Source organism: Nocardia sp. NPDC020380, assembly GCF_044386975.1.
GTDB lineage: Bacteria > Actinomycetota > Actinomycetes > Mycobacteriales > Mycobacteriaceae > Nocardia.
Genome location: NZ_JBIRVQ010000004.1, coordinates 570323 through 626828, shown reverse-complemented (window position 1 = coordinate 626828; position 56506 = coordinate 570323). Strand labels below are relative to the sequence as shown.

General features: G+C 66.5%; 55 protein-coding genes (2 of these 55 cut by a window edge). 26 read left to right on the top strand and 29 right to left on the bottom strand.

Annotation, left to right across the window (positions count from 1 at the left end; translation table 11 throughout):
- On the top strand, nucleotides 1-492 hold the final stretch of the coding sequence (locus tag ACH438_RS13695) for a BTAD domain-containing putative transcriptional regulator (protein WP_397004766.1). The gene continues 3111 nt to the left of window position 1, outside the view; 492 of the gene's 3603 nt are visible here — the last part of the coding sequence; the start codon falls outside the window, past its left edge; the stop codon is at nucleotides 490-492.
- Here the strand turns inward: ACH438_RS13695 and bioB are convergent.
- From bioB to ACH438_RS13680, 3 genes are all read right to left on the bottom strand, one after another.
- Entirely contained in the window at nucleotides 489-1553 is a 1065-nt protein-coding gene (bioB, locus tag ACH438_RS13690) for a biotin synthase BioB (protein ID WP_397004764.1), read from the bottom strand. The genes ACH438_RS13695 and bioB overlap by 4 nt on opposite strands.
- A 64-nt stretch (nucleotides 1554-1617) precedes the next feature.
- Nucleotides 1618-2391, bottom strand: a complete 774-nt coding sequence (locus ACH438_RS13685; RefSeq protein WP_397004762.1) for an SDR family NAD(P)-dependent oxidoreductase — start codon at nucleotides 2389-2391, stop codon at nucleotides 1618-1620.
- A 12-nt stretch (nucleotides 2392-2403) separates the two neighbouring features.
- Entirely contained in the window at nucleotides 2404-3303 is a 900-nt protein-coding gene (locus ACH438_RS13680; RefSeq protein WP_397004760.1) for a serine hydrolase, read from the bottom strand.
- Nucleotides 3304-3488: 185 nt separating this feature from the next.
- On the opposite strand from ACH438_RS13680, the gene ACH438_RS13675 reads away from it, so the two are divergent.
- Nucleotides 3489-3983, top strand: coding sequence for a DUF1992 domain-containing protein (locus tag ACH438_RS13675; protein ID WP_397004758.1), 495 nt, complete (start codon nucleotides 3489-3491; stop codon nucleotides 3981-3983).
- 4 nt (nucleotides 3984-3987) lie between these two features.
- Here the strand turns inward: ACH438_RS13675 and kstD are convergent, their stop codons facing one another.
- The 3 genes from kstD to ACH438_RS13660 all read right to left on the bottom strand — a co-directional run bounded on the left by kstD (nucleotide 3988) and on the right by ACH438_RS13660 (nucleotide 6844).
- Nucleotides 3988-5688 carry a 3-oxosteroid 1-dehydrogenase gene (gene kstD, locus ACH438_RS13670; RefSeq protein ID WP_397004756.1) on the bottom strand — a complete coding sequence of 567 codons (1701 nt, stop codon included), beginning with the start codon at nucleotides 5686-5688 and terminating at the stop codon, nucleotides 3988-3990.
- A gap of 57 nt (nucleotides 5689-5745) precedes the next feature.
- Entirely contained in the window at nucleotides 5746-6333 is a 588-nt protein-coding gene (locus ACH438_RS13665) for a TetR/AcrR family transcriptional regulator (RefSeq protein ID WP_397004754.1), read from the bottom strand.
- A gap of 79 nt (nucleotides 6334-6412) precedes the next feature.
- On the bottom strand, nucleotides 6413-6844 hold the full coding sequence (locus ACH438_RS13660) for a MarR family winged helix-turn-helix transcriptional regulator (protein ID WP_397004752.1): 432 nt from the start codon (nucleotides 6842-6844) through the stop codon (nucleotides 6413-6415).
- 87 nt (nucleotides 6845-6931) lie between these two features.
- On the opposite strand from ACH438_RS13660, the gene ACH438_RS13655 reads away from it, so the two are divergent.
- Nucleotides 6932-8512, top strand: coding sequence for an MFS transporter (locus ACH438_RS13655; protein WP_397004750.1), 1581 nt, complete (start codon nucleotides 6932-6934; stop codon nucleotides 8510-8512).
- Nucleotides 8513-8537: 25 nt separating this feature from the next.
- Here the strand turns inward: ACH438_RS13655 and ACH438_RS13650 are convergent, their stop codons facing one another.
- Complete coding sequence (locus ACH438_RS13650; protein WP_397004894.1) at nucleotides 8538-9128, bottom strand: class I SAM-dependent methyltransferase; 591 nt, start codon at nucleotides 9126-9128, stop codon at nucleotides 8538-8540.
- Between the two features lie 152 nt (nucleotides 9129-9280).
- Here ACH438_RS13650 and ACH438_RS13645 point away from each other — a divergent pair, with 152 nt between their 5' ends.
- Nucleotides 9281-10264 carry a cyclase family protein gene (locus ACH438_RS13645; protein ID WP_397004748.1) on the top strand — a complete coding sequence of 328 codons (984 nt, stop codon included), beginning with the start codon at nucleotides 9281-9283 and terminating at the stop codon, nucleotides 10262-10264.
- On the opposite strand, the gene ACH438_RS13640 is transcribed toward ACH438_RS13645, so the two are convergent.
- From ACH438_RS13640 to ACH438_RS13630, 3 genes are all read right to left on the bottom strand, one after another.
- Nucleotides 10257-10991 carry an alpha/beta fold hydrolase gene (locus tag ACH438_RS13640; RefSeq protein WP_397004746.1) on the bottom strand — a complete coding sequence of 245 codons (735 nt, stop codon included), beginning with the start codon at nucleotides 10989-10991 and terminating at the stop codon, nucleotides 10257-10259. The two genes, ACH438_RS13645 and ACH438_RS13640, sit on opposite strands and share 8 nt — an antisense overlap.
- A 41-nt stretch (nucleotides 10992-11032) precedes the next feature.
- The gene (locus ACH438_RS13635; protein WP_397004744.1) at nucleotides 11033-11887 is read right to left on the bottom strand and encodes an NAD-dependent protein deacetylase; all 855 of its coding nucleotides are present in this window, start codon (nucleotides 11885-11887) and stop codon (nucleotides 11033-11035) included.
- Between the two features lie 122 nt (nucleotides 11888-12009).
- On the bottom strand, nucleotides 12010-13014 hold the full coding sequence (locus ACH438_RS13630; RefSeq protein ID WP_397004742.1) for a 1-aminocyclopropane-1-carboxylate deaminase/D-cysteine desulfhydrase: 1005 nt from the start codon (nucleotides 13012-13014) through the stop codon (nucleotides 12010-12012).
- 140 nt (nucleotides 13015-13154) lie between these two features.
- Between ACH438_RS13630 and ACH438_RS13625 the strand changes: the two genes are divergently transcribed.
- Complete coding sequence (locus tag ACH438_RS13625) at nucleotides 13155-14018, top strand: SDR family oxidoreductase (RefSeq protein WP_397004740.1); 864 nt, start codon at nucleotides 13155-13157, stop codon at nucleotides 14016-14018.
- Between the two features lie 24 nt (nucleotides 14019-14042).
- Nucleotides 14043-15344, top strand: coding sequence for a phytoene desaturase family protein (locus ACH438_RS13620; protein WP_397004738.1), 1302 nt, complete (start codon nucleotides 14043-14045; stop codon nucleotides 15342-15344).
- Between the two features lie 8 nt (nucleotides 15345-15352).
- Here the strand turns inward: ACH438_RS13620 and ACH438_RS13615 are convergent, their stop codons facing one another.
- On the bottom strand, nucleotides 15353-16003 hold the full coding sequence (locus tag ACH438_RS13615; RefSeq protein WP_397004736.1) for a TetR/AcrR family transcriptional regulator: 651 nt from the start codon (nucleotides 16001-16003) through the stop codon (nucleotides 15353-15355).
- A gap of 91 nt (nucleotides 16004-16094) precedes the next feature.
- Between ACH438_RS13615 and ACH438_RS13610 the strand changes: the two genes are divergently transcribed.
- On the top strand, nucleotides 16095-17558 hold the full coding sequence (locus ACH438_RS13610) for a cytochrome P450 (protein WP_397004734.1): 1464 nt from the start codon (nucleotides 16095-16097) through the stop codon (nucleotides 17556-17558).
- A gap of 1 nt (nucleotide 17559) precedes the next feature.
- Here the strand turns inward: ACH438_RS13610 and ACH438_RS13605 are convergent, their stop codons facing one another.
- Nucleotides 17560-18576, bottom strand: coding sequence for a TY-Chap domain-containing protein (locus tag ACH438_RS13605; RefSeq protein ID WP_397004732.1), 1017 nt, complete (start codon nucleotides 18574-18576; stop codon nucleotides 17560-17562).
- Nucleotides 18577-18701: 125 nt separating this feature from the next.
- Here ACH438_RS13605 and ACH438_RS13600 point away from each other — a divergent pair, with 125 nt between their 5' ends.
- Nucleotides 18702-19493: a 3-oxo-5-alpha-steroid 4-dehydrogenase gene (locus tag ACH438_RS13600; RefSeq protein ID WP_397004730.1), complete on the top strand. Its 792-nt coding sequence runs from the start codon at nucleotides 18702-18704 to the stop codon at nucleotides 19491-19493.
- Here ACH438_RS13600 and ACH438_RS13595 read toward each other — a convergent pair.
- The 3 genes from ACH438_RS13595 to ACH438_RS13585 form a co-directional block, all read right to left on the bottom strand.
- Nucleotides 19490-20782: a diguanylate cyclase domain-containing protein gene (locus ACH438_RS13595; RefSeq protein ID WP_397004728.1), complete on the bottom strand. Its 1293-nt coding sequence runs from the start codon at nucleotides 20780-20782 to the stop codon at nucleotides 19490-19492. The genes ACH438_RS13600 and ACH438_RS13595 overlap by 4 nt on opposite strands.
- A gap of 25 nt (nucleotides 20783-20807) precedes the next feature.
- Nucleotides 20808-21617: an SAM-dependent methyltransferase gene (locus ACH438_RS13590; RefSeq protein WP_397004726.1), complete on the bottom strand. Its 810-nt coding sequence runs from the start codon at nucleotides 21615-21617 to the stop codon at nucleotides 20808-20810.
- Between the two features lie 168 nt (nucleotides 21618-21785).
- On the bottom strand, nucleotides 21786-22565 hold the full coding sequence (locus ACH438_RS13585; RefSeq protein WP_397004724.1) for a M50 family metallopeptidase: 780 nt from the start codon (nucleotides 22563-22565) through the stop codon (nucleotides 21786-21788).
- A 121-nt stretch (nucleotides 22566-22686) separates the two neighbouring features.
- Here ACH438_RS13585 and ACH438_RS13580 point away from each other — a divergent pair, with 121 nt between their 5' ends.
- Entirely contained in the window at nucleotides 22687-24711 is a 2025-nt protein-coding gene (locus ACH438_RS13580; protein WP_397004722.1) for a hypothetical protein, read from the top strand.
- A gap of 594 nt (nucleotides 24712-25305) precedes the next feature.
- On the opposite strand, the gene ACH438_RS13575 is transcribed toward ACH438_RS13580, so the two are convergent.
- Nucleotides 25306-26196 carry a hypothetical protein gene (locus ACH438_RS13575; RefSeq protein ID WP_397004720.1) on the bottom strand — a complete coding sequence of 297 codons (891 nt, stop codon included), beginning with the start codon at nucleotides 26194-26196 and terminating at the stop codon, nucleotides 25306-25308.
- A 28-nt stretch (nucleotides 26197-26224) separates the two neighbouring features.
- The gene (locus tag ACH438_RS13570; protein ID WP_397004718.1) at nucleotides 26225-27391 is read right to left on the bottom strand and encodes an FAD-dependent monooxygenase; all 1167 of its coding nucleotides are present in this window, start codon (nucleotides 27389-27391) and stop codon (nucleotides 26225-26227) included.
- A gap of 142 nt (nucleotides 27392-27533) precedes the next feature.
- Here ACH438_RS13570 and ACH438_RS13565 point away from each other — a divergent pair, with 142 nt between their 5' ends.
- The 5 genes from ACH438_RS13565 (at nucleotide 27534) to ACH438_RS13545 (ending at nucleotide 34510) form a co-directional block, all read left to right on the top strand.
- The gene (locus ACH438_RS13565; protein WP_397004716.1) at nucleotides 27534-28301 is read left to right on the top strand and encodes a helix-turn-helix transcriptional regulator; all 768 of its coding nucleotides are present in this window, start codon (nucleotides 27534-27536) and stop codon (nucleotides 28299-28301) included.
- 326 nt (nucleotides 28302-28627) lie between these two features.
- On the top strand, nucleotides 28628-29833 hold the full coding sequence (locus ACH438_RS13560; RefSeq protein WP_397004714.1) for a cytochrome P450: 1206 nt from the start codon (nucleotides 28628-28630) through the stop codon (nucleotides 29831-29833).
- Between the two features lie 798 nt (nucleotides 29834-30631).
- Complete coding sequence (locus tag ACH438_RS13555) at nucleotides 30632-31018, top strand: cytochrome P450 (protein ID WP_397004712.1); 387 nt, start codon at nucleotides 30632-30634, stop codon at nucleotides 31016-31018.
- A gap of 95 nt (nucleotides 31019-31113) precedes the next feature.
- Nucleotides 31114-32367, top strand: a complete 1254-nt coding sequence (locus tag ACH438_RS13550) for a cytochrome P450 (protein ID WP_397004710.1) — start codon at nucleotides 31114-31116, stop codon at nucleotides 32365-32367.
- Between the two features lie 373 nt (nucleotides 32368-32740).
- Nucleotides 32741-34510, top strand: a complete 1770-nt coding sequence (locus ACH438_RS13545) for a hypothetical protein (protein ID WP_397004708.1) — start codon at nucleotides 32741-32743, stop codon at nucleotides 34508-34510.
- Nucleotides 34511-34878: 368 nt separating this feature from the next.
- Here ACH438_RS13545 and ACH438_RS13540 read toward each other — a convergent pair whose 3' ends face one another.
- The gene (locus ACH438_RS13540) at nucleotides 34879-35178 is read right to left on the bottom strand and encodes a helix-turn-helix transcriptional regulator (protein WP_397004706.1); all 300 of its coding nucleotides are present in this window, start codon (nucleotides 35176-35178) and stop codon (nucleotides 34879-34881) included.
- Nucleotides 35088-35681 carry a hypothetical protein gene (locus ACH438_RS13535; protein WP_397004704.1) on the bottom strand — a complete coding sequence of 198 codons (594 nt, stop codon included), beginning with the start codon at nucleotides 35679-35681 and terminating at the stop codon, nucleotides 35088-35090. The genes ACH438_RS13540 and ACH438_RS13535 overlap by 91 nt, the downstream gene beginning before the upstream one ends.
- Nucleotides 35682-36473: 792 nt before the next feature.
- Between ACH438_RS13535 and ACH438_RS13530 the strand changes: the two genes are divergently transcribed.
- Nucleotides 36474-37010: a hypothetical protein gene (locus tag ACH438_RS13530; protein ID WP_397004702.1), complete on the top strand. Its 537-nt coding sequence runs from the start codon at nucleotides 36474-36476 to the stop codon at nucleotides 37008-37010.
- A gap of 57 nt (nucleotides 37011-37067) precedes the next feature.
- Here the strand turns inward: ACH438_RS13530 and ACH438_RS13525 are convergent, their stop codons facing one another.
- Nucleotides 37068-37985 carry a 2-hydroxyacid dehydrogenase gene (locus ACH438_RS13525; protein WP_397004700.1) on the bottom strand — a complete coding sequence of 306 codons (918 nt, stop codon included), beginning with the start codon at nucleotides 37983-37985 and terminating at the stop codon, nucleotides 37068-37070.
- 73 nt (nucleotides 37986-38058) lie between these two features.
- A complete protein-coding gene (locus tag ACH438_RS13520) occupies nucleotides 38059-38520 on the bottom strand; it encodes a hypothetical protein (protein ID WP_397004698.1) in 462 nt (153 codons plus the stop codon).
- 173 nt (nucleotides 38521-38693) lie between these two features.
- Here ACH438_RS13520 and ACH438_RS13515 point away from each other — a divergent pair, with 173 nt between their 5' ends.
- Complete coding sequence (locus tag ACH438_RS13515; RefSeq protein ID WP_397004696.1) at nucleotides 38694-39356, top strand: pyridoxal 5'-phosphate synthase; 663 nt, start codon at nucleotides 38694-38696, stop codon at nucleotides 39354-39356.
- Here the strand turns inward: ACH438_RS13515 and ACH438_RS13510 are convergent.
- Complete coding sequence (locus ACH438_RS13510; RefSeq protein WP_397004694.1) at nucleotides 39353-39499, bottom strand: hypothetical protein; 147 nt, start codon at nucleotides 39497-39499, stop codon at nucleotides 39353-39355. The two genes, ACH438_RS13515 and ACH438_RS13510, sit on opposite strands and share 4 nt — an antisense overlap.
- 228 nt (nucleotides 39500-39727) lie before the next feature.
- Nucleotides 39728-40321, bottom strand: a complete 594-nt coding sequence (locus ACH438_RS13505; protein WP_397004692.1) for a TMEM175 family protein — start codon at nucleotides 40319-40321, stop codon at nucleotides 39728-39730.
- Nucleotides 40322-40469: 148 nt separating this feature from the next.
- On the opposite strand from ACH438_RS13505, the gene ligD reads away from it, so the two are divergent.
- The 5 genes from ligD (at nucleotide 40470) to hpnE (ending at nucleotide 46832) form a co-directional block, all read left to right on the top strand.
- Nucleotides 40470-41441 (top strand): non-homologous end-joining DNA ligase, encoded by a 972-nt coding sequence (gene ligD, locus ACH438_RS13500; RefSeq protein WP_397004690.1) that lies wholly within the window; start codon nucleotides 40470-40472, stop codon nucleotides 41439-41441.
- A gap of 20 nt (nucleotides 41442-41461) precedes the next feature.
- Nucleotides 41462-42001, top strand: a complete 540-nt coding sequence (locus ACH438_RS13495) for a pyridoxamine 5'-phosphate oxidase family protein (RefSeq protein WP_397004688.1) — start codon at nucleotides 41462-41464, stop codon at nucleotides 41999-42001.
- Between the two features lie 145 nt (nucleotides 42002-42146).
- Entirely contained in the window at nucleotides 42147-43547 is a 1401-nt protein-coding gene (locus tag ACH438_RS13490; RefSeq protein WP_397004686.1) for an amino acid permease, read from the top strand.
- A gap of 108 nt (nucleotides 43548-43655) precedes the next feature.
- Entirely contained in the window at nucleotides 43656-45344 is a 1689-nt protein-coding gene (locus ACH438_RS13485) for an LCP family protein (protein WP_397004684.1), read from the top strand.
- A gap of 114 nt (nucleotides 45345-45458) precedes the next feature.
- Nucleotides 45459-46832: a hydroxysqualene dehydroxylase HpnE gene (gene hpnE / locus ACH438_RS13480; RefSeq protein WP_397004682.1), complete on the top strand. Its 1374-nt coding sequence runs from the start codon at nucleotides 45459-45461 to the stop codon at nucleotides 46830-46832.
- A gap of 4 nt (nucleotides 46833-46836) precedes the next feature.
- On the opposite strand, the gene ACH438_RS13475 is transcribed toward hpnE, so the two are convergent.
- On the bottom strand, nucleotides 46837-47502 hold the full coding sequence (locus tag ACH438_RS13475; protein WP_397004680.1) for a TetR/AcrR family transcriptional regulator: 666 nt from the start codon (nucleotides 47500-47502) through the stop codon (nucleotides 46837-46839).
- A 65-nt stretch (nucleotides 47503-47567) separates the two neighbouring features.
- Here ACH438_RS13475 and ACH438_RS13470 point away from each other — a divergent pair, with 65 nt between their 5' ends.
- A complete protein-coding gene (locus tag ACH438_RS13470) occupies nucleotides 47568-48587 on the top strand; it encodes an oxygenase MpaB family protein (protein ID WP_397004678.1) in 1020 nt (339 codons plus the stop codon).
- Between the two features lie 13 nt (nucleotides 48588-48600).
- Entirely contained in the window at nucleotides 48601-49935 is a 1335-nt protein-coding gene (locus tag ACH438_RS13465) for an oxygenase MpaB family protein (RefSeq protein WP_397004676.1), read from the top strand.
- Between the two features lies 1 nt (nucleotide 49936).
- Here ACH438_RS13465 and ACH438_RS13460 read toward each other — a convergent pair whose 3' ends face one another.
- The 3 genes from ACH438_RS13460 to ACH438_RS13450 all read right to left on the bottom strand — a co-directional run bounded on the left by ACH438_RS13460 (nucleotide 49937) and on the right by ACH438_RS13450 (nucleotide 51884).
- Complete coding sequence (locus tag ACH438_RS13460) at nucleotides 49937-50287, bottom strand: hypothetical protein (protein ID WP_397004674.1); 351 nt, start codon at nucleotides 50285-50287, stop codon at nucleotides 49937-49939.
- 103 nt (nucleotides 50288-50390) lie between these two features.
- Nucleotides 50391-51053, bottom strand: a complete 663-nt coding sequence (locus tag ACH438_RS13455) for a LysE family translocator (RefSeq protein WP_397004672.1) — start codon at nucleotides 51051-51053, stop codon at nucleotides 50391-50393.
- Nucleotides 51054-51149: 96 nt separating this feature from the next.
- The gene (locus ACH438_RS13450; protein ID WP_397004670.1) at nucleotides 51150-51884 is read right to left on the bottom strand and encodes an SDR family oxidoreductase; all 735 of its coding nucleotides are present in this window, start codon (nucleotides 51882-51884) and stop codon (nucleotides 51150-51152) included.
- A gap of 58 nt (nucleotides 51885-51942) precedes the next feature.
- Here ACH438_RS13450 and ACH438_RS13445 point away from each other — a divergent pair, with 58 nt between their 5' ends.
- Nucleotides 51943-52299: a winged helix-turn-helix transcriptional regulator gene (locus tag ACH438_RS13445; protein ID WP_397004668.1), complete on the top strand. Its 357-nt coding sequence runs from the start codon at nucleotides 51943-51945 to the stop codon at nucleotides 52297-52299.
- Nucleotides 52300-52312: 13 nt separating this feature from the next.
- On the opposite strand, the gene ACH438_RS13440 is transcribed toward ACH438_RS13445, so the two are convergent.
- Nucleotides 52313-54334 (bottom strand): APC family permease, encoded by a 2022-nt coding sequence (locus ACH438_RS13440; RefSeq protein WP_397004666.1) that lies wholly within the window; start codon nucleotides 54332-54334, stop codon nucleotides 52313-52315.
- Between the two features lie 173 nt (nucleotides 54335-54507).
- On the opposite strand from ACH438_RS13440, the gene ACH438_RS13435 reads away from it, so the two are divergent.
- Entirely contained in the window at nucleotides 54508-55284 is a 777-nt protein-coding gene (locus ACH438_RS13435; RefSeq protein WP_397004664.1) for a GntR family transcriptional regulator, read from the top strand.
- Nucleotides 55285-55373: 89 nt separating this feature from the next.
- Here ACH438_RS13435 and ACH438_RS13430 read toward each other — a convergent pair whose 3' ends face one another.
- On the bottom strand, nucleotides 55374-55685 hold the full coding sequence (locus tag ACH438_RS13430) for a hypothetical protein (RefSeq protein WP_397004662.1): 312 nt from the start codon (nucleotides 55683-55685) through the stop codon (nucleotides 55374-55376).
- Between the two features lie 690 nt (nucleotides 55686-56375).
- On the opposite strand from ACH438_RS13430, the gene ACH438_RS13425 reads away from it, so the two are divergent.
- Nucleotides 56376-56506, top strand: partial view of a DUF397 domain-containing protein gene (locus tag ACH438_RS13425; RefSeq protein ID WP_397004660.1) — the 5' portion only. Its footprint extends 100 nt past the window's final position; 131 of the gene's 231 nt are visible here — the first part of the coding sequence; it begins with the start codon at nucleotides 56376-56378; its stop codon lies beyond the right edge, outside the window.

Below are 56506 nucleotides of genomic sequence, written 5' to 3'. Positions count from 1 at the left end.
GGCGTCTTCACCCGCTGGTATCGCGCACTGCGGCAATCGCTTACAGCCCCATACGCCGAGTCGGAAGCCGCCTATCGAGTGGCCGCCGCCTCGTTCCCGCTCGCCGCGATGCCCGGTCTCGGTCACGGCCTGCTACCGCTCGCGCTGTCGTGCCTGCGCCTGCGCCACAATCTCCCGATTGCCCCCGACCCGGGCATAGATTGGGGTCCGCACGAGCCGTGGGTGCGCCCCCTGCTCCTGCTGGCCGAAGACCGGCGGCCGGATGCGCGGAAAGCCCTGCGCGCACTTCCCGATCCGCCGCCGGACCTCCTGCTCGAACTGCGGCTGTGCCTCCTGGCCCGCGCCGCGCTCGAACTCGATGAACGCGACCTCATCGCGCGCCTGCACGATGAATTGCTCCCGGCCGCAGGCGAACTCGCCGGCGCGGCCACCGGAATGCTCACGCTGGAACCGATTGCCGACTACCTCGTCAAGCTGGCCGCAGAGCGTTAAGCGTTGGCGGGCAACCCGGTTCCGGCCCCACGCCGCCGGATGGCCACCAGGTCGTGGCGGGCGGCAGGCAGTGTCGGCTCGTCCGCGCCCTCGATGGTGAATCCGGCATCGGTGATCATCTGCCGGTCGTCGGCGCCGGGCTGGCCTTCGCTGGTCAGATAGTCGCCCAGGAAGATCGAGTTGGCCAGGTGCAGCGCCAACGGCTGCAGCGTGCGCAGATGGATCTCCCGGCCGCCCGCGAGCCGCACCTCCACCTCGGGAAAATGGAAGCGAAACAGCGCGAGAATCCGCAGGCACCGCTCCGGATCGAGATCCCAGCGCCCGCCCAGCGGTGTGCCCTCGAACGGAATGAGGAAGTTGACCGGCACCGAATCCGGGTCGAGTTCCCGCAGCGCGAGCGCGACATCCACGATGTCGTCATCGCTCTCACCCATGCCGAAGATCGCCCCGGAACACGGCGAGAGCCCGGCCGCGGTAGCGCGCTGCAAGGTGTCGACCCGGTCGGTGAAGGTGTGGGTCGGGCAGATATCGGCGTAGCGGGCCTCGGCCGTGTTCAGGTTGTGGCTGTAGGCGTGTGCGCCCGCCGCCGCGAGCCGCTCGGCCTGCCCGTCACCGAGCAACCCGAGGCAGACGCACACCTCCACCTGCGGATGATCGGATTTGATCGCGGCAATGGTGTGCTCGATACGGGTGATGTCCCGCTCGCCGGGCCCGCGCCCGCTGGCCACCAGGCAGACTCGCTTCGCACCGGCACGCACCGCGTCCCCCGCGACCTGCGCCGCCTGCTCGGGCGGAATCCACGAGTACTTCAGCACCTCGGACGCCGAGCCCAGCCGCTGCGAGCAGTACCCGCAGTCTTCCGGGCACAGCCCGCTCTTCATGTTCACGATGGTGTTGAGCTTGACCCGCGTGCCGAAGTATTCGCGTCGCACTCGTGAGCCCGCCGCGACCACCTCGATGAGCGGGTCCGAGCCCGCAAGCAGCGCAAGAGATTCCGCACGGCTGGGCGCCTCGCCGCGGAATGCCTTGGCCACCAATGTGTTCAAAAGTTCACTAGTCATGCCTAGGTAAACTACCTCGAGCTTGAACACCGTTCAAGCTGGGCAGTTACCTGGGCATTTACCCCTAGAATCCGCTGGCGGAGGAGCCACCTCCGTGCACATTGACCTTCTGTCCGCTGATATAGCCCGCCCGATCCGAGACGAGGAACCGCACCGTATTCGCGACATCCTCCGGCTGGCACACCCGGCCGAACGGCGAGGCCGCGGCAAGCTGCCCGATATCGTCGAGTCCGGTGACGCCCTTGACGAGCCGTCGTCCCATCTCGGTCTCCACCAGTCCGGGCGCGACGATATTGACCCGGATTCCATTGCCCTGCTCCTCATGCGAGAGCGTCAGCGCGAGCGCCTCGACGGCCGCCTTGGCCATGTTGTACGGCGCCCCGCCCGCGGCCATGCCGAGCGTCGCCACGCTGGAGATCATGATGATATCGCCGCGTTCACGAGTGCGCATGGACGGCAGCACGAGCCGGCTCACATGATGTGATCCGAGGGCATGGGTGGCGATCACCCGCTGCAGCTCCGCCGGATCGGTATCCGCGACGAAGCGCCCCCGGCTGGCGATCCCGGCATTGTTGACGAGAATGTCGACGAATCCTAAGGCGTCCAGCACCTGCGCCACCATGCGCTCGTCGTCCTCGGCGGAATCCACGCTGGCCTGCACCGCGAGTGCGCGCCGCCCGAGCTTCTCGATCTCGGCCACCACCTCGGTCGCGGCGTCGGCATCGCGCCGATAGTTGACGGCTATATCCGCTCCGTCCTCGGCCAGGGCGAGGGCGGTGGCCCGCCCGATGCCGCGACTTCCCCCGGTTACCAACGCAACTCGTCCCGATAGACTCATGGCCGCATTGTGTCAGTGTCCTTGGCTGATGGCCTTGGGATCAACGAACGATTGCAGCGGTGACAACCCGGTGTAGGTGTCGATCATGAAGCGGCCCAGCGTGGTGTGTGCCCGCACGACTGGATTGGTCGCACCGTAGTTGTCCGGGTCCGGCGCCTGGTCGGCGAAGAACGAGTAGATGACCAGCGGACTGCCGTGCTCGTCGAACATGATGCCGGTCTCGTGCCGCTTGTCCTCGTCGGCGCCGTGTTTGCCGGCGAAGCGGGCGCGCTCGTCGGAGGACATCTGCTGCCGGATGCCGTCGGTGTAGCCGACCGAGGACCAGCCCATGATGCGCAGCACCGCCTGCGTGGAATCCTTGGACAGCAGGGTTCCGGTGGCCAGCCGGTAGAGCAGGTCGTTGTTCTCGCGGGGCGTGGTGTGGCCGAGGTAGAAGCGATCTTCGCCCGGAATGGGTTCGACGCGGGTCTGCGTGAAGCCGAGGCTGTCGAGGTTGGCATTGATCCGATCGCCGGATACGAAGCGGGACAGCAGCCGGACCGCGGTGTTGTCGGAGACCTGCAGCATGGTGGTCAGCAGATTGGCGACGGTGAGCTGGTCGCCGAAGGCCGCCTGGTTCAGGTAGAGGCCGCTGCCGTCGGCGATGATGTCCTTGTCCAGTGTGGTGGTGTCGGTGAGCTTGACCCGGCCCGCGTCGACCTCGGTCATGAGTCCGGCCATGACGGCCAGCTTCTGCACGCTCGCGCCCTCGATGACGAAATCGGCATCCTGCTCGACCACGGTGGTGCGCTGTCCGGTGCTGAGATCGCTGACCAGGCAATGCCATCGGCCGCCGGCCAGCTGTGACACGGTGTGGAACTGCACATCGAAGGCGCTCCCGGCCAGTGGTGCGTCCGCCCTGCCGAGCGGCAATTGTAGCAACCCTCCGGCAAATATGCTGGCCGTCAACAACGTTCGCCTTCCGAACCTACCCATTCGGCGAAAACTAGTCGTGCCGAATCCCATTCGGCAACTCACTTCGCGGGACCGCAGGTGACGGTCGATTCCGGCCGGAAAGCCCGGCGCATCCGGCGCAACGTTTCGGTACCCTGGAGACTGTGACCGAGCGCAAACCGCCCGATCTCACTTTTGAATCGTGGATCGACAAACAGGTCCGCGAATCAACCGAGCGGGGCGAATTCGACAATCTGCCGGGTGCGGGCCAACCGATACCGCCGGGAGCCGCCGACGACGACTGGTGGCTGCGGAACTATCTCCAACGCGAGGGCGTGCGCGGCGACGCACTGCTACCGGAATCCATCGTGCTGCGCCGCGAACGCGAACGCATCCAGGACACCGTTCGCGATATGCGGTTCGAACGCGAAGTCCGCGACACCGTCGCCGAACTCAACGACCGCATCGTGCGCTGGCTGCGCATGCCACACGGGCCGTACGTACCCATCGGACCGGTGCAGACCGAGGAGGTCGTCGCCACCTGGCGGGCCGAACGCGACGCGGCACGCGCAACCCGGACGCCGGTGACGCCGGAGCGTGCTCCGATCACGGAAGCACGCCCCGGACGTCATTGGTGGCGACGGCTTTTCGGCGGGTGACGAACTAGCTGTCCACCTGCGCAGGCGCTTTCGGCACCCGGGATGCCGCATCCAGTGCGGCGAGGTAGCCGAACACCATGGCGGGGCCGATGGTCGCGCCGGGGCCGGCGTAGGTGTGCGCCATGACCGGTGAGCTCGCATTGCCTGCCGCGTAGAGGCCGTCGATGACCGAACCGTCTTCGCGCAGTACCCGACCGGCGGTATCGGTCACCAGGCCGCCCTTGGTGCCGAGATCACCGGGCACCATCTTGGCGGCGTAGAACGGGCCCACCTCGAGCGCGCCGAGGTTCGGGTTCGGGTGATTGCGTGGATCGCCGTAGTAGCGGTCGTAGGCGCTGTCGCCGCGGCCGAAGTCGGCGTCCTTGCCGTCCCGTGCGAAGGTGTTGAAGCGGGTGACCGTCGCGGTGAGCTCGTCCGCGGGCACGCCCAGCTTCTCGGCCAGTTCGGGAAGGGAATCCGCGCGGGTGAGCGCACCCGACTTGAACCAGCGGCCGGGCAATGCCTGCCGTGGCGGCAGTCCCGCGAACAGGTACCGATTGCGGTAGCGCTGATCGAACACCAGCCACGCGGGCAGATTCTCGCCGGGGCCTTCGCCCTGGCCGTTCTCGCCGCCGTACATCCGATGTGTCGCTTCGACATACGGCAGCGACTCGTTCATGAAGCGCTCGCCACGGTCGTTGACGATGAGGCTGCCGGGCAGATTGCGCTCGGCCAGGCAGAACCACGGGGTGCGAGGCAGTGGAATGGACGGTCCCCACCAGGCGTCGGACATGAAATCGACTGCCGCACCGAGGGACTGACCGGCGCGAATCCCGTCACCGGTATTGGCCTTCGCCCCGACGGTCCAATCGGTGCCGATCGGCTCGCGCTGATACTGCTTGCGCATGGCGTCGTCGTGCTCGAACCCGCCCGCGGCCACCACCACACCGCGCCGTGCATGGATCACCCGTTCGACGCCCTCGCGCTGCACCACCACACCGGTCACCCGGCCATCGGCCGACACCAGCTCGACCATGGGAGTGTTCAGCCACACCGGCACATTCGCCGTCAGCAGCCCGGCGCGCAGCATGGCCGCGAGCGCCTGCCCGCGCGCCAGCAAATGCTGCCGCAGCACCTGTCCCTTCACCAAGCGCGCGGCGATCCGCAGCCCGCGGAACGGCGCGCGCGGGTTGCGCAATCCCAGATGTATCTGCCGGAAGTCGGCCTGCGTGAGCACGAAGTTCCTGGGCGCCTTGGAGTAATCCGGTTCCAGGTTCGCCAGCTCCGCGCCGAGTCCCTTGGCGTTGTAGGGCTTCGGTTCGATCGAGCGCCCGTGTGCGCGGCCGCCGGTCGCCTCCGGGTAGTAGTCGGAATAGCCGGGCACCCACTGCATCCGCAGCGGAGTATGCGCGAACAGGAACTCCAGCACCTCGGGCCCGCGATCGATGTAGGTGTCGATCCGTTCGGGGTCGGCGTAGGCGCCGGTAATGGATTTCAGGTAGGTGCGCGCGGATTCGATGTCATCGGCCGGCGCCTCGCGTCGCAGCACGGAGTTGCCGGGAATCCACACGCCGCCGCCGGAGCGCGCGGTGGATCCGCCGTAGTGCGCGGCCTTCTCGAGGATGATCGCGGTGAGTCCGTGGTGTGCGGCGGCGAGCGCGGCCGTCATGCCGGCGGCGCCGGAACCTATGACGACCAGATCGAAGGTGTCGGCATTTGTCTGCATATCTGACCCTTGGGGTTTGTGAGGTTGTGAATCAGTCTGTGTGCCAGGGGTTTCCGGTCAGCCGCGCCAGCGCTCGCCGGCCACGGCGGTGAGCGCGCCCTCGACGCACACCGGCAGCGACGCGCCCCGATCGCGGGTATTGCGCAGCCACTGGAGGTAGCCGAATTCGGCGGCCGCGAGCATGAGATGCACGAGCAGGCCGGGCCGGCTGTCGGTCTCGGCATCGCACGACATGCGTTGTGCCACCAGCTCGATCAGTCGTTCCCGGTGATCGGGGGTGATGAGCGCGACCCGGTCCAGCAGATGCGGGGCGGTGCGAAAGGCGGCCCGCCACTGCTCGAGTTCGGTGGCCGCCAGTCCGGTGGACCGTTCCAGAATCGCTTGTGCGAGCGCGATATCGGCCGGTTCGGTGTCCGGTCGCGCCTCCAGCAGTCCGGTGATCCCGGCGCCGCCTTCACGGACCGGGTCCAGTAGCAGGTCTTCCTTGCTGCGCACGTGCCGGAAGTAGGTGCTGGGTGAGATGCCGGCGGTGGCGGCGATCTGTTCCGTCGTCACCTGGTCGAATCCCTTGTCGGCGAACAGCGTGAAGGCTGCGCGCTGAATGTCGGCGCGGATCTGATTCCGCTGCCGCTCACGCAATGACATCGATACTCCTCTACGCCCCGAGCAGAGAGAGTATCTCCATATGTGAGAGTTACTGTCAATAAGCAAGTCGCTCTTGGTTTTACCGGCAGGCCTCCGCCATGCCGACCAGCCAGCCGCGGATGGCCGCGCGCTGCTCGTCCGGGAAGTTCGCCTCGAGTTCGGTCTCGCGGCGGTCGACGGCGATGCGGGCTTGCGCGAATCGTTCCAGGCCGGCCGGGGTGAGCTGGATCCGGTGGGTGCGGCGATCGGTCGGGTGCGGGTGGCGTTCGATCAGGCCCTCCTTCTCGAGGCCGCCGAGCATTTCATTGGCCGCTTGGCGGGTGCTGCCCACCTCGCGGGCGATGTCCGCGACCGACATGCCGGGATTACCGGCGGTCATCATGAGCGTCGCGTATTGCGAGGTGGTGAGCCCGAAGGCCTTGAGTTCCTCGCCGATCGAGGCCCGCATGGCCAGCCAGACCTTGCGGACCATGAATGTCAGCGCGCCACAGGCCTGGTCGTCCGGAATCACGGTTCGCCCTTCTATCGGATTGACAGGTTCCTGACGATTGTGCACTCTTTAATCGTCAGGTTCCTACCAATCTTAGCGAAGGTTTCCATGACCACGCCTGCGACGCTGCCGAAGACGCGGCAGCGGCTCATACTGGCCGTTCTCGTCCTGTCCTCCCTGCTCATCTGGATGGACAACACCATCCTCAGCACCGCCTTCGAAACCCTCGCCGATCCCGTCCGCGGACTCGGCGCCGACCCGGCCCAGCTGCAATGGGCCACCGGGTCCTACACGCTGGTCTTCGCCACCCTCATGTTCACGGCCGGCGCCATGGGCGACCGGTTCGGTCACCGCACCGTGCTCGCCACCGGCATGGTGGTCTTCGGCGTCGCCGCGGTGTGGGGCGCATATGCCGGTGACGCCGACCGATTGATCGCGGCGCGCGCCGTCATGGGCGTGGGCAGCGCGCTCATCATGCCCGCCACCATGGCCATCCTCACCTGGACCTTCACCGGTCCGGCCCGGGCCATGGCGATCGGCGTGTCCTCCGCCTCCTCCGGGGTCGGACTGGCCGCCGGGCCGCTGCTGGCCGGACTGCTGCTCGGCCACTTCTGGTGGGGCTCGGTGTTTCTCGTGAACGTTCCGGTCGTCCTGGTGGCGCTGGCCGGAATCGTGCTGCTGGTGCCCAACTTCCGCAGCCCGGTGCGGCGGCGCCTGGATCCGGCGGGGTTGCTGCTGTCGATCACCGGACTGGCGACCCTCGCCTACGGCCTGATTCGCGCGGGCCAGGTGGCCGATTGGGCGCGGCCGGACGTCTGGCTGCCCATCACGGCCGGGGCACTGCTGCTGGCGGCCTTCGTGGTCGTCGAACTCCGCATCGCCCAGCCGAGTTTCGATCCCCGGCTGCTCGCGCAGCGCATGTTCGGCGGCGGCAATGCCGCGCTGGGACTACTGCTGTTCGCCATGACAGCCGCGGGCTTTTACAGCGCCTTCTATCTGCAAGGCGCACGCGGCTTCTCGGCGCTGGCGGCCGGGCTGATCGGCGCACCGGCGGCGTTCGGCGTGATCATCGGCGGACCGCTCGGGCCGCGTCTGGTGCGCCGGTGGTCACTGCGGGTGGTCACGGTGCCGGCGCTGATCATCGCCGGACTGTGCATGGGCGCGGGGGAGTTCTTCGACCTCGACACGCCTGTCGCCTGGACCATGATTCTCGCCTTCGCACAGGGCTTTTCGATCGGCCTGGTACTCGGTCCCGTGACGGCGGGCTTGATGAACACGCTGCCGCTGGAACGCGCCGGCGCGGGGTCGGCCGTGACCAATACCGTGCGCCAGACCGGCAGTGTGCTCGGGATCGCGGTGGGCGGCACCATCATGGCCATCGCGTATCGGCGGGCCATCGGCGGTGCCCTGACGGATCTGCCCGCGGACGTGCGGGATCGGGCGGGGGTCTCCGCCGAACAGACCCGGCACTTCGCGGCCATCGTGCACCGGCCCGACCTGGTGCACGCCGCCGACACCGCCTTCATCCACTCCATGCACGTGGGCGTGGTGTGGACCATGCTGATCGCGCTGACCGGGGCGGTGGTGCTGGCCTTCGCATTGCGCCCGGATCGCACTCCGGTCCCGCTAGAGGCTGAGCCCCTCGAAAGTGCCGAACTCGGAACCGGATTGGCCGCCAGTAAGAACTAGCGGCCAGCCGGTCCCGAAGCGAAGGTCAGGCGGCCCGGCGGAAGCGGACGATATCGTGCCAGCGGGTATTGCCCGCGGTCGGCAGGAACTCGAAACCTTCGGGTTCGGCCAGCCGCCGCAGTTCCGGCTCGCTGATGCGATCCGGGTCGCCGAAACCTTCCAGGAAGACCAGGGTGCCACCGGGTTTCACTACCCGGTGCAACGCCCGGACGCAGGCGGGCCGGTCCGGTACCTCGCCGATCACCGCGGCCAGGAAGGCGAGATCGAACGTGGCTTCGGGATAAGGCAGTTCCGCACCGGCCTCGCCGGCCTGGAATTCCGCATTGTGATAGCCGGCCCGTTCGAGCTTGCCGCGCGCCTTGTCCAGCATTTCCGGCTGGAGATCGAACAGGTCCAGCCGGCCGTGCGGCAGCCGCCGGGCGAGTTCCACGCTGTAGAAGCCCGGGCCCGGGCCCAGTTCCAGGACGTGTTCGGAGCCGGTCAGGTCGAGCTGCTCGATCGGGGCGGTCGGGTCGGTGAGCCAGCGGCGGACGGGATTGTCCAGCAGGTAGGCGAATTGGTGCGGGAACGCCCCCTCCCCGCTGATCTTCCGGGTTTGTCGGAGCACGGTATCCAGCCAGGTAGTTGGCATGGTCGGCCTCTCGAAGTCGAGATGTTGAAGTAAGGGTATCCTAACAAGCGGATAGCGGGCCGTCGAGAGCCCGCGATCGTCCCGCACGGTGAACCATTGCCGCACGACCACTTTCGCCGCTGGCTAGGCTGCGCTTCGTGGCAGACGAATGGCGCAAGACGGCAGAGCGGATCCGCAACTGGGGTCGATGGGGAGCCGACGACCAGCTCGGCACCCTGAACCTCATCACCCCCGCGCGGATCGCCGCCGCGGCCGCGCTGGCACGTCAGGGCCGCACGATCCAGCTGGGCGTGCCCTTCGACGCCTACGGTCCGCAGAGCGCGAGCGGCTTCCGCCGCAACCCCGTCCACCTGATGTCGGTCGACGGCGGCGACGCCGAATTCGCCGCCAACCTCGGCGAATGGGGCGGGCGCACCGAGGCGCAGATCGCCGGCATGTACGCGCACAGCCCGATGCGGTTCAACGACGACTACATCATGATGCCGCTGCAGGCGGCCACCCAGTGGGATGCGCTGTCGCACGTCTACTACGACGGCGAAATGTACAACGGCTATCCCGCCGCCGCGGTAACCAGTTTCGGCGCAACGAAATTGGGGATCGAGCGGGTGGCCGAACGCGGCGGTGTGGTCGGCCGCGGTGTCCTGCTGGATGTGGCCCGCCATCAGAACGTTGCACGCCTCGCGCCGAGCACGGTGATCACCCCGCAGGATCTGGACGCCGTCGCCGCAAGCCAGGACGTGTCGATCGAGCCCGGCGATATCCTCGTGGTCCGTACCGGCTGGTGGACAAGGTTTCTCGAGACCCGCAAGGCCGGCGAATGGTTCGGCGCCACCCCCGGCCTGAGCTGGCGCTGCGCCCAATGGCTGCACGAGCACGACATCGCGGCCGTGGCCGTCGACAATCCGACCGTCGAGGTCATGCCCCCGGAGGACGGCGTCCTGATGCCCTTGCACATGCTCGCCCTCCGCGATATGGGCATGCCTTTGGGCGAGATCTGGGACCTCGAAGCCCTCGGCCGGGACTGCGCCGAAGACGGCGTCTACGAATTCCTGCTGTGCGCCCCCGCACTGCGCATTCCCGGCGGCGTCGGCACACCGATCAGCCCGGTGGCGATCAAGTAGCCGGCAGCCAATCCGCGATGCGATCCAGCACCCAGGCCGCATCATCGAGCGGAAGATCATGGCCCGCATCGGGATGCAGGTACAGCGGCGCCTCGTAGCGGGCCGCGATCGCCTCGGACATGTGGTGCGGAGCCAGGCGATCACCCTTGGCGGCCAGCACCAGCAGCGGCACCGGCATGATCTGCGGGAGGCGGAAAGTCGCGGCCGCCACCAGCTGACCGAGAATGCTGGCGGTGGAGGGCCGCGCATCCTGCTGATACCGAGCCCAGCTGTGCGCCAGCGCCTCCCGATCCACCCGGGGACTGTTGCTGGTCAGCCCCAGCACCGCGGATTCATGGGCATGATCCGACCGGAACGAGCGACCCGCCAGCACCGGCAGCACCCGCGGATTGAGGCGGCGCAGATCGAGAGTCTCACGCGCACTGGTGTTCACGACCACGCAGCGCTGGAAATCATCCGGGTAACGAGCACACCAATCCATGGCCATCATGCCGCCCAGCGAGATACCCAGCAGCGACCACTCGGACCCGTCCGGCTGGAACCGCGCGCGGATATCATCGGTGATCGCGGGGATGGAATGCGGTGAGGTGCGCGCGTTCTGCGTGCCGAAGCCGGGCGGGTCGATGGTGCGCACGGTCGCGCCGAACCGGGTCTGGAATTCGCCCGGGAATCCCTCCCAATGACGCTGGTCCCGGGTGAGTCCGCGCAGCAGCAGCCAGTTCGTCATGGCGGTATCTCCCTCGGCTGGAACGGGCTCGGCCTCTCAGGCTACGACGCGCCGAAGGCGTCGGCCAGGGCATCGAGGGTCGGAGAGCAGCCGGTCGGCAGCGTGAGCGCGGCCAGCTCGTCGGCGCGAGTGGCGCCACGGTTGATGATCACCACGGGCATACCCGATTTCGCGGCCCGGCGCGCGAACCGCAGACCGGACATGACCGTCAGCGACGAGCCCGCGACCAGCAGTGCATCGGACCGCTCGAGCAGCTCGAAGGCCGCCGCCACCCGCGGCTTCGGCACCGATTCACCGAAGTAGACGATGTCCGGTTTGAGAATGCCCCCGCAGCGCGCACACGCCACCATGCGGAACTCGCTGGTATCGGCGACCACCGCATCCGCATCGGGCGCCACTTCCAGACCGTCCACCACGGCAGCCTCGGCGAAGCCCGGATTCTCCGCCTCCAGCCGCTCGGCCAAGGCCATCCGGGAGATGAGCCCATCGCAATCGAGGCACCGCACCCGCGCGTACACGCCGTGCAGATCGATGACCGCGCGCTGCCCGGCCTTGGTGTGCAGCAGATCCACATTCTGCGTGATCAGCCCACTCACCAGCCCCGCCCGTTCCAGCCGGGCCAGCGCCCTGTGTCCCGGATTCGGCCGCGCCGCATCCATGCGCCGCCACCCGATGTGATTGCGGGCCCAATACCGTTGCCGGAACACCGGATCCCCGACGAACTGCTGAAACGTCATCGGATTGCGCGGCGGCGCATCCGGACTGCGGTAATCCGGAATCCCGCTGTCGGTGGAGATCCCCGCACCGGTCAGCACCGCCACCCGGCGCCCCGAGAGCAGCGCGTGCAGGCGATCCAGCTCGCGCTCGGGGATGACGGCAGCCGATGTTCCGGGCATGCAGCCAGCGTACGAGCCCCCGCCGACCCCCCACAGGACGGGTAGAGCCGCGAGAGGGCGATGGTTGCGGCATCGGCCGAGTGCGGTCCACCATGAGTGCCCTCTCGCGAGAAGCGCCTGCGTCAGCGGGGGCCGTTGGTGTTGAGGTAGAGGACGGGGCCGGGGGTGAAGTGGCCGTGGGCGTTCATGTCGAGGAGGGCGGCCATGGCTTTGGCGGTGTAGACGGGTTCGAGGGTGAGGTGTTCGCGGTCGGCGGTGAGGGTTTGGGCGGTGGTGGCTTCGGGGGTGGGGCGGCCGTAGCCGGGGCCGAGCCAGTCGGTGACCACGTCGAGATTGGCGGTGGGGTAGAGGGCGTCGTCGGAGGGGAGCGGTGCGCCGCGGTCGCGGAGCAGGCGGGCGGTGCGGCGGGCCAGGCGGGTGAGGGTCGAATGGGTCAGGCGCAGTGTGTCGTTGACGACCACGCCGACCACTCGGGTGGGGAGTTCGGCCAGGCGCAGGCCGAGGGCGAGGCCCGCCACCGTGCCGCCGGAGCCGAGCGGGGTCACGATGTGGGACGGTTCCGGGAGTTCGCCGGCGCGGATCTGGGCGGCCAATTCGAGTGCGGCTTCGACGTATCCGAGCGCTCCGACCGGTGAGGAGCCGCCGGCGGGGAGCACATACGGGGGTCGTCGCCCGGAGAGGTGGCGGGCGATCAGCCAGGGCGCGGCCAGCCGGGTGCGCAGGCCGGTGTGGGTGAAGTGCAGTTCCGCGCCCGAATTGCGCAGGCGTTCCAGCTGTTTGCGCACGTGCTCGTCTTCGGGTTGATCCACCAGGGCGAGAACGGTTTTCAGCCCGTATTCGCGGCCGTAGAGTGCGGTGGCGAGGCCCCAGTTGGTGCCGAGTCCGCCGACGGTCACGATGGTGGTGCGGTGTAGTCGTAGCGCGTCGGGGAGCAGCCATTCGAGTTTGCGGACCTTGTTGCCGCCCCAGCCGCCGTCGCCGAAGGCGCCGTCGTCCTTGAGCCAGATTTCGGCGCCGGCGGAGTCGAGCGAGTCGAGCCGGCGGACCGGGGTGGGCCGGGTCCCCAGCGCCAGGTGCGGCAGGGACGCCTCGAGGGTGGGGTATAGCTTGTGGAGGTACGGCGTCACACCATCCAACGTATCGACTGTCCAGTTTCCTGGCGAGGAAGTCAGCGGTCGATCGGGCGGAATTCCTCGCGAATTCCTGGGCCGGACCGGCCCGGTGCTGCCACAGTCGTATGAAACCTCAATCACCACAAGGAGTTTCCATGCCCGGAGTAGCCGATCGCGTCGTCATTGTCACCGGAGCCGGTGGCGGCCTGGGCCGGGAGTACGCTCGCCTGCTGGCCGCGGAGGGCGCACTGGTCGTGGTGAACGACCTCGGCGGCGCGCGCGACGGCACCGGCGAAGGCCACAATATGGCCGACACCGTGGTCGCCGAGATCCGCGCGGCCGGCGGCACCGCCGTCGCCAACTACGACAGCGTCGCCACCACCGAGGGCGCGCAGAACCTGGTCAAGACCGCGGTCGACGCCTTCGGCGCGGTGCACGGCGTGGTCAGCAACGCCGGCATCCTGCGCGATATGAGCTTCCCCAAGATGACCCCCGAGGCCTTCGAAGCCGTGCAGCGCGTGCACCTGTTCGGCGGCTTCAATGTCACGCATGCCGCCTGGGGGCACTTCCGCGAACAGGGGTACGGCCGCGTCGTCATGGCCACCTCCACCTCCGGGCTGTACGGCAACTTCGGCCAGGCCAACTACGGCGCCGCCAAGCTCGGCCTGGTCGGGCTCATGAACACCCTCGCCATCGAGGGCCGCAAGTACGACATCAAGGTGAACGCGGTGGCGCCCATGGCCGCCACCCGCATGACCGCCGATATCGCCCCCGCCGAGGTGCTGGAGAAGCTGCCGCCCGAGCAGGTCGCCCCGGTCGTCGGCCACCTGGTCAGCGAGGAATGCCAGGACTCCGGCCTGATTCTCGTCGTCGGCGGCGGTTCGGTGCAGCGGGTGCAGTTGTTCGCCGGTAAGCCGGTGTTGTTCTCGCAGGTCCCGAGCATCGACGAGGTGCGGGAGAATTGGAGTCGTATCACCGATATGTCCGACGCTCAGCCCGGGGTGAACCCCGCGGGCTGACGCACTCTGCGGAGGAGCCTCGCCATGAGCGAGAACAATTGGGACGCAGTGGTTGTCGGCGCCGGTGCGGGGGGCTTGTTCACGGCCGCCCGGCTGGCGCACCACGGTTTGCGCACACTGGTCGTCGAACGCCTGGATCGGATCGGGGGTCGCGCCTCCACCGAGGAGATCGACGGTTTCAAGGTGAATTCCGGGGCCATCGTGGTGGAACTGGGCGGTATCGCCGAGGAGACGTTCGACGAGGTGGGTGCGAAGTTCGAAGTGCGCCCGGCGAACCCGCCGATCCTCTACCGCATCGGCGGCCGCGACGTGGACGTCACCACCGGCGGCTGGGGACTGCTCATCTCCCAGTTGACCAGGCAGGGCGCCAAACTGGTGCAGGGCATCGGCGACGCGCGCTCGGACAGCGGCCTGCCCGAGCGCGAGCTCTCCACCGCGGACTGGGTGCGCCGTTACACCAAAAATGATGCGGTGCAGGGGATCTTCCGTAATATGTGCGGCTCCATCTTCGCCGTCGGCTCCGAGGAACTGCCCGCCCGGGTCTTCCTGACCTACTTCACCCGCAAGTCGGCGTTCAAGCGGTTCGGGTTCTGCCCGGAGGGCACGGTCGGTATCTGGCGCTCCCTCGCCGAGGTGGTGGAACACGGTGGGGGAGAGGTGTGGCTGGACAGCGAGGTGGAGCGGGTCGTCGTGACGGACGGCCGCGTCACCGGTGCGCGGATCCGGCGCAATGGTGAAACCGTCGATGTGACATGCCGTTTCGCCGTCAGCGATATCGGGCCGTCGGCCACCCTCGATATGGTCGGTCCGCAGTACTTCTCGTCCGAGTATGTCGGCACCGTGCTGCAGGGTGATCTGCCGTGCGCCATGATCTCGGTGAACTTCGCCAGCCGCGAACCGCTCATCGCCGCGCCCGGCCTGCTCAGTTTCGCCCGTACCCGGAGACTCTGCTACGTCGCCAATTTCACCGCCACCTGCCCGGAAATGGCGCCGGAGGGCTGGCATCTCTACGTGGGCACCGGCGTGCCCAAACCCGCTGTCGGAGACTTCGATTCCGAGGCCGAGGCGGCGCTGGTTCTGCAGGATCTGCGTGAGGAGATCGCGGGTTTCGATGCGGCCCATATCCTGTCGATCGCGGTGACCCGCGATGGCTGGCCGCCGCAACGCGCGGTGGCGGGCTACGACCTGCCGTATCGGACGCCGGTCCCGAATCTGTGGAACGTCGGCGACGCGGTGAAAACCTATGCCAATGCCGGGATCACCGCATGCGCGGAAACGGCCAAGATCGTGGTGGACGAGATACTGGCGGTGCACGCCGGCGACTGATCCGCCGTTCAGTCCGAGAGCTTCTCGGCCATGCCGGGCAGCCGATCCACCAGGGCCACCACATAATCCGCGACGATCTCGATCAGCACCGGCCGCTCCACCTTCAGCCCGCCGTCCAGCCACACCAGGACCAGTTCCGCGGCGCCGCCGGTGATGAGCTGTGCGAGTGCCGTGAGCGCGGTATCCTGCTCCTCGGGCACCGCGAGCAGCAGCCGGGTCTGCCGGATGATCATGCCGGCCACCCGGCGCATGCCCTCGAAACGGCGGCGCATGAGTTCGGCGCTGCCGTAGGCCTGCGCGAAGGCGATATTGGCGCGCCGCGGATCGTCGGTGACGGCGACGATGAGCGCCGCCACGCCCGCCCGGATCTTGTCCTCGGGTTCGCCGGGCGTCTCGGTCATGGCGCGATCGGCGGCGTCGAGGGCCGCGCGCTGCACCTCGTCGAGCAGTGTGGTCGCCAAAGCGTCCAGGTCGGGGAAGGATTCGTAGAAGAATCGAGGACCCACCTTCGCCTGCTCGCACACCCCGCGCACGGTGAGTGCGGCCAGTCCCTGGGTGCCGACGATATCGAGGGCGGCGTCCAGCAGCCGCTGCCGGCGCTGCTCGCGTCGTTCGTCGGTGGTGGTTCCGCGATAGGTACCGCTGAAAGCTCGCGTCACCCAGCCAGCTTGACACAGAACTCCGGAAACGACCATTTACGGAAACGTTTGTTTCCGCTACGGTGGAAGAAATCTCGAAGGGAGACCAACGATGAATCTCCTTGCGCCCGGCGATCTTCGGGCATCCGGCTCGCAGCGCATCCGCCACCTGCGCACGCTGACCACCCTGCGCGCACAAAAGGCTGCCGCGCGAGTGGCCCGCCGCTATCCGGTCCACAGCGAACCACTGGCCCTGCCGCCCGCGGGCAGCGGATTACGCCCGATCATGGGCGATTTCGGCCCGCCCGGCATCGGCCACCTGGTCAGCACGCTCGGCGACGGTCTCGCCTTCTCCCGCACTCGCGATGCGCGCTACGGGCCGATCAACTGGATGGGCGTGTTCGGCCGCCGGATCGTCTCGGTCGGGAGTCCCGAGGCCGCCGAGGTCATCCTGCTGGACCGGCAGCGGGTGTTCTCCGCGCAACGCGGCTGGGAATTCCTCATCGGCCCGTTCTTCCACGGCGGAGTCCTGCTGCGCGACTTCGACGATCACATGCATCACCGGCGCATCCTGCAGCAGGTCTTCGGGCGGCCCAGCCTGGTCGGCTACCTCGACCTCACCACCCCGCAACTGGCGCGGGGCATCTCGGAATGGCAGCCGGGCACCGGATTCCGGCTCTACGACCGGGTGAAACAGCTACTGCTGGAACAGGCCACCGTGGTGTTCGCGGGCGCGCAGCTGGGCCCCGAGGGCACCCGGCTCGCACACGCCTTCGAGGACGCGGTGCACGGCGGATCCGCGCTGGTCCGGGCGAACGTGCCCGGCGGCGTGTGGGCGCGCGGCCTGCGCGGGCGGCGGCTGCTGGAGGAATACTTCCGCCGCGAACTGCCGCACAAGCGCGACGGTGACGGCAAGGACCTGTTCAGCGTGCTGTGCCGGGCCGGTGCGAACGAGGACGACTTCACCGACGAGGACATCGTCGCGCACATGATCTTCGTGATGATGGCCGCGCACGACACCAGCACCATCGGCATCTCCATGCTGGCCTACGAGCTCGCGCGGAACCCGGACTGGCAGGAGCGGCTGCGCGCGGAATCGCTTGCGCTGGGCAAGGAATCGCTGGATTACGACGATCTGGATCGCCTGCCCGGGCTGGATCTGGCCTTCCGGGAGACGCTGCGGCTGTACGCGCCGGTCGCCCAGCAGGTCCGCGAAACCATCGCCGACACCGACATTCTCGGCTACTTCGTGCCGCGGGGCACCCTCGTCATGCTCGGCGCGTACACCATGATGCGCAATCCGCGGAACTGGAAGAACCCGGACGTCTTCGACCCGGAGCGCTTCTCGCCCGGCCGGCAGGAGGACAAGTCGCACCGCTACGCCTGGGCCCCGTTCGGCGGCGGCGCGCACAAGTGCATAGGCATGTATTTCGGTGGCATGACGGTGAAATCGGTCCTGCACCGCATGCTGCTCAACTACCGCTGGAGTGTGCCGGACGGCTACGAGGCGCCGCTGGGCGCGGGCACCGGCCCGTATCCGGTCGACGGCCTGCCCATCCGGCTACGACGACTCTGAATCACCGCACATCGCGCGGGACACCGAGTTCCACATCCAGATAACGGAGTTCGGGGTCCCGGCGGCGGCCGTTGCGGAAGGCGCGGAACACCAGATCCTGGGGATGCCGCACGGAGAACACCTCGGTGAAGGTCGACACCGTGCGGCGGGGCGCGCCGTGCAGTGACGGATTGAAACCCGCCTTGGCGATCGGTCCCTCCCAGATGAGGGCCGCCCCGCCGGGCACGCTGTGCGGGGCGAAGCTCCAGCCCAGATCGCGCATGCGGCGGTCGAATTCGCCCGCGCCGAGCCCGGCGACATCCCAGCCGCTGGCCTCGTTGAAAAGCTGTCTGCCGTGCAGGAACTGGACGAAGCAGGGATCGGGTCCCGGGTGCGGGGTGCTCAGATTGATGACGCCGTCCCAGGGCAGCGTGGTGAGCGCCCAGGCGAGTCGGGTCTCGAAATCCTCCCAGTCCGTGCAGCTTACGGGCGCCTGGCGTTCGCTGGGCCGGTCGGCGGGCAGGCCGAAGGTGCCGGTGCCGGGGGAATCCATGCTCCAGGTAGTGAAACGCAACCGGTCCGAATCCATGTCCAGTCCGTCGCGCAGCACCGCCACCACCGAATCGGCGACCTCGCGCCGCACATCGATGGATTCCCCGCGCCGCCAGCCCGTGCTCCACTCCCGGGCGATCTGCGGCTGCTGATGCACCCGCTGCATGGCCCGCCACTGCGGATCCGGCGCTGTCTCATCGGATTCCAGCGGCAGCGGCACCGGATCCCAGCAGCCGTCGGGCTGCGCGCGCAGGGCCATCAGCAACTGGTCGGCGTCGGCGGCATCGTCGGGAACCGCGATGAGCACCTCGATCTCGGTGCCCTGCTGCGCGAAATGCACATGGCGGCCGGTGGCTTCGTCGCGCACCTGGATGAAGCGCGGATTCCAGCCGAGCCCGGATTCACCCTCCGCATCCCACGCCTCCTCGTCCTCCTCGAGAAAGAACGGCATCCACTTCGCCAGCACATCCCAGCCCTGCACACCCACCTATGCCTCCCTCCGGGTTCTGCCAAACTACCCCGTCGGTTATCGGCCGCGCCCGGCAGAGGGTACCGGTCGGCATGGTCGGCGTGGTAGAACCTGTTCTAGTTTTTAGACATGAAGGACCGCGAATGAACTGGTATACCGGCAATACCGTCTATGACACCGTCTTGACGATCGCGTTCGCGTTCACCGCGTTCGTTCTGATCGGCGGGCTCTTCGGGCAGAGCCCGTACGGGCGATTCGCCACCGCGAAACTCGGCTTCAACCTGAATCCGAAACTCGGCTGGTGGTTGATGGAGATACCGGCCACCGTGGTCTTCGCCGTCGCGTATCTGACCGGGCCGGACCGGTTCGAGCCGACTTCCCTGGTGCTGGCGGCCATCTGGATACTGCATTACGCGAATCGCGGCTGGTTCTTCCCGCTGTCCATTCGCCAAGTCCCTGGGAAACGAAGCAGTTTCAATGTTTCCGTGCTCGGCATGGGCATGTTCGTGACCGCCATGCACGGCTATCTCAACGGCGCGCTGTTCAGTCACGACTACTTCGGGCACTACGGCACCGGCTGGCTCACCGATCCGCGGTTCATCATCGGGCTCATCGTCTATCTGAGCGGCTTCGCGCTCCTCGTCAGCTCGGAGCGGATCGTGCGCAATCTGCGGGACAAGAACAACCCGGGCGCAACGGAATACAAGATTCCCTACGGCCTCGGCTTCACCCTCGTCACCAGCCCCACGTATCTGGGCGAGCTCATCGCCTGGGCGGGCTTCGCCATTCTCACCTGGGCGCTGCCGGGCGTGATCATCTTCCTCATCACCTTCGGCAATCTGGTGCCGCGCGCCTTCGCCACGCACAAGTGGTACCGGGAGAAGTTCACCGACTACCCGGCGGAGCGGAAAGCGCTGGTGCCCTTCGTGATCTAGGCGCCGTCCCGGATCGTGTAGCGGCCGTGCCGGGTCGCCTTGTCCCGGTACATGGCGGTATCCACGGCGTGCATGAGCTCGTCGATGGCGATCGAATGGGTGTCCACCAGCGCGGTGCCGATACTCGCGCCGACATGGACCGAGAGTCCCGCCACATCGAACGGCTGCCGCAGCGCGGCGAGCAGGGCATCGGCCACCGAGTCCAATTGCGCCTGGCCCGAACAGTTCTCGACCAGCACGATGAACTCGTCGCCACCGAGCCGGGCCACCGTCTCGTCGGGCGGCAGTGCGGCGCGCAGGCGATGCGCGACATCGCAGAGCACCCGGTCGCCGGCCGTGTGGCCGCGCCGGTCGTTGATCTCCTTGAACCCGTCCAGATCCAGATAACAGACGCCCACCTGACCGCTCGCCGCCGTCAGCCGGTCGAAGAACAACAGGCGATTCGGCAGGCCCGTGAGCGAATCATGGTGGGCGTCGTACCAGAGCTGATCGGCCAGCTGCTTGCGTTCGGTGACATCGACGGTGACACCGACCAGGAAGCGCGGATTGCCCTCACTGTCGTGCACGACCGTCATGGACAAGTCGATGATGGTGTACGTGCCGTCGGGCTTGGTGTGCTCGGTCTCGAAGCGGAAGCGGTCGATCTCGCCGGAGCGTAATCGCTGCATGAGCGAGAACGCCTCACCGATATTCACCGGGCCCAGAATCTCGGCCACCGAGCGGCCGGGCATGAGTTCGGCCGGGACGCCGAGGGTTTCGGCCATCGCGTGATTCACGTCGACCACCTGGCCGGTGGTGATGTCGACGGTGCCGATGCCCACCGACGCGCCCTCGAAGATGGCCTGGAACCGGGCCTCGGACAGCTGCCTGCGGGCCTCGGCCTCGCGGGCCGCGGTGAGGGCGGCGACGAGCGTCGTTTCCTGTTCTGCCAGTGAGACATTGCGCAGACCGGCGGTGAACTCGGCCGCGAACTCGGCAGCCAGGTCGATGGCGCGATCGCGGACCGGTCCGTACTCGGCGCAGGAAGGATTCGGGCAGACGTTCTCCACCAGGTCCTTACACAGCACCAGCACTGAGCGGTGCACGGCGAGCGGATCCCGGTAGTTCGCGGCGACCAGGGCCGCGGCGGCCTCGCGGGCCACCGACATGTCCTCGGCGCCGCGGACCGCCGCGATCAAACGCTCCCCGTAACCGTCCAGCAACTCCTCCACCTGGTCCCGGGTGAGTGTCGGCGCGACCGCGCCGTCCAGCATGGCGGCCCACCGGACCGCCAGCTCGTGTGCACTCACCGGAACCCCCTGACCCCTGCGCCCGTCAGGCCTTGCGGCCCATGCCGGCCAGCCCGAGCGAACGACCCGGCGCCTCGTGCTGATCGCGATCGGACTCCGGGCGCCACAGCGGTAGTTCCACCACACCCGGCTCGATCGGCTCCCACTTGCCGAACAAGGCGGTGATCTCCGGGCGGGAACGGAACTGCAGGCCGATCCGGCTGACATTCGCCGAATTCTCCACCAGCTTCGCGGCATCGTCCGGGCGGGTGGCCGAGGTCAGATGGGAGATGGCGACGTAGCTGCCGACCGGGACGGCGTCATAGAGTGCGTTCACCTTGCCGAGCGGGTCGAATTCATCGGCCATCAGATGCAGGACCGCGATGAGCAGGATGCCGACCGGTTGTTCGAAGTCGATGATCCCGGTCTCGCGGGCCTGCTCGAGTAGGTTCGCGGGCTCGCGTAGATCGGCCTCGATGGCCGCGGCGCGGTCGTTGTCGCGCAGGATCGCGCGCGCATGCGCCACCGCCACCGGGTCGATATCGGCGTAGAGGACCCGGCATTCCGGATCGATCGACTGCGCCACCTCGTGCACATTGCCGGCCGTCGGGATGCCGGAGCCGATGTCGAGGAACTGGCGGACACCCGAATCCACCAGGAACCGCACGGCCCGGCGCAGGAACGCGCGATTGCTCAGGGCCAGTCGCGGCAGGTCCGGCACCAGGGCCTTACCCGCTTCCGCGGCCTGCCGGTCGACCTCGAAGTTGTGCGAGCCGCCCAGTAGGGCGTCGTACATGCGAGCAGGGCTGGGCCGGCTCATATCCACGCCCTCCGGAGCCCACGCCGGTCTATCCATCCGAAACCCTCCTGCTCCAACGATCAACCCCCGCCGGGGTGCCCTGCGGTGGGCACGAGCCGAGCAATCCGGTGTCCCCGATCACCCGGACGGTGCAGTGCGAATGGTAACCCCCGTTCACCAGAAGCCTTGCAGCGATGCCAATCTCGGCCTGAGGTGCGGGAAGGTTCACGGCGCCGGCGATGTCGCGCAGGTGCTGTGGGTGAAGGCCGGCACGCACAATCCGGACACGTCGGTCAGCAGCAAACGCGCACCGAAGACCAGCGAGCAGAGCGCAATCGCACCGAAGGCCAGCACCCACACCAGGCCGGGGATGCGGGTCAGATAGGCCAGCTGGTCGGCGTCGGAATTCGGCTCGTAGCGGCGGTTGCGCTGCAGTTCGATGACCGGGCGCACCGCCGCCAGCAGCAGGAACCAGGCCGCCAGATAGGCCAGCACCGCCTGTGTGGTGTCCGAACCGAGCCACGACACCACGAACACCGCACCGCCGGTCACCAGGATCGACAGCAGGCCGTACCAATTGCGGACCTTCAGCAGCAGCACCGCCAGCAGGGCGATGGTCAGCCACAGCATGAGGGTGATGCGATGCGCGCCCAGCAGGGCCGCGTACGCCAGGCCCAGCAGTGCGGGCGCGGGATAGCCCGCCGCGGTCGTCAGAATCATGCCCAGGCCGTACGGTTTTCCGCTCGACACGGTGACCCCGGAAGTGTCCGAATGCAATCGGATGCTGTTCAGCCGCCGCCCGGTCAGCAACGCGGTGAAGGCATGCCCGCCCTCGTGCGCGATGGTCACCCCATTGCGCAGCACCCGCCACGTCGGATGGAAAACGACCAGCAACAGCGCGGCCACCCCCGTCCCGATCACCAGCTGCCACGGCGGCGCGGACTGGGTGGACGACAGCCGATCCATGATCGTGCTGCCCCGATCGACGAATTCTGCGGTGTTCACCGCCGCACCATAGCGAGTCGAGCTGTGCGGGACCATGCGGGCGCGGCTTACACCCAACCGGGCCGATTCCGGGCGGCGGCGAGGGATCATCGATCCGGGGGTGACCGACGGAGGGCGTGGGATGCACTGGCTCGGTAGATCTCTTGCGGCGGCGGTGGCGCTGGCGGCGGCGGTCGCGCTGGTGTTCACGGCGGGATGCACGGCGCAGCACTCGGACACGTCGTTTCACTTCGAGGTCCAGGAAGGGACGAACGTGAACTACTTCCTGCGCGACGGGAGCACGGCCGCGCATCTGGTGCTGCGGGCCGGGCCGAACCCGCGACTGCTGGTGGTGTTTCCGGCGGGGAACAGCGGGACCGGGCTGTGGTTCCAGCCCATTGCGGGGCAGGCGCAGTGGGCGGTCGAGACGCCGCCTCGGGCGGTGACGGCCGCGGACGGGCGCGGGCGGCCGTTGCACGGCATCGAATTCACGGTTTCGCTGGCTGCCAGTGCGCTGTCCGTGCGGCAGGCTGTGCAGTCCAATGTGCGGGTACTGCGTGATTACGACCAGGACGGGACGGTGCCTGCGCAGGTGACTGTCGAGCCCACGGTCACGGATGGGACCGTCACCTGGGCGCGTGATCGCCTCGACGGGGCGCCCGGGTATCGGCTCAGCCTCCAGGTCGTCGACGGCACAGCGTCTGCGGGGACGATCACCGCCGGGCCGGACGGCCGAATCCGATTGCACGCGACCGCATTGACCGGTGACACCGAACTGACGCCCCTCTCGGGCGCCGCGCTCCTCAATGGCTCCGAGCGCGATATCCCCAGCGCGCGAGACACTCTCACCTTCCTCAGCTACCGCGAGAAGTTCCTCGCCGGATCCTGGCATTTCGACACCTACTTCGGCCGCGACACCCTCATCTCGCTGATGCTGCTGATGCCGGTGCTCGCACCCGACGCCACCGAAGCCGGCCTGCGCTCGGTGCTGTCCAGGCTCGGCCCCGCCGGCGAAGTGGCCCACGAGGAAGCCATCTCCGAATACGCGATCCTCACGCACCTGAAACAGAACGGGACACTCAGCGACGCACCGGTTTTCGACTACAGCATGATCGACGAAAGCTACCTCCTGGCCCCGGTCACCGCCGCCTACCTGCTCGACGACCCCAACGGCAAGTCCCGCGCCGAGCAGTTCCTCCGCTCGGACTCGAACGCCGCCGCCCTGATCCGCAACCTCCGCCTGGTCGTCTCGAGCGCCGCCGCCTTCACCCGAGATCCGCGCTACCCCAACCTGATCGGCCTCCGACCAGGCCACGCCGCAGGCGAATGGCGGGACAGCAACAACGGCCTCGGCGGCGGCCACTACCCCTACGACGTCAACGCGATCCTCGTCCCCGCCGCCCTGACCGCAACCCAGCGCCTCCTCGATAGCAAGGTCCTCGACCCCTTCCTGACCCCGCAAGACCGCCAGGCCCTGTCCCAATGCGCCACCTCGGCCGAAGTCTGGCGAGCGGACGCACCTCCACTCTTCACCGTCACCATCGACAACACCCGCGCCCGCGAAGCCATCACCAGCTACGCCGGAATAGCCGGTGTCCCACCCCAAGACGCCACCAAAGCACTGGGCGATGCGCCGGTTTCCTTCCCCGGTATCGCCCTGGACGCCACCGGCACCCCAATCCCCATCATGCACTCCGACGACACCTACGCCCTCCTACTGGACCTCCCCACCCCCGAGGCGTTAGACCGCGCAGTCTCCACCATGACGCGCCCCTTCCCGCTGGGCCTGATGACCCCGGTAGGCCCGCTGGTAGCCAACCCAGCCTTCGCCCCCACCCTCCAACCGGAATTCACCACCCACGACTACCACGGCACAGTCATCTGGTCCTGGGTCCAAGCAGCCCTGGTCCGAGGCCTCCAACGCCAACTGACCCGCCCCGACCTCCCCCCAACAGTCCGCACCCACCTCCAATCCGCCCAACAATCCCTCTGGCAAGCCATAACCACCACCAACCCCATGGAAAACTCCGAACTCTGGAGCTGGCACCACGACCCCACCGGCTACCACCCAACCCCCTTCGGCGCCATCGCCACCGACGCCACCGAATCCGACGCCGCCCAACTCTGGAGCACCGCCTACCTGGCCCTCACCCCAATCCACGAATAACCCATTCCCGGACACTATTCGCCCGCACCCAACCCCAACGCGATATTGCCCGGGTCCCGGAATTCCCCTATCTCCTGCCGCCGATCAATCCGTCCGAAATGCGTCGCAGAATGCTTTAGCCGCCGCGCTCTGCACACATCCCGGCCCGTGACCGGCATGTACGCGGCGCACGAGTTCTGCTTCCTCCGGCGAGTCGAACATCGGGGCGGGGTCGTCACAGCGGGTGTGGCGGGTTTGGGTCAGCGCTATGAGGGCGGAGACGTCAGCGGTCATGGCCTTCTCTTTTCTGGACTTTCGACCAGCCGCAGGCAATGTCGAAAACGACATTGCGGGCTTCGGTGAAGAGTTTCAAATGAATGGCACCGCAACACGATACGGTGGGGCAGGAGGCCGGCGGGTGTTGCGGTGTCAAGAGATAGTGTGGCGCTTTCCGCGGGTCTGAGGAAGATGCTGCGGCACGAACAGATTCATATCCTGATCCGGGACGATCGGGGTGAGAAATATCCGGCCGTTGTTCGCTCGGCCGCGTGGAGATTCCGTCCGACAAGGCGGCCCACTACCAAGTGTGATCCTTGCGTCGGCCGGATGCCGGAATCAGCTGGGGGAGAGGCCGTCCCGCAGGCGCTCCGCACGGCGTTCGAGGTCGTCCAAGGTCCGGCGGGCGCGGCGTAGTGCATCGCGGGCCGATCGCTCGGTGGCGACGGCGAAGCGGCGTTGGTCCTGGGCGTGGGCCAGCTCGGCGCGGAGGGCGTCGATGCGGGATTCGGCTGCGGCCAGGGCCGTGGCGGCGGTGTCGTGTTCGGATTGCGTAGAAGTCATTGTGGTGCGCGCGGATTCGATACTGGACAGAATGTCTTCAAGCTCACGGCGTGTCTCCTCCTGCGGGTCGGGGAGAGGCGCTTCGGCGTCGGACTTGTCTGTGTTCGAGGGCGGGGCCGTCACGGATTCGACGGCCACGGAGCCGGTTTCGCCGGAATTGACGAGCCGCGTGACGGGAACGGCAGTCAGCGCGGCGGGTCCGAAACCCTCATAAGTGGCTGCGGCGCTGAGTGTCCCAGCGTGGACCTGGTCGGCGACTGCCAGATCGGCGAGGGCGGCTTGCAGTGTGCTGCCGATCTCTCGGCGTGTGGCTTCGGTGAGGCTTTGGCCATTGGCGGCGGCGAGGTCGGCGGCCTTGCGGGTGAGGGTGTTGATCAGTTGCTGCCGTTGGGTGCTGAGGCTTCGTAGTTCGTCGGCCGACAGTCGTCGTTGGGCCTCGCGTAGTGCAAGTCCGAGGCCGAGCAGTGAATCCACATCCTCGGCTGCGGATCGGGACAGCAGGTTGACCGCCCAGGCTGCGACGGTCGGGCGGCGCAATGCGCCGATGGCGGTTGCGAGGGCCTTGTCTCCGCTGTCTCGGGCTGCTCGTGCCCGCTCGGTGCGGGCAGCGACGAACTGTGCGGGTAGTAGTCCGTAGAGCTCGGCCGCGACCTCTTCGAGCGTCATACCGGTCGAGCCTACGGACCTGTGCTCGTCAGAGGGTTACGAGGGAGTTCTCGGCGACCTTTTGCGCGTCGTAGGTGTTGAGTTCGAGGCGGTCGTAGACGGCGACGATTCGTTCGGCTTGGCGGGGTGGGGTGAATTCTGTGGTGCGGTAGAGGGCTCCTGCTTCGCGGGCGCCTTCGCGTACCTGACGGTTGCGGTCGATGCGGAGGTCCTCGTAGCGGCGTAGGCGGTCGGGGACGTCGGCGGGGCGGGCGTGTTCGAGGAGGACGGCTAGGGTGATGGCGTCCTCGATCGCCTGGTTCGCGCCTTGGCCCAGGTGGGGTGTCACCGCGTGGGCCGAGTCGCCCAGCAGGGTGATGTGGTCGGTGGACCAGGTTTTCCGGGGTGCGCGGTCGTAGATGCCCCAGCGGAAGGTGTGGTCCATGGTTCCGATGATCTCGCCGATCGGGTGGTCCCAGCCGTCGTAGGCCGCGGCGAGGGCGGCGACATCGCCTGGGGCACTCCAGGATTCCTCCACCTCGAGATCGGTGGGGACGAAGGCCACCACATTGAGCATCGCCCCGGCCGACACCGAATAGATGAGGAAACTCTGTCGGGGGCCGACCCACATCGACCAGTCGGTCGGGTCGTAGACGCCCTGCAGCCGTTCGGCGGGGATGAGCCCGCGATAGGCCATGATTCCCTCGCTGACCGGCGCGGTCTTCGGACCCACCACGCTCTGCAGCGTGGAATGGATGCCGTCGGCGCCGACCAGCACATCCGCGTGCGCCTGCGAACCGTCGGAGAAATCGATGCGTACCCCGTCCTCGTCCTCGACCGCGTTCACGCATTCGCGGCCCAGCCGCACCGTGCCCGGCGGCAGCGCCGAGGCGAGCAGCCGTTGAAACTCGGCCCGGTGCAGCGGATAGGTCTGGTCGACCGGGAACGGTGGCCGGTACCCCGGCAGCGGCTCACCGCGCCAGGTCTTGACATTGATCGTCGAGATCGTGCCCGCGATGGCCGCGATAGCGTCTCGGAGACCGAGGCTTTCGTAAATGCGAGCGCCATTGCCGCCTACAGCGACGCCCGCGCCCAGCTCACGCAGTTCGTGCGCTTTCTCATAGACCGTCACGTCCGCACCGCGCTGCTGTAGCGCGATCGCCGCGGTCAATCCGCCGATACCGGCCCCCGTGATCGCGACCTTCAATCCGCTCATGGCAGTTCAGCCTTCCCGTCCCGCACGCATTCACCCTGCCGCATGCCGCTTTTCGCTGTCTGCTCCAGACTCGTCCCGCGCGAACTGCCCTCACCAGTGCGCATTTTTCCTAGGAGTCCGGCACACCCCCTACAGTGGCGAGGTGTCAGCGAACAGGTTGGGAGAGTTCCTCCGCGCACGCCGAGTAGCCGCGAAACCTGCGCCCGACCCACCCCAACAGCGCCGCCGCACCCCCGGCCTGCGCCGCGAGGAAGTAGCCGCCCGCGCCGCCATCAGCGCCGACTACTACACCCGCCTGGAACAAGGCCGAGAACGCCACCCCTCCGCCCGAGTCCTCGACGCCCTCGCGACGGCCCTCGAACTATCCACCGCCGAAGCCGCCTATCTCCACGGGTTGGTTACACCGCTACCCACCACACAACCCGCCGCAGATGACGTGCCCAACGAGTTCCTCCTGCTGGTCATGCGGTCTTGGACACTGGGCCCGGCCTACATCGTCAACCACCGCAGCGACGTCCTCGCTGCAAATGTGGCGGCTCACCAGCTCTTCGAACACTTCGAGATCTCGGACAACATCCTCCGAATGTTGTTTCTGGACCCGGCCGCCCGCCGTCTGTGGGCCGACTGGGACGTACTTACCCGCCACCTCGTCAGCGGCATCCGCCGAATGATCGGCCCCACCACCGACATCGACCCGGCCACCACCCTGTTCATAGCCGATGTATCCCGCCGGAGCCCGGAGTTCGCCGCCTTGTGGAACAGCCACGAGATGGGCGTCTACGACCGCAAGGAAAAGAAGTTCCACCACGAGGACCTCGGCGAGATCGAACTCGACTTCGAACTCCTCACGACGATCGACTCTCAGGCCCAGTATCTGGTCCTGCACCGTACTCCTCGCCGGACGGGATAGTTCTCCACTGTGCAACGAGAAATCGTTGACTCCGAGAACCCTTGTCGCAATTGTGGATTGGTGACGGCGCAATAACTGGCACCGAATGGCTGCCGACCGGTCGGTCTTGAATTGTGCTGTGGCGCAATATCGGAGCGAATACGAGATTGATTGCTAGCCTTGAAGGCGCTCGATTGCCCTGCGGCAGAGACCTTTCACTACCTATCGACATTGACGTTTGGGGGATCATTGTGACCACCTCACGCCCGCCCGGGATTCCGTACCGGGCGTCAGCGCAGGCCGCTGTGGGGCACTCCTTCGGTGGTGATGAAGAACCCCGGGAACCGATGTACACCATCGCGTTCGCCAAGGACCCACACGCGGCCTATGAACGGTGGCGCACCATCTACGGCTCGATGGTGCCCGTCGAGCTCGCTCCGGGTATTCCCGCCACCCTGGTCCTCGGCTACGGCACGGCCAAGCAGATTCTGCACGATCCAGGGCATTTTCCCGCAGACCCGCGGGTATGGCAGCCCTCTGTGCCTGCTGGGTGTCCGGTTCTGCCGATGATGGAATGGCGGCCGAATGCGTTGCGCAGCAGTGGGCCCGACCACGCTCGCTATCGGGCGGTCAATGTCACCGCGATCGACGGCGTCGATCTCCACGTGCTGCACGGAGTTGTGGAACAGATCGCGGTGCCCCTGATCAACGAGTTCTGCGGTGGGGATGGCAACACGGCAAGCATGCATCGTTCGATTGCTTGTGCGGATCTGCTCGGGCAGTACATTTATCCGCTGGTCTATCAAGTGTTGGCTTACGTTCTAGGTTTCGATGACGATATCAACGAGCAGGTCGGCGCCGGGATGACGATGATGTTCGATGCCGCCGGTGAGGCCGGTGTCGGTAACGCGATGTTGGTCAGCGCGCTGGATGAGCACATCACGCGCAAATACGCCAATCCTGGCGAGGACATCACTTCCCACCTGATCAGTTCCGGCGAACTGACGACCGAGGAACTCGTTCATCAGCTGGTGACGCTGCACGGGGCCGGCAGTGAGCCACTGGTACACCTCATCTCGAACACGCTATTGCTGATGATGACCGACGAGCGGTTCGCGGGCGACCTCATCAGTGGGAGCCTGTCGACCCGCGACGCGCTGGACGAGGTGCTGTTCACCAATCCGCCGCTGGCCAATTTCTGCATCACCTACCCGCCGCAGCCGATCCTGCTCGAGAGCGTATGGCTGCCCGCACACCAGCCGGTGGTGATCAGCATGGCGGGATGTAATGCCGATCCCGTGATCCAGCCCGAGCGTGTCGAGCGATTCGGGAATCGATCGCATCTGGCCTGGAGCGTCGGTCCGCATCAATGCCCGGCCCAGTTGCTCAGCTGCCAGATCGCCATGGACGCAATCGACTACCTGCTCGATGCATTGCCCGAGCTGGAATTAGCAGTGCCCATCGACGACCTGGCATGGCGGCCGGGCCCTTTTCACCGCGCCCTGCAATCGCTTCCTGCCAAGTTCCCCGCCGCTCCGCCATTGCCGATGTAGTTCGCCGAGTGAGGAAAACGATGGATCACACCGCGCCGCTGGTACTGGACCCGACCGGCAGAGACATTCAGGGTGAGTCCGCACGGATCCGCGCCCGTGGCCCGGTCACCCGGGTCGAGCTACCCGGCGAGGTCCGTGCCTGGGCAGTCACCGACCAGGCGATACTACGAAGACCCTTACGCGATCCTCTTGTATCGAAGGATGCCCGTCGCCACTGGCCCGCCTTCATTTCCGGTGAGGTAGGCCAGGATTGGCCGCTCTACACCTGGGTCGCGGTCAGCAATATGTTCACCGCCTACGGCAGTGACCACACCCGGCTGCGCAAGCTGGTACGGCCCGCCTTCACCTCACGCCGCACTCAGGCGCTACGCCCGTATGTAGAGGCACTGGCCGTCGATCTGCTGGACAGGCTCGCTTCGACCCCGACTGGTCAGTCGGTCGATCTGCGCGAAAACTACTGCTACCCATTGCCGATCGGCGTCATCAGTGAACTGATGGGTGTACCCATATCATTGCGCAGCGATTTGCGGACGTGCGTCGACGGAATCTTCGACACCTCACTGACAGCCGAACAGGCGCAGACCAATTTCCTGGAGACGCAACGCATCTTACGCGAACTCGTCGCCTATCGTCGCTTCGCTCCCGGTGACGATATGACAAGCGTCCTCATCATGCACCGCGACGAGGACGACGGTCAATCTGCTCGACCAGGCAGTGTTCCTGCTGCTCACCCAACCGGAACAACGGGCGAAGATCGACTCCGGAGCAGCGCAGTGGGCAGAGGTCATCGAGGAATCATTGCGGTTCGAGGCGCCGGTCGCGCACCTGCCGCTGCGATATGCCGTCGAAGATCTCGACATCGACACCGACGACGGACCCATTCGCATTGCCCGGGGTGAACCCATACTCGCCTCGTACGCTGCCGCGGGCCGCGATCCCAAGGTGCACGGTGACACTGCAGATGAGTTCGACGTCACTCGAAAGAATCAGGCTCACTTGGCTTTCGGGTACGGTGTCCACCTGTGCCTCGGCGCGCCGCTGGCCCGCATGGAGGCCGAGACCGCCTTGTTGGAACTCTTCGCACGGTTTCCGTCGATGCGCCTGGCGAAGGACCCTGCCGACCTCGGCGCGATCAGCTCGTTCATTTCCAACGGCCACCGTTCGCTGCCGGTGTACCTCGCCTGAGCCGGGCCGGGCGGGAGGCTCGTCGATCAGATCCGGGACGTGTCGAACACCTCCGTTGGGTACCATTCGCCCGCAACCGAATTCAAGGAGACTACGTGTATCCGCAGCACGCGCAGCAGGGTGCTACCGTCAGCTCGAGATCGCAGATCGATGACATGGGTCCGCGGATCCCCATCTACAGTCCGGAATTCGCGGCCGATCCCCACGGGTATTACCGGCGGATGCGTAGCGTGTACGGATCCCTGGTGCCTGTCGAGATATGGCCCGGAGTGCCTGCGACGTTGGTGATCAAGTACGCGACCGCGGTGCGTATTCTCAACGACTCCAGTCATTTTCCGGCCGATCCGCGCAACTGGCAGAAGACGGTGCCCGCCGATATCCCGATCATGCCGATGATCGAGTATCGCCCCAACGCGATTCGTACGAGCGGCGCCGAGCATGCTCGGTACCGTGCTGCGCTGGCCGACGCCTTGGCCGGGATCAGCCTGCTTTCGGTGCGATCCATGGTGGAACGTTCCGCGGTCCCCGTGGTCAACACGTTCTGCGGGGACGGCAAGGCCGATGTACTGAGCCAGTACGCTCTCCCACTGGTGTTCTCGGTCTTTTGCCAGACCATTGGTTGTCCACCCGAAATCGGTCAGCGGGTGGCGGCCGCAAGTGCCGCCATGTTCGACGGAGTGGACACGGCGACGGTGAATGCGAGAATGGGCGAGGCGCTGCTCGATCTCACAGCCCTGAAGCGTGCTCATCCGGCTGACGACGTCACCACGAGACTGGTCCAGCACCCGGCCGGGTTGTCCGACGAGGAGATGGTGCATCAGCTGGTCCTGTTGTTCGCCGCGGGTGTCGAACCCCCGCTGAACCTCATTGCCAACACGCTACTGCTGATGCTTACCGACAGCCGGTTCACCACGACCGTTCAAGGCATTCCGCTGCCGACCAACATAGCAGTGGACGAGCGGCTCGCGACTGACCCGCCGATGGCCAACTATTGCATCACCTACCCGCGCCAGCCGGTCATGGTCGACGGGGTGTGGCTGCAGGCCGATCACCCGGTCATCATCAGCATGGCTGCCTGCAATACCGATCCTGAGCTGGATCCGGGCAGTTCTCTGGACAATGGCTGGAATCTGGCATTCAGCTCAGGCGATCACGCTTGCCCTGCGCATGCCCGCCCATACGGCACTCTGCTCGCACAGGAAGTCATCGACCAGCTCTTCGACTTCTTACCGGAGACTCGGCTGGCTGTCGCCGAAGCAGACCTCGTCTGGCGTCCCGGTCCCTTTCACCGTGCATTGACTGCGCTACCAGTGGTGTTCCCGCCTGCTCACCCGTTTCCCACGCAGTAGGCCGGTCCCCAGTCGGCTGGACCACGTTGCCCGGCAACCCATTGCCGGGCAATAGTTCATCGGCCTGTCATCGTTCACGGTGACCTGCGAGACGATCTGTGTAACACTACAATTCGTGAACATTCGACCGAAGGCAACACTGCGGCAACGAGTCACGCAGATCGTGACGCCGGCCGCAGTGTGCGTGAAGGTGCGTGATGCGTCGAACTTCTGAGAGGTGATCGCCCCGCCTTCTTTCTGCCGGTTCCCTGCGGTGTCCGCCTGAGCGCTCGCCGGGAGCGGTCCCGGTTGCGTCCAAGTGCGGCAGCGATGGCCTCGTATGCCCATCGGTGGATCAGTCGCCGCTGGGATCCTGAATGAGTAGGAGGCGGTTATGGATGCGCACGGATACAAGGAAGGGACATCGCTGGCCGAGGTTCTTCGGCATGGCAACCTCGAATTCCATCAGCACCTGCAGAAGGTTCTGAGCGCCCCGGACTATGTCGTCACCGAGCAGCACAGCCAGGAGCAGCGCCGCAACAACGCTTATGACCAGTTGCGGTACCTGGTAAGGGAAATCGGCAATACTCGCGATATCGCGGTCGATCTGCCCGCGTTGTTCGCGGTGTTCGATTGGTCGGCGGTGCTGGCGACAGACCTGATCCCGCTGATCTCCGGTCACTACAACCTGGCCTCGGGGAGTCTGGCCACCTTGACCGACTCCGATGCGGCCGCACCGTATCTGGCAGATCTCGACGACGCCTCCAGCGTCGGTGTCATGCTCCTGACCGAGTACGGGTGCGGATCCAACATCCAGTTCATGCAAACCACCGCGACCTGGGACGGGGATGGGTTCGTGATCAGCACCCCGAACCCGCGGGCACGCAAATTCATGCCCAGCGTCGGGATACCGGTCTCGCGGGTCTGCGTCGTCGGCGCCCGCTTCATCGACTCCGCGGGCGTCGATCAGGGCGTGCACCTTTTCGCCGCACGGCTGCGCGACGCCGACGGACACCCCGCGCCCGGCGTGGCGATCACCCAGCTCGACCGCCAGCCGCTGGTCATCATGGACAATTCGGTGATCAGTTTCGACAATCTCCGGGTCGAGCGCGGTGCCTGGCTCGGCAACGACTTGGCCACCATCGACGAGCAGGGTGTGCTGACCTGGCGCGACGACAGCAGCCGCAAGCGGGCCTTCGCCTCGGCGATCAGCCAGCTCACCGTGGGCCGCCTGGCGCTGTCCTCCTGTTTGAACGCCACCGCCCGCGCCTCGCTTTACATCGCGCTGCGTTACGCCGGCAAGCGTGTCGTGCCGCTGACACCCACCGACAGCCCGCTGATGGCCGAGATCCCGCACGTGCGTGACACTTTGCTCACCGATCTGGCCGGCACCCTGGCACGAACCATCTACGGCAACGAGATCAAAACCAGGCTCGCGGGCAGCGATCTCACCGATCGCGACACCGTCGTCTCGGTGATGCTGGCCAAACACTTCATCCAGCTACATGCCCTCGATACGGTGACCCACTGCCGGATCAAGATGGGCGCGCAAGGCATGTTCAGCGCCAACCGGGTCGCCGACTACCTCGGAGTCTGCCACGCGGCCATCACCGGCGAGGGCGACTGCCACGTTCTCGGCTCCGTGGCCGGGCGCGTGCTGGCCAAACACCTCGCCGGCAAGCAGCCACCCGAGGCCGGTGTGCACGACCCCGCCGACGCCGGCGACCGACTGGGCCTGTTCAACTCCCGCACCCTCACGATCGTGGGGCAGGCACAGCAGTACCTGGCGATGCCCGGGCTCGAGGCCCGATTGGAGGTCATACCCGACGCACTCGACCTGGCCGAGGCGTACAGCGCCGAAGAAGCATTGCAGGTACTGCACCGTTACGGCGACCACGCCGAGATCATCGCCGTGCGTGACGTTTTCGCACTGCACTACCTTGCGCAGCATGCCACGTGGTATCTCACACACGGCTTACTTGACATCGCCGCCATAACGACGATCCAACGGCAGCTCCGCCAGGCGATCGATCGCCTCGCCGGGCACCTACCCACGCTGCTCGACGCGTTCGGCCTGGATGATGAAATACTGGGCGCACCAGTACTTTCCGAAGATCTACCCGCGGCTTGGGAATCCCGCTGCCACGACCCGGTGCGTCACTGATCCGGCGCACGCTCAGCTCGGATCATTGCGGTGCGGGTCATCCCGTCCCCCTTCGCAGTGATTAGAGCGGGCTCATGCGGGCGTAAGCGTGTTCGAGCGCCCGCATGAGGGCCTGCGCATGGTCTCGAGACTCGCGCAGGTCTGTTATAAGCTCGACTGTATCTCGTTGTGCCGCTGCGCGGCTCGCCCCGGATCCGGGGCGGGCGTGAGAATGGCGAAGGGTCGAGTCGTCGGCGGATTCCTCGGCACAGACTGCAAGCTGCTCGAGCGTCTGGTTCGCAGATCTGGCTGCCTCTGACAGATGACCTACCTGTGGGAAGCCATCGGCGAGAGCCGCCCGACCGAGTGATTCGCCTGAGTGCGGACCATCAGTCGGTCTCCGGGAATTCATGTCTGTCATGTGGCTGGCGGCCCCGTTGCCGTATCTGGCCAGGCGAAGCGTCGTATTTGTCCCTGCACGCCTTGCTGAAGACCGAGAGAGCCGAAAATCCGCTGTCGCAAGCGATATCGGCGATGGTTCGGCGCTTGTTCAGCGGATCGGAGAGGCGCTGTACCGCCCGTTCGAGGCGCGCACTGATCAGGTAGCTGTGGGGGGTTGTGCCCGCGACGCGCATGGCGCGTTCGAGTTGACGCCGCGTGATGCCGAGATCTTCGGCGACAGTTTCCACCGTGACCCGTGGGTCGTCGGAGCATCTCTGGATGTGCAAGCGGGCGTCTCGGGAGATGGCGGCGAGTCTCGTATTCTCCGGCGCCCAGCGTTCATCCAGGGCGCCCGCGAGCAGCCCGTCCAGTGAGTGCTGATCTTCAAGAACTGCGTTGCCGTGATCCTGTCGCTGTGACGGTCGAGCTGCTCGGTGAGCGCGAGCACGGAACCGAGCAGTGGGTCGTGAGTGTCCAGCGCGAGATACGGTGGGCCATCAGGCGACAATCGCAGCGTGCCGACGAGGACGTTGAGAATCCAGCCGCGGACCTGGTCACCGTGGGAGAGCACCATGCGCCTGCTCCAGTCGACGACGCCCATCTGGCCGGGCCGCAACGTCACTCGTGTGCCGTGTTGCTCGATGCCGAGGGTTCCCCTGCGTGGGATCAACAATCGGGCGCTGCGGTCGCCGTCGGCCTCGACATCGGCCGAGGTACGTTCGTAGGAAATCTCGGTGGATTCGAATTGCACATTCTGGAAGTCGCCCAGCTTGTAGCCCGCCAGACGCCGGTCTGTCGTCCTTTGGTACCTCGGATGTGGTATCGCTCGCCAATTCCAGCTCAGACACCCGCACCCTCTTACGTCGTCGCAATTCCGGAAAAGGTTCGTCGCAGATCCGGTCGACTCGAATCCATACGCGCACTTAACCTTTGACTGATCGAGCCAATCTCCTATCACGCAGGTGCACGGATGTGCAAGCGAACATGGGGGATCGAACTGGAATCAGCTGCTGGTCAGGCCGAGAAGATCCCGGTCGAGGACACCGCGTCCACGACAAGGGAACGCTGCTCGCAGGCAACGAGGCCCGCGAGCAGCGTTCGCTCCGGATGGTTCCCCACAGCAGTAGGAACAGGGCTGATCCAGACTGGCGGTGCTGTCGATCTACGAAGGGGGTAGATCGACAGCACGACGCCCCTCACCGCGTGTCGCATGGCTGTCTGGCTTGCGGCGGCCGAGACGTGTAAACCCGCCAAGAGGTTCGGGCGATACCTGTGAGCTGGTCAGTGATAACTCTGAGGTGACTCCGGGGTGACAGATGGGGCGAAGTCGTCGAAACTGGGGCGAGAGGCGGTGTCCAGCCGCAGTTCGGACGGTGTACAGCCTGCTGACCTTGACTTTCCATCGGTTCGAGGCGTACAGCATTGGGTACTGCTACCGATGTAATCGGTGGACGGCGCCGGGAGAGAGGCGGTCCAGGTGTCGATACGAACTGCGTGGCCGGTGCGGATGTGGCGAGGGCGGCCGTGGAACCCGAATCCGCTGATGCGTGTGTCGGATCGGGCCGAGGTGGTGTTGCGGGTGTTCGCGGTCCTGGTGGCCGCGGCCGTGGTGCCCATCGCGGGAGCCGTCGGGACGGTGAGTTATACGGGTGCGCAGGTGCGCATCGCGTCGGAGGACGCGGGGAAGGTGCAGGTCACCGCTACCACTACGGCGGATGCCAAGCGCGTGCTGGACGACACCAACTACGCGGTGCATCAGGATCAGTACCAGGCTCCGGTGCAGTGGAACAGTGATGGGCACGTCGGGACCGCGACCGTGCAGGTGCCAGGGCCCGACGCTTCGGGGAGCACGATCTCGTTATGGCTCAGCGGGACGAATGTGCCGACCACGCCGCCGGCCAGACCGGGGGCCGCGGCCGCTGAGGGCGTCGGCGCGGGGTTGGCGGTGCTGGTGGAAACCTGGTGTGCGACAGCCGCAACGGTCTGGTTCACCGGAACCGTGCTCGACGCTCGGCGGCATGCACGCTGGGAACGGGAGTGGCGGTCGATCAATCGCCCGATCGGTAAGGACACGCTCTAGCCGCGCGCTACCACGAATGCGGCCGGCACACGCGGCTGCCGGTACTGTTGCCGCCCTTCAGTATTCGCCATGCACGAGATTGCGCGGCTGCTCGCCGGTCACGTAACGGGCGATCTCCGCCGCAGCGACCTTCCAAGCCCGCTGTTGACTACCCCTGCTGCTACCGCCGACATGCGGCGTCAGCAGCAGGCCCGGCGCGTCCCACAGTGGATGCCCGGCGGGCAGCGGTTCGGGATCGGTGACGTCGAGAATGGCACGCAATCGCCCACTCTGGAGTTCGGCCAGCAGGGCATCGGTCCGGACGACCGGGCCGCGTGCGGCATTCACCAGGATCGCACCGTCGGCCATGCGGGCGAGGAAGGCCGCGTCCACCATGCCGATGGTCGCGGAGGTCACCGGCACCACGAGCACCACCGCGTCCGCCTGCGGCAGCAGGTCGGGCAGTTCGTCCACGCCGTGTACGCCGGTGCGGGCGTGCGTGCCCACCACGGTCACCTCGGTCTCGAACGGCGCGAGCATGCGTTGCAGCTCCACCGCCAGGTCGCCCGCGCCCACGATCAGAATCCGCTTGCCGTGCAAGGTGTCCGTCGAATGCTGTGTCCATCGATGCTCGCGCTGCGCGACCGAGAATTCGATGAATTCCCGATATACCGCAAGCAATCCGGTCAGCGCCCACTCCGCGGTGCTCGCGCCGTGCGCCCTACGTGCGGTGGACAGCAGGACCCCTTCAGGAGTGTTCCCGATCCAGGCCTCCGCCCCCGCGGTCAGCAGCTGTACGAGCTTCAACTCCGGCAGTTTCGAAGCGAGTCGCACGGCCTCGGACTTCGGCACGAGGAATCCCGGCACCAATACCTCGGCCGTCTCGGCGCCCTCGGGCAGCGTTTCGCCGAGCGTGTAGCGCAGTGGCCGCGCTCCTTCCACCCGCGAGACCGCCGCGAAGCCATAGTCGTCCGGAACCAGCACCGTCACCGTCATGGATGCGACGCTAGCGGACGTGCTTCGCGGCGGTCACGGGCGATCCTCGCGATCGGGCCCGTCGTTGTCCGCCCTATTTGGCCTTGGCGGCCGTTTCGGGTTTCGGCGCTGGGCCGGAGCGGTTCAGGAACTTGTTGAAGGACCAGGTGGGTTTCGAGGTGGACTGCTCGGCCATGGGGACGACCGGCTGTCTCGGCGGTTGGGTGGCCGGTTGCTTCGGCGCGGGCGCCGCCTTGCCGAATTCCTTTCGTGCCGCGGCCATTTCGCGCCGCGAGTGCCGCAGTTCCCGCCGTGCGACCACCCCGCGGCGGGATGTCGTCCAGGTGCCCGCGAGCAGGATGATCAGCCCGCAGGTGCCGATCGCGCCGATCAGGATTCCGTAGGCGAAGAGCAGGCCGGTGGACCCGCCGTAGGTGTGGTCGAAAACCGTGAATCCGTGTGCGAGCGTATGGTCGCTACCGGTGTTTGCCTGCACTCCGGCCACCCCCACGGTCACGGCGCCGAGGAGGACGATGAGCCCGATGATGATGAACATGCCTCGGCAATGCCCGCACCATGATCCCTCAAACCGTGCGGACGGCGAGTTGTCCGCAGAATCGCCGCCGCTTGTTCGCGGCAAAACCCCTACCCGACCGGGCGGTTTCGAACGCTAGGGTGGTGTCGACGGCTCAGGCCGGGAACGCGACTCGGGGATGAAGGGCGGGACGAATGGATTCGATCGACGGTGTACGCGAGCTACTGCGCGGGCTTCCGGTATTGAAAGGCCGAGCGCCGGAGTTCGATCCACACGATGTCCCCGACGATCCGGTAGAGCTCTTCGTCAGCTGGCTGCGCACCGCGGTCGATTCCGGTGTGGTCGAACCGCACGCCATGACCCTGTCCACGGTGGACACCGGCGGCCGCCCTTCTGCCCGGGTCCTGATCCTCAAGGATGTCGACAGCGCCGGTTGGCATTTCGCCGTGAACGCCGGCAGCCGCAAGGGCCGCGAACTCGCCGCCCGTCCTGTCGCGTCACTGACCTTCTACTGGCCGGAACTGGTCCGCCAGATCCGCGTCTCCGGCCCGGTAGCGGCCGACTCCCGCGAACTCGCCGCCGCCGACTTCCTGGCCCGCCCAGCAGGTTCGAGGCAGATGGCGCTGACCCGCCGCCAGAGTGAGCCTTTCGACTCGGATGCCGAGCTGGACGAGGCCCTCGCCCGAGCGGACCTGGAACTACGAGCCGACCCGCACCTGGCCCCACCCGATTGGATCTCTTACGCCGTCCAACCCGCCGAGGTCGAATTCTGGCAAGGCGACCCCCAACGCCGTCACAAGCGCGTGCACTACGAACTCGTCGACGGCAAATGGACCCGTAACCGCCTGTGGCCCTAGCCCGGCGGCTTGTCCCAGCTGTAGGTATCCGGCAGATTGTGCGCCCCACCCGAGTTCTCGTTCTGAATAACCGCATCGGCGGTATACGAGGTCCCGTCCTGGAACTGCACCACACACCGCAGATGCGCGGTCTCCTCCCGCATCGTGTCATGAATATGCGGCGTACAAGTCACGGACCGCACCGGCCGATGATCGTCCTGCGTGACGTGCTTCTGCATCGCATTCTGCAATGCCACATACGCATCGGTGTTCGGCCACACCCCGCGACACCCATCACCACTGGCACCACGACAACGAGCGCCCACCCCACCCGTCCCCTCGAGGTTTTCATGATCACCACCGCGTTTCTGCAATATTCCGGAAAAGTTCGATTACTCCGCTCGCGGGAGGTGTTCGAAGGCGTAGTAGAGGGAGAGTAGGCCGAAGATTATGAGGCTTACCAGGGGTTGGAAGAGAGCTACGACGGTGCCTACTACGTAGAAGAATGCGCCTATGGAGAAGCGGAAGGTGGCTATGCGGAGTTGGCCGCGGGGGATGCGGGTTTGCATGATGCCGGGTTTGAGGAGGGCGTAGAACCAGACCAGGCTGAAGCCGAGGGCCATGAAGTCCATGACGAGGCCGTAGACGAAGGCGACGGTGATGGTGTCGCCGGCCTTCAGGTGGTGGGCGAGTTGTTCGCCGAGGAGGTCGGTGGGGAAGGGGACCAGGACCACCGACATGAGGAGTAGCAGGTTCAGCAGCTGCAGGGTGCGGTCGGTGCGGGTGACGTGCTGGAACATGGCGTGGTGGTTGACCCACATGATGCCGACGGTGAGGAAGCTGACCACGTACGCGAGGTAGGCGGGCCACATGTGCAGCAGGCCCTGCTTCAGGTCGCCCTCGGGGGCATGGAGATTGAGAACGAGCAGGGTGATGGCGACGGCGAAAACTCCGTCGCTGAATGCCTCGGTACGGCCACGATCCATGACCCAGAGTCTGGCGCACAACCGCAGCCGATGCTGACGGATAACGACTCCGCGGTCCGCGGCGTGCCGCAAGCCCGGTCGGGCAATTGAGCGGCAAACTTCCATCATGTCCCTATTGTCCGATTGCTGGTTCGGGTAGCGGCCCGCCGTGGCCGAATCCATCCGCCGTGCACCGGCGCCCATGCTGGCGGTCGGGGGAGCGCCGCCGGAGGGGCCGGGCTGGGCGCGGGAGATGAAATGGGACGGCGTCCGCGTGATCGCCGACTGCGCCGGCGGTGAGTGCAAGCTGTTCAGCCGCAATGCCAACGACGTGAGCGGGTCGTATCCGGAGCTGACGGCGGCCTTGGAACGCCTCGGCAACGGCCGGGCCCTGACCTTGGACGGCGAGGTGATCGCCCAGGACGCGGGCGGCGCGCCCGCCTTCGGGTTGTTGCAGCGCCGCATGCATGTGGTCCGGCCGGGAGAGCAACTCATGAGCGAGGTGCCGGTCCAGCTGTTCGCCTTCGACCTCCTGTCCATCGACGGGCACAGCCTCGTGGCCGAGCCCTACCTGGTGCGCCGCGAACGCCTGGCCGAATTGGCTTGGGAGGCACCGCTGTCGGCGCCGCCGCACTGGCTCGATGTGGATGCTGCCCAGTTGCTGCAAGTGGCCGATGAGCACCGCTTGGAGGGAATCGTCTCGAAGCGGACAGATTCCGTATACCTCCCTGGCCGCCGCTCACCCGCCTGGGTCAAGACCCCGCTCCGGCTGAATACCGAAGTGGTGGTGGCCGGCTGGACTCCCGGCTCCGGAGCCTTTCAGCGCACCTTCGGCTCGCTCGTACTCGGCGCACACGACCCCGACGGCCGTTTCGTTTTCATCGGCAATGTCGGCACCGGCTTCACGCATGCCGCCCGCCGCGTGATTCGGCAGACCCTCGGCGAAATAGAGATCACCACAAGCCCTTTCGATCCGCCGCCGCCGGAATCTGTTGCGGGGGGTTGGCGCTGGGTGGAACCAATCCTGGTCGGTGATGTCGAGTATCGCGAGTTCGCCGGCGAACGCCTGCGTATGCCGGCCTGGAAAGGCCTGCGCACGGACAAGGTTCCGGCGCAGGTCGAGGTACCTCCGATACGCTGAGAGAGCTCTGGACGCCGTATATGAACGGCGTGTTACGGCAACACAATTGGCGTATTTCGGAAGCATCGACCACAATCGGAACTATGGGCGGCAATGGGGCACGAAAGCTGCGCGAGCTCTCGGCTGCCGACTCCTTGATACGGCTGGCGGGCGCGCAATATGGCCGAATCGTGTACTCGCGCCGTGGTCTTCCGATCATCAGGCCGGTGAACCACATCGTCGAAGAGGACGCCATCGTAGTGCGTGCGCATTTGGGCGCAAGTCTGCTGCGAGGTGACGGGCAAGTGGTCGCCTACGAGGCGGACGACTTCGACGAGCACACCCGGCGCGGCTGGAGCGTCATCGTCACCGGCGTCGCGCGCGTGGTGGTGGATCCGGACCAGGTGCAGCGCTACGAGACCCTGCTCGATCCGTGGATCAATCTGCCCATGGATCACGTCATCCGGATCGAGACCGAGATCGTCACCGGACTCGAACTCGTCGAGGACGGCGCGGGCGCCGATGATCCGCCCGCGGCCCGGCCGGATCCGGCGGCGCGACCCATCGACGACCGCCGGTGAGTGTGACGCCAACTACTCTCCGGTAGCCTTTCACGCCGTTGGACCGAGCACGCGGCAATCAGCTCGCTAGCTCGGCGCGGCTCCCGCGTCCCGTGCTATCCCACGGCGTGGCCCGGTGAGCCGCACGGCATGTGAAGGGAACTGTATGACAGCCTCCGAAGGGCAGCTATCGGCGACCGCGCCGGATTCCGCGAATGCGGACGAGGGATACTCGCGCGGCCTGTCGCCGCGCACCATTCAGATGATCGCCATCGGTGGCGCCATCGGCACCGGCCTGTTCTACGGCGCGGGTGGCGCCATCGAGCAGGCGGGCCCGGCGCTCATCCTCTGCTACTTGGCCGCGGGCCTGGCCATTTTCGTGATCATGCGGGCACTGGGCGAACTGCTCACCTACCGTCCGGTCACCGGCAGTTTCGCCGAGTACGCGAACGAATTCCTGGGCCGTTTCGCGGGTTACGCGACGGGCTGGACGTATTGGGCGGTGTGGGTGGCCACCTGCATGGCCGAGATCACCGTGGCCGGTAAGTACGTGCAGTACTGGTTCGACATCCCGCAGTGGGTGACCGCGCTGGTGGTGCTGGGCGTCATGTTCGTCATGAACCTGGTGTCGGTGCGCTTGTTCGGTGAGGGCGAGTTCTGGTTCTCCGCCATCAAGGTGACCGCCATCGTGGCCATGATCGTGATCGGTATCGGCGTGCTGATCTTCCACTTCGGTCACGCCACCAACCCGACCCCCGCGAACCTGTGGAACGACGGCGGCGTGTTCCCCAACGGTTTCGGGCAGGCGCTGCTGGCCCTGCAGATCGTGGTGTTCGCGTATGTCGGCGTGGAACTGGTCGGCGTCACCGCGGGTGAGGCCCGCGATCCGAAGAAGACGCTGCGCAAGGCGATCAATACGCTGCCGTTCCGCATCGGCCTGTTCTATGTGGGCGCGCTCGTGGTCATCATGTCGGTGTCGAGCTGGCGGACCTTCCATGCCGGGCGCAGCCCGTTCGTGGAGGTGTTCCAGCAGATCGGTATTCCGGGTGCGGCGGGCATCATCAACTTCGTGCTGCTCACCGCGGCGCTCTCGTCCTGCAACTCGGGTATCTACTCGACCGGTCGCATGCTGCGCAGTCTGTCGCAGCGCGCGGAGGCGCCGGCCGCGCTGGGCGGGCTGAGCCGTCGTTCGGTGCCGGCGCCGGGTATCGCGGTGTCGGCCGCGGTCATGGTGATCGGTGTGGCGGTGAACTACTTCTCGCCGGACAAGGCGTTCAACTACGTCACCTCGGTGTCCACCATGGGCATCATCTTCGTGTGGGGCGTCATTCTGGTCTGCCACTTGATCTATCGCACCCGGGTGCGGCAGGGCGTGCTGCCGGCCAGCGATTACCGCCTGCCGGGCGCGCCGGTGACGTCGGTGCTGGCGCTGGCTTTCCTGGTGCTGGTCGTGATCTTGCTGTTCTTCACCGATGGGGGCCGCACCGCTCTTGTGGTGGGCGTCGCATGGGGCGTGCTGGTGTGCGCGGGTTATCCGCTGCTGTCACGTAGGCACGTGACCAGCTAGTTTTCGCCGTGACAGCCGGCGGTCGCCGATACCGGCGACCGCCGATGTCTCAATTGCGCGAATGGCATTGCGGCATCCTCGTTCTCGATCGGCCTATATTCGGTTCATATGACCCACGCGCGCGACCGCCGGAGCAGACCTTCGGCATATGAACCGGAAACGGTCCCGCTGCGCCCGGCCGCCGGTCGCCCCACGCGCCGCCGCCCGCGCGCCGCGCCGCCGCCGCGCCGCCGGACGGCCGGTGCGCTGATAGCGGGACGGTCCGCGGTCGCCCTGATCGCCGCGGTGGTCCTGGTCGGTACCGGGGTGGCCTGGAAGAAGACCAATGACGCGATCAACGGCATCATCACCTCCGATGTGACCAGTGACGGCCCGAAATCCAGTGGTGCGACGCAGAACATCCTGGTCATGGGCCTGGACTCGCGGCTCGACGAAAAGGGCAATCCGCTCCCGCAGGACATGTATGACGCCATTCACGCCGGCGACGAGGATGTCGGCGGTTTCAATGCGAATGTGCTGATCCTGGTGCATATTCCGGGCGACGGTTCGCCCGCCTCCGCCATCTCCATCCCGCGTGACGACTATGTGCCGCTCGATTCGGCCTCCTGTGATTCGTCGCCGTGCAAGGGAAAGATCAAGCAGGCCTACGGTTTGGCCTACGACAAGGCCAAGACCAAACTGGAGAATTCCGGCGTCAAGGATCCGCAGCAGCTGGATCAGAAGTCGCGGGACGCCGGCCGCAAGGCCGAGATGAACACGGTCAGCAAGTTTCTCGGCGATGTGCCCGTCGATCACTTCGTGGAGGTGACGCTCGCCGCGTTCTTCCAGATCGCCCAGGCCGTACAGCCCATCACCGTATGTCTCAATGAGGACACCTCGGACAGCTACTCGGGCGCCAATTTCAAGAAGGGCGAGCAGCAGATCGACGCCTCACAGGCCATGGCGTTCGTGCGGCAGCGCCGCGACCCGGACCAGCCGCTGTTCACCGATCTCGACCGCACCCGCCGGCAGCAGGCGTTCATCGTCTCGCTCATGCATCAGCTGCAGGACAGCGGAACCCTCACCAGCCCGAGCAAATTGCGTGCGCTGCTGGATATCGCCAAGCAGAACACCGCCATCGACAGCGCGCTCGATCCGCTGAATCTCGCGCAGCTGTCGTCGTCGATGCTGGGCAAGGGGATATCGCTGTACACGTTGCCGGTCAAGGATTTCGGCAATGACGATCTCGGGGAGTCCATCAATATCGTGGACCCGAGCGAGATCAAGGCCATTGTGAAGAACATCCTTTCACCCCCGGGCTCGGCCTCCTCGACCACCCCCGCCGCCCCGACCACCACCGACACGTCCGTGCCCGGCGCCTCGGGTGTGGTGCTGAACGTGGTGAACAGCTCGGGCAGCAACGGTCTGGCCGGCGATGTCGAAAGCGCCTTGACGGCCCGGGGATTCACCCGCGGCTCGGCCACCACCGGTTCGGTGCGCAGCGACAGCACCATCGCCTACGGTTCCGGCGCGGAGCCGGCGGCGACGGCGCTGGCGAGCCAACTCGGCGTCACCGCAACCAAGTCGGCCGATCTGGACTCGGCGACGGTGCAGCTGACCCTCGGCAAGGACGCGACCGACAGCAGCAGCGCGATCGCCACCCTGACCGCCGGCCAGTCCGACAGCACCAGCACCACCCCGACGACCTCGACCACTCCGCCGCCGCCTCCGGTCTCCGCGACCGCGGCCGGCAACAACGCACCCGAGGCCACCGATCTGTCGCAGATGGGCACCAGCAGCGTGCCCTGCGTGCGCTGACCCGGCGGTGCCCCCGGAACCCGATGCCCGGCAGCCTGATTCGCCGGAATCGGGTGACGGGCGGGCCCGCGCCGGGCTACGTTGCTTGGGACGGTTCTGGCTCCGGGAGGGCTCATGAACGATCCGCGACGGTACGTAGTCATCGGGGGCGGGCTGGCGGGCCTCGCCTCGGCGGTGTGGCTGGCCGAGGCCGGTAAACAGGTCACGCTGCTGGAACGCCGGGGGCGGCTGGGCGGGCGCACCCACGCGCTCGAGGTCCCCTCCCTGCACGATCTGCCCGATAACGGCCAGCATGTGATAGCCACCGGCTACGACAACCTGTTCCGCTATCTCACCAGTGTGGGTACCCGTCAGCATGTGCAGTTCCCCGATCGGGGCATCCTGCGCTGGCCGGGCGGGCGCACCGCCGTCATGGGAACGAAGGGTCTGCCCGCGCTGCGCTCGCTACTGGGCGCGCATCCCGATATGAGTCCCGTCGATCGCGGGCGGGCCGCCGTGGCCACGATGCGTCTGGGCTGGCAGTGCCTGAATCAGCCCGCGGATCTCGCCGAGCTCACCACCGATCAATGGTTCACCCGCCTGGGCATGCCGGCCAAGGCCCGTGAGGCACTGTGGGATTGGCTGGCGCTGGGCATCGCGGCCGAGCCCGTGTCGCAGGGTTCGGCGAAGGCGTTCGCGGATGTGCTGGCGACCGGGATCCGCTTGGGCATCAAGCATCGCGAGGCCGTGAGCATCGGCTATCCCACCACCGATCTGGATACCCTTTTCGTCTCGGGCGCCGAGCGGGTTTTCGAGCGGCACGGCGTGCAGGTGCGGCATCGCGCGGTGGCGCGGCACATTCACATCGAGAACGGTGCGGTCACCGGGGTGACACTCGTCGACGGTGAGGTGGTGCCCGCCGATGCCGTGGTGTGCGCGGTCCCGAACTCGTCCATAGCCGGCCTGCTCGACGATCTGCCGGAGCACGACGAAATCTATGCCGCCGCAGACAAACTGGGCTTCACCCCGATCGTCAGCACCAACCTGTACCTGGATCGCCCGATCGGCACCAGGGCGGCGATGGAGGCGCTGATCGGCGGCGGGGGAGTGATCGACGAGGTTTTCGACCGCCAGCGCATGCACGGCCGCAATCCGCTCGACAACTGGCTCTACTGCCTGACCACCAGCGGTGCGTACGAGCAGATCCACAAGCCGCATCACGAGGTGGTGGACGAGCAGATGGCCTTGCTGCGCCGCTACTATCCACAGGCCAAGGATGCGGAAGTGGTGCACGCGCAGGTGGTTCCGATGCCGCGCGCCACCTTCTCGCAGGTGGTCGGGACGGAGGGGTTGCGGCCGCCGCAGCAGACCTCGGTGCCGACACTGGTGCTGGCCGGTGATTGGACCAGTACCGACTGGTCGGCCACCATGGAGAGCGCGGCACAGTCCGCCGCCCGGGCCGTGGACCTGCTACTGGGACTTCCGGCACCCCAATCGGTATCGAACTGACCGCTCAGTCTGTTCGCTCGCGTTCCGCTCGCATCGGCTCACGGAAGTAATTGAGCACCAGCCGCGTGATATCGGCCAGGAACCGCTCCCGCGAGATCGGCGGCCGATCCAGCAGATAGCGGACGGTCAGATGCTCGACCGTCCGCACCAGCAGCCACGCGGTCGCATCGAAATCCACATCGGCGGGCACCGAGCGCCGCCGCATGCTCAACGCGACCCGCGCCAGCTCCCCGATCTGCTGCTCGAAGGCGAGCATGGTGGCGCTGCCGCCGGACAGGCGCGGCGTCTGCTCCACGACGGCTCGTAGCAGTTCACGGTGGTCACCGAGGGCATCCAGCAGCACCGAGATGGCCTGCGGCACACCCGTATCGGGCGGTGCAGCCAGGTTCTCCACCACATGAGCGCGGACCCGCTCGGTCACCGCGGTCAGATAGCGTTCGATCACCGCCGCGACGATCGCGTCCTTGTCCGGAAAGTACTGATACAGCGACCCCGGGCTGATCCCCGCCGTCTGCGCGATGCGATTGGTGGAGGCTCCGTCGTAGCCGTACGCGATGAGCACCTCCTGCCCGGCGTCCACGATGCGCGCGACCATGGCGCGGGACCGTTCCTGCCGCGGCGTGCGGCGCTGCGCGGGAGTCGTTTTCGACGGCCGGGGTTTCGATGTCATGGCGTTTCGACCGCGATTCCGAATGCGAATTGAATGCGAGTATTTATTCGTGTCAGCGTGGGGTCATGGTGTCACAAGGCGCAACGGCGCGCGAGCCCCGCCATGAACCGGTCCCGCTCGGACCGGACTCGTTGACGTGGAAGATCTTCGGATCGCTGTATTACATGCCGACCGGCTTGTTCGTCGGCATGGTGCAGAACATGCATCCCGGACTCGGCGCGGGAGTGGAATACCACTCCCGGCTCGAAGACGAGTTCTACCAGCGCATCCTGCGCTCGCTGTACCCGATCTTCGGCGTGGTCTTCGACGGCGAGCACGCGGCGCGGACGGCTCGTGAAATCGTCGGCTACCACCGCACCATCAAGGGCGTGGACGCACAGGGCCGCCGCTACCACGCGCTGGATCCCGGCACCTTCTACTGGGCGCACGCGGTGTTCTTCGTGCAGACCCTGCGCGCGGCCGATCTGTTCATGGGCGGGCTCACCGCGGCCCAGCGCGAACAACTCTGGCGCGAGCACTACCAGTGGTACGAGCTGTACGGCATGAGCATGCGGGTGGTCCCGGCCAGCTGGCCGGACTTCCAGCGCTATTGGCGCGACATGTGCCGGGACACGCTCGAACCGACCAAGGCGGCCCGCGACGTCTACCGGCTCGCCGAGCATGTGCCGGTGCCGCCGTTCCCGGTACTGCGCCACATTCCGGAACCGTTGTGGGCGTTCGGCATCCGCCCTGTTGGTGCGCGGTTCTTCCAGTTCGTCACCGTCGGCCTGTGTGATCCGGCCATTCGCCGCACCATGGGCTTCACCTGGACCGACCGCGACCAATGGCTGTTCGTCCGGCTGTGCGAGACCCTCTCGGCCCTGAACCGGCTCACCCCGGACGAGGTCAAATACACCTTCCCGCGCATCCGCGCCGCCCGCCGCCGCTTCACGGGCAGACGCCCCGCCGCACTACCCCCACCCGAAGCGCCCCGAATGCTGTGGCCGGCACCGGAATTCCGCGACGACCCCAAGCACTACTGCCCGGTCCACGCCACCGCCCGCGCGGACTCGCTCACCACATTCCGCCAGCTGACAGGGTTCTAGAGCAATGCAACCGATGACCGAGCTCCCGCCCGCCGACGGCAGGCATCCGTACGACTACTACTACCGCCCGGGCCTGCCGCTGCGCCCGCCACCACCCCGCGCGGTGCCGTCCGAACTCTGGTTCGAGCCGCGAAAAGCCCTGCTGGGCCCCTGGATCGACGTCCGGCGCGAACCCGTCGACACACCCCGCACCCGCCTGATGGCCGACCACCTGTGGCAGGGCGACGAACCGATGGACGAACTCGTCGCGGCCTTCCGGCGGATGGGTTCGGCGGGTGGCCGGCGCATGCTGAACCGGGCCCTCGAACACGGCATCGACAGCGTGGACGAACCGCTGCCCGAACTGGTGAATCTCTTCGCGCGCCTGGACGATCCGCCCGCCTGGTACGACCCGGATCTGTGGGAGTACGGCCGCCGACTGTGGATCAATGTGTCCCTGGCCGGGAAGATGGCCATGGGCGTACAGGATTTCATGGGCACCTTCGTCGGTTCGGAGGTCGCGTCGGCGGTCGGCCAGACCGGTCGCTTCGTCAATGATCCCTACCGGCGTGGACTCGAATCCTCGGTCTGGTTCCGGAGTGTCACCGCCCCGCGGGCCCTGGAACGCTGGAATCCGATCTTCGCCGATACCGTGCGGGTGCGGTTCATGCACGCGCAGGTGCGGTCCATGCTCCGGAACACCTGGGGCGAAGAGCATTTCGCCCGGCACGGCAACCCGATCTCGAACGCCACCACCATGGGTGCGGCCGTGACCTTCGGCCTGTCACCCATCTGCTTCGATCATGTGCACGGACGCCGCTGCAGCACAGCGCAACTCGATGCGGTCATGCACTATTGGGGTTATATCGCCTACGTTTTCGGCGTCGCGGAGGAATTGATCCCGCGCTCCGCCGCTGAGGGCATGGAGATGGCCGACTACATGGTGGCAACGGCGGGTATCGCACCGCAGTGGACGGCGACCATGGCCGGCGCGGCGGCCCGGAAGTTCAGCACCTCCACCCCGGTAGGCAAACTCCAGATCGCTGCTACCGCACCACTTCTGGGTGCTCTGTCGTATTACAGCAGTCCGCGGCTGGTACGCGCGCTGCTCGCGGAAACACCCTTGCGCGTGGTGCCCCTGGAGCCGTGGTCGTCCCTGGTCGGCGCCGCGGCCGCCACGGAAGTTCGCTTGCGCGCCATCGATGATCACCTCCCCGGCGCGCGCGGGCGCATGATCCGACGGGCGAGGCACATCGACCCCATGTGGGATCGGAATACTCGGGTGGCCCGCTATCTGGCGGCCCGGGTAGGCATCCGCGGCACGCCGTTCGACCAGCACGACGCCTCGGTCGCGGGTTGCCCGGTGTGATCTACTGCCCGGCGCCGCCGGCAATGGCCAGGTACAGCACCATCAGCGTGAAGAGGATCCACCCCGCGCCCTGCCAGATGGTCCAGTTCTGCTGGACGCGCCAGGCGCGGAAGGCCATGATGAACGCTCCGATCCCGCCGAGCAGCAGTGTTACGCCGGGGACGAGCCCGACCACCGCTCGCGCGGTGCCGTCGCACAACATCCCGGCGTTCAGGCACTGCTGCCGCGAGGCCGCCCAGGTGATGGACGCCACCGCGCCGATGGCGGCCAATATGAGCACACCCACCACGTATCTGGCGGCCCGCCGGAAGGTCTTCGGATCGTTCCATCGCTTCTCGACGTCGTCGACCATCGCACGCACCTCCTCGCCGCCGGTTCACCGCGCCGGATACCCGGCCGATCCGATACTTCCATGGTGAACCGTTGCCGCCGGTGCGGACTCGCCCGGTTTCGCCTCAGACGGTCTCGGCGGCCAGCCCCAGCCCGAGGGCGACCAGGATCGCCGCCAGTGTCCGCTCGATCCGCTGCCGGATCCCGGTGCGCCGCAACCACACCCCGGCCTTGTCCGCCGCCAGCACGATCCCGCTGTTCCAGATGATGTCGATGATCAGCTGAATCACCGCCAGGATCAGCGCGGTCGGCAGCACCGGCCCGGTGGACGGCAGGAACTGCGGCAGGATGGTCAGCCCGAACACGGCCGCCTTCGGATTGGCGGCGATAGAGATGAGCGCCGCCCGGAAAGCCGCACCCGGGGTGTGCCCACTCGGTAGCACCGAGGTCAGTGCCGCGCCGAACGCATCCTGCTCCGGTCCCGAGGCAGTGTTCTTGCGCGCCCCACGCCAGGCTTGCACGCCGAGATAGATGAGTACGACCGCGCCGAGGATATGTATCCCGCGATCGAGCACCCTGTTGGCCACCAACAGCGTGGACAGTCCCGCGCCACCGGCCAGCATCCAGGCGAACGCCCCGATCTCATTGCCCGCCACCGCGGCCAGCCCGGCCTTCCGCCCGTCGCGCACCGACCGCTGCAGCAGCAATGCGGTGGCAGGACCGGGAATGGCGGCCAGAACCAGACAGGCGAGTGCGAATGCGGGAAGCACATGAACCCAGTGCGGCATCGCCCGAGCCTGCCACGGCAGAACCGAACCGGGCCACTGATTTTCAGTGGCGTCGATCACGAGACGTGACCGGTCGGTCCGCTGGTGACGCGAATGTCAGTGATCGACCAGGAAGTCCGCGCCGCCGACGTAGATGGTGTGCCCGGAGTCGGCGTCGATGGTGGTGGCATCGGCGACGGCCGCGGCGAACTCCTCGACGGTCGGCAGCGCGCCCTGCTCGCGGCGCGTGGTGACGGCGTCGGGATTTCGGCGCTCGAGTAGTCGGACGATGATGGTGCCGTCGATCATGTCGCCGGAGACCACCACGAAACCGATTCCGCGGCGGTCGAATTCGGCGCTCATCTCGCGAAGTGCGTCCTCACCGGCGCGCTTGCTGGCCGCGATCGGCTCGTATCCCGCGGGGACCGGCCGGGTAGGGGAGAAGTGGGCCTGATGGCTGGTGACGAACACGATACGACCACCGGACCGCAGATGCGGCAGTGCGAGGGTGACCAGGCGGGCCTGGGCATCGCGGTTGAGCCGCATGGCGTAATCCGGTGCCGCATCGAGTTCCAGCCCGCCGGAGGCATTGAGCACCAGGACATTGAGCCTGCCGAATTCGCTGACCACGGTGTCGATCAGTGCCCGGGCACTGTCCGGGTCGGCGATATCCGCGCCCGCGGCCGAGGCGCTGCCGCCCGCGGCGATGATCTCCTCGGCGACGATCTCGGCGCGCTTGCGCTTCTCGCGATAGTTCACGATCACGTGGTCCCCGCGGGCGGCCAGCTCGCGGGCGGTGTCGGCCCCGATGCCGCGGGATGCGCCGGTGATCAACACGATTCGTCGTTCCATACCCAAACCTCCGGCCCCGACCCATGCTTCTGATTTAGAACCACTATGGTGGTTCAAAATGAGAAGTGCAAGCCAGCCACCCCCGTCCCGCAGCCGCGCCGGCGCCTCGGCCGCCCCGCTGCTCGCCGCCATGGACCTGCTCGGACAGCGCTGGATGCTGCGCGTGATCTGGGAACTCGAACCCGGCCCGCTGGGCTTCCTGGAATTGCGCCGCCGCATGGGCAATTGCTCGTCGAGCATGCTGTCGGTGCGTCTGCAACGCCTCGTCGAAGCGGGTGTGCTGGAGAAGAAACCCGACAAGGCCTACGAATTGACCGCCGCCGGAGCCGAATTGGGCGCGGCCCTCGAACCGCTGTGGCAGTGGTCGGAACGCTGGGCCACCGGCCTCGAACGCACCGCACCCACCGAGGACTGAGCCGGGCCCCGAACTACGCGGCGCCGGAACCCGGCAGATTGTCGGAACCCGTTATGCCACGCCGGATCTCACCCGGCCGATGCTCCACCGGCAACTGGTATCGCGCCCGCGACGAGTGCAGCTGCCACGGCACACTCGTCACCATCACACCCGGCTCGAACAGCAGTCGCGCCTTCAGCCGCAGTGAACTCTGATTGTGCAGCAGGTTCTCCCACCAATGCCCGACCACGTACTCGGGAATGAACACGCTGACCACATCCCGCGGCCGGGACTTGCGCTGCCGCTTGATCTCCTCGATGACCGGCCGCGTGACCTCGCGATACGGCGATTCGATGACCTTCAGCGGAATGCCGACATGATTGCGCTCCCAGTCCTGCACCAGATGCCGGGTATCGGCATCGTCCACATTGACCGTGACGGCGGTGAGCGAATCGGGCCGGGTGGCGCGCGCGAACTGGATGGCCCGCTGGGTCGCCTTGTGCCAGCCCGATACCAGCACCAGCGCGTGCATCCGTCCCGGCAGGGTCTCCAGATCGTCCGGGTCGATCTCGAGTTCGGCGCGCACCGCCGTGTAGTGCCGGTGGATCGACCACATCAGCGCCACCAGCACCGGAATCGCGATGACCACCAGATACGCGCCGTGGGTGAACTTGGTGATCAGCACGACCACCAGCACCACGCCGGTGAAACACGCGCCGAAGGCATTGATGGCCCGCGCGCGATGAATACGCAGCCGCTCCTTGGCCGTGTCGGCGGTCCGCAGCGCCCGGTTCCAGTGCCGCACCATGCCCGTCTGGCACAGTGTGAACGAGGTGAACACGCCCAGAATGTAGAGCTGGATGAGCCGGGTGGTGGAGCCGCCGAAGGCGTAGATGAGCGCGGCCGCGACCACCGCGAGCAGGATGATCCCATTGGAGAAGGCCAGCCGGTCGCCGCGGGTGTGCAGCTGCCGCGGCATGTAGCGGCGTTGCGCCAGAATCGAATTCAGCGGGGGGAAGCCGTTGTAGGCGGTGTTGGCGGCCAGGATGAGGATGAGCGCGGTGGTCACCATCACGAAGTAGAAGGGGAAGCTGGACCCGCCGAACACCGAGGCCGAGACCTGCGCGATGACCGTCTTCTGTGCGGCGGTATTGCAATTGCCGGGGAATCCGATGATGTCGCAGGTGTTCTCGGTGACCTTGGTCTTGGTGATCAGCGCCAGCGCGGTGACGCCGGCGAACATGCCGATGGCGATGACGCCCATCCAGGTCATGGTGCGGGCCGCATTGAGCGCCTTGGGTTTCCGGAAGGCAGGCACGCCGTTGGAGACGGCCTCCGCGCCGGTGAGCGCGGTGCAACCGGAGGAGAAGGCCCGCAACAGCAGGAAGGCCAGCGCTACCCCGGACAGTCCGGTCTGTTCGGGCCGGATCTCGTAGTGCGCGCTCTCGGCCATCGGCGTGTGCCCGGTGAAGGTCTGTGTCAGTCCCACCGCCACCATCACGAACACCGCGGCGATGAACGCGTAGGTCGGAATCGCGAAGGCGCGCCCGGATTCTCGCACCCCGCGCAGGTTCATCGCGGTCAGGAAGAGAATGAACCCGAGATTGATGGCCACCCGATACGGGTTGAGGTCCGGTATCGCCGAAATGATGTTGTCGACGCCCGCGGACACCGACACCGCCACGGTCATGACGTAATCCACGAGCAGCGCCGCCGCCACGATCAGCCCCGGGAAGTCCCCGAGGTTCTCGGCCACCACCTGATAGGACCCGCCGCCGGAGGGATAAGCCTGCACCACCTGCCGATACGACAGTGCCACCACCGCCAGCAGCACCACCACACCGCCGGCGGGGATGGGCATCAGATGCAGATAACTCAGCCCGCCGAGCGTCAGGATGAGCAGGATCTCCTGGGTCGCATAGGCGACCGACGACAATGCGTCGCTGGCGAAAATGGGCAGGGCCAGCCGCTTGGGCAGCAGGGTCTCACCCAGCCGATCACTGCGAAACGGGCGGCCGAGGACTAGTCGTTTCGCGACGTCGATCAGGGAGACCACGTGGGGAGCCTAGGACGCGCGGGCGTAGGAATCGGAACACACACCGAATCGATTTCTTATAGATACGTAACGGCCGGGTGTTTCCGATTGCAATGTTCGAGACTTGTGCAGTTGATCGAACAACCACATACACTGTCTGGGACGTGACCAAGGTTTTTGGGAGAGGTGACACGATGGGTGACCGGACGGTCGTCGCCGACGTGGCCGATGAGCTCGCGCGGCGCGTGGCATCCGGGCAGTACGCGCCCGGCGGGCTGATGCCGTCCGTTCGACAGGTGGCCGAGGAGTTCGACCTGAATCGCGCCACGGCGCAACTGATTCTGGGCCGGCTGGAGTCCTACGGCTTCGTCGACGCGCATCGCGGTAAGGGATTCGTCATCCGTGATGTGCGCGCCGAGGGCGGTGTGGATGTGTACCGGCGGTTGTTCCGGCTGTCCATGCCGGCGCCGGAGGTGGCCGCGGAGATGTTCGGCAATATCGTCGACGAGGAGCGCGGTATCGCGCTCGAGGCGCTGCTCGCCTACACCGGTAGTGAGCGCGGCATCGATCCGGGCGCACTCAAGGCCGAGATCGACGAGTTGGAAACCCTTGCCCGCAGCGCGGATCCGGATCAGCACCGGATGCTCGACATCGAGCTGCGCCTGCTGCGCCGGTTGCTCACCGATCTCGGACATTCCGTACAGCGCGCGGTGCTGAACTCGATCGGCGAGATGGTGCTCGAGGTGCCGGAGGCCGTGCAGGCCTATTTCGCGGTGTCGCCGGATCTGCATGTGCTGGTGTGGCGCGCGCTGGTCGCCGTCTGGGAATCCGAGGGTGGTCCGAGTCAAGCCCAGTTGGCATTGTTCGAGGATCTGTTCGGCATGTACCACCAGAAGGTGGTGGCGCGCTTCGACGAACTGGTCGGTTTGCAGCCGGAGGCGGATGTCGTGCCGCATGCGGTGACGGCCTGATTCAGACCGGCGAGTTTGTTTCGTCTGGGACAACGAACTCGGCGTAGATCGATGCTCGGAGCAGATCGAAACCCAGGGCAGATCGAAACTCAGGGCAGATTGAACTGTGTGCCGATCACGGCGCTCATGATGGTGCCCGCACTCGTGGCGATCACGCCTCCGATCAGCGCGCCCGCGATCTGCTTGGGCGCGGTGAGCGCGCCGCCGCTCCACTTCTCCCAGGCGAAGCGGCCGCCCGCGTAGATGATGGCGAGCACGCCCGCGAGCAGCACGAACCAGGTGAAATAGCGGACCAGCTTGAGCAGCTTGTCCGCCACCGGCGGCGTCTCGGGCGTCGGATTGAAGATTTGCGCCAGGACTGTATGCGTCGTCAACACTTCGTGGGCGGCTAGCAGTATCATTTCGGCGCTCTTCCACGTGACGTTTCTTCCCCCCTTCCGGGGTACCCGGCTCGCGATGGTTACGCAAGGGGCAGAAGACATCACACAGGAAGCTGGGAGACTTCGGCGCGGAATCGGAACGACGCTGGCGCAGAAGAGAAGTGGACGCGGATCAGTCCACGTCGTTGTCCGCCGACAGATACGCTACGGCCGCTAGGTACTGCCGGCAGGCGAAGTGCTGATCGTGCGCACGCAAGACTGCGCGAGCCTTGCGATAGGTGAGCCCGCGAGGTTCCGTATCGCAGTCACCGGAGATATCAGTGCTAGGGGCGAGCATCTGGGTCATGTGATGCCTCTGGCCGAATGGGGGATGGTGTACCGAGTTTAGGAGCGCTGATCGCGCAGATGCAAGCACATCTGCACGGTCGAGTCGGCGAGTCCAGGCGTTTCGCCTGAATTGAACCGCTTGGTCTCATTTGTCCGTGGGTATCTGCGCTGTTTGTCCGTTCCTGTTCGCAACTTCGCATGGGCAAATGACCAAACAAGATCAATGCTGTTGTGTTGCAAACGATGTGCGCTCGCGGAGGGATCGATGCCGGGCAATCTGCGTGCTATCGTTCATGTTGCGGTTGCAACTGTAAGAACATCTGATCGAACATTTGCAAGTACTGACACCAACCGTCTGCGGGCGGTACTGGCAAGGAGTCTGAAATGACTGCTTCATCGGCAACCCGGCTCGATCGCTCGGAACTGTCCTGGCGGAAGAGCACATTCAGCAATCCCAGCGGAAACTGCGTGGAACTGGCGCCCATGGCCGACGGTCAGGTGGCGGTTCGCAACTC

What these genes read in the sequence shown, in the direction of transcription:
- kstD (WP_397004756.1), bottom strand. Translation starts at nt 5,688, where the DNA reads ATGCAGACAAATGCCGACACCTTCGATCTGGTCGTCATAGGTTCCGGC.
- ACH438_RS13530 (WP_397004702.1), top strand. Translation starts at nt 36,474, where the DNA reads ATGCGTGTGTCGGATCGGGCCGAGGTGGTGTTGCGGGTGTTCGCGGTC.
- ACH438_RS13520 (WP_397004698.1), bottom strand. Translation starts at nt 38,520, where the DNA reads ATGTTCATCATCATCGGGCTCATCGTCCTCCTCGGCGCCGTGACCGTG.
- ACH438_RS13525 (WP_397004700.1), bottom strand. Translation starts at nt 37,985, where the DNA reads ATGACGGTGACGGTGCTGGTTCCGGACGACTATGGCTTCGCGGCGGTC.
- ACH438_RS13635 (WP_397004744.1), bottom strand. Translation starts at nt 11,887, where the DNA reads ATGCCCGGAACATCGGCTGCCGTCATCCCCGAGCGCGAGCTGGATCGC.
- ACH438_RS13685 (WP_397004762.1), bottom strand. Translation starts at nt 2,391, where the DNA reads ATGAGTCTATCGGGACGAGTTGCGTTGGTAACCGGGGGAAGTCGCGGC.
- ACH438_RS13470 (WP_397004678.1), top strand. Translation starts at nt 47,568, where the DNA reads ATGGTGTCACAAGGCGCAACGGCGCGCGAGCCCCGCCATGAACCGGTC.
- ACH438_RS13545 (WP_397004708.1), top strand. Translation starts at nt 32,741, where the DNA reads ATGGATGCGCACGGATACAAGGAAGGGACATCGCTGGCCGAGGTTCTT.
- ACH438_RS13435 (WP_397004664.1), top strand. Translation starts at nt 54,508, where the DNA reads ATGGGTGACCGGACGGTCGTCGCCGACGTGGCCGATGAGCTCGCGCGG.
- ACH438_RS13515 (WP_397004696.1), top strand. Translation starts at nt 38,694, where the DNA reads ATGGATTCGATCGACGGTGTACGCGAGCTACTGCGCGGGCTTCCGGTA.
- ACH438_RS13625 (WP_397004740.1), top strand. Translation starts at nt 13,155, where the DNA reads ATGCCCGGAGTAGCCGATCGCGTCGTCATTGTCACCGGAGCCGGTGGC.
- ACH438_RS13460 (WP_397004674.1), bottom strand. Translation starts at nt 50,287, where the DNA reads ATGGTCGACGACGTCGAGAAGCGATGGAACGATCCGAAGACCTTCCGG.
- ACH438_RS13665 (WP_397004754.1), bottom strand. Translation starts at nt 6,333, where the DNA reads ATGTCATTGCGTGAGCGGCAGCGGAATCAGATCCGCGCCGACATTCAG.
- ACH438_RS13455 (WP_397004672.1), bottom strand. Translation starts at nt 51,053, where the DNA reads ATGCCGCACTGGGTTCATGTGCTTCCCGCATTCGCACTCGCCTGTCTG.
- ACH438_RS13575 (WP_397004720.1), bottom strand. Translation starts at nt 26,196, where the DNA reads ATGACGCTCGAAGAGGTCGCGGCCGAGCTCTACGGACTACTACCCGCA.
- ACH438_RS13620 (WP_397004738.1), top strand. Translation starts at nt 14,043, where the DNA reads ATGAGCGAGAACAATTGGGACGCAGTGGTTGTCGGCGCCGGTGCGGGG.
- ACH438_RS13495 (WP_397004688.1), top strand. Translation starts at nt 41,462, where the DNA reads ATGAACGGCGTGTTACGGCAACACAATTGGCGTATTTCGGAAGCATCG.
- ACH438_RS13485 (WP_397004684.1), top strand. Translation starts at nt 43,656, where the DNA reads ATGACCCACGCGCGCGACCGCCGGAGCAGACCTTCGGCATATGAACCG.
- ACH438_RS13600 (WP_397004730.1), top strand. Translation starts at nt 18,702, where the DNA reads ATGAACTGGTATACCGGCAATACCGTCTATGACACCGTCTTGACGATC.
- bioB (WP_397004764.1), bottom strand. Translation starts at nt 1,553, where the DNA reads ATGACTAGTGAACTTTTGAACACATTGGTGGCCAAGGCATTCCGCGGC.
- ACH438_RS13475 (WP_397004680.1), bottom strand. Translation starts at nt 47,502, where the DNA reads ATGACATCGAAACCCCGGCCGTCGAAAACGACTCCCGCGCAGCGCCGC.
- ACH438_RS13465 (WP_397004676.1), top strand. Translation starts at nt 48,601, where the DNA reads ATGACCGAGCTCCCGCCCGCCGACGGCAGGCATCCGTACGACTACTAC.
- ACH438_RS13450 (WP_397004670.1), bottom strand. Translation starts at nt 51,884, where the DNA reads ATGGAACGACGAATCGTGTTGATCACCGGCGCATCCCGCGGCATCGGG.
- ACH438_RS13590 (WP_397004726.1), bottom strand. Translation starts at nt 21,617, where the DNA reads ATGGATAGACCGGCGTGGGCTCCGGAGGGCGTGGATATGAGCCGGCCC.
- ACH438_RS13490 (WP_397004686.1), top strand. Translation starts at nt 42,147, where the DNA reads ATGACAGCCTCCGAAGGGCAGCTATCGGCGACCGCGCCGGATTCCGCG.
- ACH438_RS13430 (WP_397004662.1), bottom strand. Translation starts at nt 55,685, where the DNA reads ATGATACTGCTAGCCGCCCACGAAGTGTTGACGACGCATACAGTCCTG.
- ACH438_RS13610 (WP_397004734.1), top strand. Translation starts at nt 16,095, where the DNA reads ATGAATCTCCTTGCGCCCGGCGATCTTCGGGCATCCGGCTCGCAGCGC.
- ACH438_RS13570 (WP_397004718.1), bottom strand. Translation starts at nt 27,391, where the DNA reads ATGAGCGGATTGAAGGTCGCGATCACGGGGGCCGGTATCGGCGGATTG.
- hpnE (WP_397004682.1), top strand. Translation starts at nt 45,459, where the DNA reads ATGAACGATCCGCGACGGTACGTAGTCATCGGGGGCGGGCTGGCGGGC.
- ACH438_RS13560 (WP_397004714.1), top strand. Translation starts at nt 28,628, where the DNA reads ATGTACACCATCGCGTTCGCCAAGGACCCACACGCGGCCTATGAACGG.
- ACH438_RS13580 (WP_397004722.1), top strand. Translation starts at nt 22,687, where the DNA reads ATGCACTGGCTCGGTAGATCTCTTGCGGCGGCGGTGGCGCTGGCGGCG.
- ACH438_RS13445 (WP_397004668.1), top strand. Translation starts at nt 51,943, where the DNA reads ATGAGAAGTGCAAGCCAGCCACCCCCGTCCCGCAGCCGCGCCGGCGCC.
- ACH438_RS13640 (WP_397004746.1), bottom strand. Translation starts at nt 10,991, where the DNA reads ATGACGAACTGGCTGCTGCTGCGCGGACTCACCCGGGACCAGCGTCAT.
- ACH438_RS13505 (WP_397004692.1), bottom strand. Translation starts at nt 40,321, where the DNA reads ATGGATCGTGGCCGTACCGAGGCATTCAGCGACGGAGTTTTCGCCGTC.
- ACH438_RS13510 (WP_397004694.1), bottom strand. Translation starts at nt 39,499, where the DNA reads ATGCGGGAGGAGACCGCGCATCTGCGGTGTGTGGTGCAGTTCCAGGAC.
- ACH438_RS13655 (WP_397004750.1), top strand. Translation starts at nt 6,932, where the DNA reads ATGACCACGCCTGCGACGCTGCCGAAGACGCGGCAGCGGCTCATACTG.